Here is a 56124-nt window from a genome sequence, read left to right as displayed (position 1 = left end):
CGACCGATGGCGCAACGTTCGGCGAAGATGAAACCGAGAATGAGGATGGCGCGGAAACGCCCGACCCCGGCGGCACATTCACCGACGACGCCATCCGCGGATAGCGCTGCCCGTGATGCCCCCCCGGTTTTTCCGCACGCGGCGCGGCGCGGCGCAGGAAACGGGAAAGCTCCGTTAGCGCCAACTGATACACATCCCGCTTGAACTCGATCACACAGTCGAGCGGCACCCAATAGTCGTTCCAGCGCCATGCGTCGAATTCCGGGTGATCCGTGGCGCGCAAGCAGATATCGCAATCGCGCCCGACCATCCGGAGCAGGAACCAGATCTGTTTCTGGCCACGGTAATGCCCGCGTACTTCACGCTTGATGAACTTGTCCGGCACCTCATAACGCAACCAGTCGCGCGTGCGACCGACCACCTTGACGTGCTCGGGAAGCAGCCCGGTTTCTTCGTGTAACTCCCGATACATCGCTTGCACGGGGGTTTCACCATATTTGATGCCCCCTTGCGGAAACTGCCAGGAATGTTCACGGAGCCGCTTACCCCAAAACACCTCGTTGTGCGCGTTCAAGAGGATGATGCCGACGTTCGGGCGAAAGCCTTCACGATCCAGCATACAACCACCTTCGAATCCTTTAAAATTGCTTTGATTATAAACAGATAATGGTCCAAACGCACCCCGGCGGCACCCCGGCGGCACTGTGGATGACCCGCAGACGGCAGCACGGGCGGCGCCTCAGACTCATCTGAACGGCATCGGTATTGCACGTCGTCGCCATTCGGTTCGATCGGTCTGGACCACGATCGTGTCCGATGCCACGCGGTAAATGTCGCATCGCAATCCCGTTTCGTTCGTGCATGGCGCGGCAACACGCGAGCGCATTCTGTGATTGCATTCCGCGCGAGCTTCACGCACATTTCACGCTCGACCGGCGAGCTTTTCGACCAGATCTGGCGTGGATTTGGCGAACCGGTCCGCAGATGCTACCGTTTCATCTCTTCGGGCGGGCCCGACCCGGTTCCGCCGCTTTTGGAAAACTCTGAATGAAAGCCTCCCGTTTCTTTATCGGCACGCTCAAGGAAGCGCCTGCCGACGCCGAAATTGTCAGCCACAAGCTTATGGTGCGCGCGGGCATGATCCGTCGCGTGGCCGGCGGCATCTATAACTATCTGCCAATCGGCCTGCGTTCGATCCGCAAAGTGGAAGCGATCGTGCGCGAGGAAATGAACCGGGCGGGCGCAATCGAATTGCTGATGCCGTCGGTGCAGCCGGCGGAACTGTGGCAGGAATCGGGCCGCTGGATCAAGTACGGTCCCGAACTGTTGCGCTTCAAGGATCGCAAGCAGAGCGACTTCGTGCTCGGGCCGACGCACGAAGAAGTCGTCACCGATATCGCGCGCAACCAGATCAAGAGCTACCGTCAATTGCCGGTGAACTTCTATCAGGTGCAGACGAAGTTCCGCGATGAAATCCGTCCGCGTTTCGGCGTGATGCGCGGCCGCGAGTTCATCATGAAGGACGCGTACTCGTTCGACAAAGACGTGGACGGCCTCAAGGAGTCGTATCGCAAGATGTACGACGCGTACGTGCGGATCTTCACGCGTCTTGGTCTCGAATTTCGCGCGGTGGCGGCCGACAACGGTGCGATCGGCGGCAGCGGCTCGCACGAATTTCACGTGATCGCCGACACGGGCGAAGATGCGATCGCATACTGCCCGACGTCGGAGTACGCGGCGAACGTCGAAGCCGCCGACGCGCTGCCCTTGATCGCGCAACGCGCCGCGCCCGCGGAGCCGCTCACGAAAACCGCGACGCCCGGCAAGGCGAAATGCGAGCAGGTCGCCGAATTCCTGAATATCCCGCTCGAGCGCACGATCAAGTCGATCGTGCTCGCCACCGAGAACGAAGGCGCCGCGCCGACCATCTGGCTGTTGCTGCTGCGCGGCGACCATGAACTGAACGAGATCAAGGCGAGCAAACTGCCCGGCCTCGGCGATTTCCGCTTCGCGACGGAAGCCGAGATTGTCGAGTGGTTCGGCACGCCGCCCGGCTATCTCGGGCCGTTGAACACGAAGAAGCCTGTCAACGTGATTGCCGATCGCACGGTCGCGAATATGAGCGATTTCGTGGTGGGCTCGAACGAAGTCGACTTCCACACGACCGGCGTGAACTGGGGCCGCGATCTGCCGGAGCCGGCCGTCGCCGATATCCGCAACGTCGTGAAGGGCGATCCTTCGCCGGACGGCAAGGGCGTGCTCGACATTTGCCGCGGCATCGAGGTCGGTCACGTGTTCCAGCTCGGCACGCGCTACTCGGTCGCGATGAACGCGACGTGCCTCGACGAAACCGGCAAGCCGCAGCCGATGGAAATGGGTTGCTACGGCATCGGCGTCACGCGCATTCTCGGTGCGGCGATCGAGCAGAACTTCGACGATAAGGGCATCATCTGGCCGGAATCGATCGCGCCGTTCGAAGTCGTGCTGTGCCCGATGGGTTACGACCGCAGCGACGCCGTGCGCGAGCAGGCCGACAAGCTCTATGCCGAACTGATGGCGGCCGGCGTCGACGTGATCCTCGACGATCGCGGCGAGCGCCCCGGCGTGATGTTCGCCGACTGGGAACTGATCGGCGTGCCGCACCGGCTTGTGATCGGCGATCGCGGCCTGAAGGACGGCAAGATCGAATATCAGGGCCGCCGCGATACCGAAGCGACCCTGCTGCCCGTCGAAGACGCCGCGCGAACGGTCATCGACAAAATCAAGGCATCACTCGCGCACTGATCGGAGCGGGCATGGAATACAACTTCCTGTCCGCAACGATCCTGCTGATTCTGATTACGGATCCGCTCGGCAATATTCCGCTCTTCGTCAGCTGTCTGAGGGGCGTGACGCCGCACCGCCGGGCGGTCGTGATTCTGCGCGAGGTTGCGATTGCGTTCGGCATCCTGCTGGCCTTCATGCTGGCAGGCGACCGCTTTTTGCGGATGATGCATCTGACCGATCTGTCGTTACGCATCGGCGGCGGCATCGTGCTGTTTCTGATTGCGATCAGAATGATCTTCCCGCATCCCGATGGCCTGACCGGCGTCATTCGCGGCGGCGAGCCGCTGATCGTGCCGCTCGCGATTCCCGCGCTGGCCGGTCCGTCGGCGCTCGCAACGGTCATGCTGTTGACGTCGCAAGCGCCGGGCAAGATGCTCGAATGGATCGCGGCGCTGTGCGTGACGATGGTGGTCTGCGCGATCGTGCTCGTACTGTCGGAGCGCATTCAGCAGTGGCTCGGCGAACGGACGGTCACCGCGTTCGAGCGGCTGATGGGTCTCGTGCTGGTTGCGATTTCAGTCGAAATGATTCTGGCCGGGATCCGCGCGTTCGTGCACCAGCTTTGACGACGACGGCATGCCGGGCCGGCGGGCGCCCGGCATGCGTGTTCGCGCCACCACTGCGCGTCCTCACGCGTGCGACGCCAGCGCTCGACGCAGCGCTCAACGACAGCGCCCAGGCTTAGCGCGCGCTCACGCGCCCGCAGTCAGCGCGCGAATAGTCGGCAAATTTCGCCAGTAGCCCTTTGCATCCATGCCGCAGCCGAACACATAACGGTCCGGTACCTGGAAGCCGCAGAAGTCGGGGCGCAGCGGCTTCGCTTTCGCAATGGTCTTCTCGCACAGGACTGCGCTCATAAAGCGCTTGGCGCCCATCGCGAGAATGCGGTCGCGGATCGCCGCCATCGTCTCGCCTTCGTCGAGGATATCGTCGAGCACGAGCACGACGCGGTCCTTCACCGATTCGGCCGGTGCGACACGCCACTGCATGTCGTGGCTGCCTTGCGTGGTGTTCCGGTATCGCGTGAGGTGGATGTAGTCGAATTCGAGCGGGAAGTCGAGATGCGGCAGCAGCATGCCGGTGAACACCGCGGCGCCGCCCATCACCGACAGCACGAGCGGGAACACGTCACTCATTTCGGCGCGGATCTCGCCGGCCATCCGCTCGATCGACGCGTCGACGTCGGCGGCCGATACGATCTCCTCGGACTGGCTGAAAATCTGCAGGGCTTCTTCGCGGTTCATGACGTTAGGCGGGCGGTAACGGTATACATATTAGTGTGCGAGACAACGGCGCCGCGCGCCACAGAATAAACCCGGCATCGCGCCCGATGTCGTCTCGGTCACTGTCTCGGTTGTTGCGTCGGCCATTGGCCATTGCACGCGCTATTGCGCGCCGGGTTGCATTTAGCGCATGCCCGGCAGCATGCCTTTCATGCCGCGCATCATCTTCTGCAGGTTGCCGCCCTTCAGTTTCTTCATCATCGTGCGCATCTGATCGTACTGATTGAGCATGCGGTTCACTTCCTGCACCTGCACGCCGGCGCCCGCCGCGATGCGGCGTTTGCGGGTCGCCTTGATCAGGTCAGGCTTCGCGCGCTCCAGCGGCGTCATCGAGTTGATGATGCCCTCCATCCGGCGCATCTGCTTTTCGGCCTGGCCCATATCGGCACCGGCTGCGGCCTGCTGGAATTGTGCGGGCAGCTTGTCCATCAGCGACGACAGGCCGCCCATGTTCTTCATCTGCGACAGTTGCGCGCGGAAATCGTTGAGGTCGAAGTCGCCGCCTTTCTTGACCTTGTCCGCGAGCTTCTGCGCGACCTGCACGTCGACGCCGCGCTGTGCCTCTTCGACGAGCGCGAGGATGTCGCCCATGCCGAGGATCCGGTTCGCCATGCGATCCGGATAGAAGATTTCGAGGCCGTCGAGCTTTTCCGCAACGCCGACGAACTTGATCGGCTTGCCCGTCACGTGCCGCACCGACAACGCCGCGCCGCCGCGCGAGTCGCCATCGAGCTTCGTCAGCACGACGCCAGTGAGCGGCAGTGCGTCGTTGAACGCCTTCGCCGTGTTGACCGCATCCTGGCCGAGCATCGCATCGACGACGAACAGCGTTTCGGCCGGATTCAACGTGCTATGCAGCGCGGAAATTTCCTGCATCATCGCTTCGTCGATGCCGAGACGGCCGGCCGTATCGACGATCAGCACATCGTGATAGTGGCGCTTTGCCCAGTCGACCGCGGCGCGCGCGATGTCGACGGGCTTCTGATCGGGCTCGGACGGAAAGAAGTCGGCACCGACCTGCTCGGTTACCGTCTTCAATTGCGCGATTGCAGCGGGACGGTAGACGTCGCACGAGACGGTGAGCACCTTCTTTTTGTACTTCTCGCGCAGGAGCTTCGCGAGCTTGCCGACCGTCGTCGTTTTACCGGCGCCCTGCAGACCGGCCATCAGGATAATGGCCGGCGGCGTGACGGCGAGATTGAGTTCGACGGCCTTGCCTTCATAGTCGCCGCCGATCACCGCGGTCAGCTCGCGCTGCACGACGCCGACGAGCGCCTGACCCGGCGACAGGCTGCCGATCACATCCTCGCCGAGCGCCTTTTCCTTTACCTTACCGATGAAGTCGCGCACGACGGGCAGCGCGACGTCGGCTTCGAGGAGCGCAAGGCGAACTTCGCGTAGCATCTCCTGCGTATTGGCTTCGGTGAGCCGGGCTTCGCCGCGCAGCGTCTTGACGACGCGCGCCATCCGTTGAGTGAGATTGTCGAGCATGGGGAGCCGGTGGGTAACGATGGGCAGTGCGGCCTTCTACGCGCGCGACGGCGGCGTGTGCGCAGTGGTGTATGCGGGACATGCGGCCCTGCATGGAGCACCATGGCAGCACAACATGGAACGGCGCGGGATACCGCGGGAATACCGCATGGAACCCACGCCCGGCCCACATATCGCCAAGCGTCGCGGCCAAAGGCCCTAGTGTAAACTTCGAACATGGATATTGTACTGTATGCCCTCACTGCGCTTCTCTACGGCGGACTTGCCGTAGCAGGCTGGCGTTCACATCGGCAGGCGGCGTTCGAGCCGGTGCTCGGGGGCGGTCCGTCGCTGGCCGCGGGCGGTAACCTGAACTCGCCGGCAACGGCGCCTTCGGCCGCATCGATCGAAGGCGCGTCGTTACGCGCGTCTGCGAGGCGCACGCGAACGGTCGTCGGCATGTCGCCGGCTGAGCGTGTCCTGCTGTTGATCACGCTCGTCGTGCACGGCGTACTGCTGCACACGACGATCTTCCCGCATGACGCGATGGTGTTCGGTTTTGCATTCGCGCTCTCCGCGATGTTCTGGCTCGGCGTCGGCATCTACTGGATCGAAAGTTTCTTCTTTCCACTCGACGGCCTGCGGCTGCTCGCGCTGCCGCTCGCCTGCGTCGCGTCGCTGCTGCCGCTCGTGTTCGGCGGCGTACGCGTGCTGTCGTACGCGGCTGCGCCGCTTTTCAAACTGCACTTCCTGATCGCGAACGTCGCGTACGGGCTCTTTGTGATCGCGGCGCTGCACGCGGTGCTGATGCTGCTCGTCGAGCGGCGCCTGCATGCGATGCGCGGCCGCGGCGGCGTGCTGCAACGGCACAACGCGGCGGCCGGCAACAACTGGCTCTCGAGCTGGCTCGATACGCTGCCGCCGCTGCTCACGCTCGAGAAGCTGCTGTTCCGTCTGATCAGCGCGGGCTTCGTGCTGCTCACGCTCACGCTGGTATCCGGCATGCTGTTCAACGAGCAGCTGGTGAACCGGCCGCTCAGCTTCGATCACAAGACCGTGTTCGCGATCCTGTCGTGGCTGATGTTCGGTGCGCTGCTGACTGCGCGTAAAGTATCGGGTTGGCGCGGCCGCGCCGCGTTGCGCTGGGTGCTCGCGGCTTTCGTCGCATTGCTGCTTGCCTATATCGGCAGCCGTTTCGTGTTCCAGGTGCTGCTGCACCGTCCTGTGGTCTGAGTGTTCCCATGCGGCAAATCATTCTGCTGATTCTGCTTTTCTTCGTCGGCCAGTGGTTCGTCAAGGCGCTGCGGCGTCAGGACGCGCGCACGTCGACGCGCACCGGCGAGGACGCGCGCGGCCAATCCGGTGCATCGGAAGCCAACGGTGCAAACAGGGCGGCGAAGGGTGGCACGAACGGCGCGGGCCAGTCTCCGGGTAACCGTGCCGCGCGTCATCAATTGCCGGAGCCGATGATCCGCTGCGTCGAGTGCGGCGTGCACGCTCCGAAGAGCGATTCGGTGACCGTCGACGGCCGGATCTTCTGCGGCCATGACCACGCGCAACGCTTCGCGACGCGCGTTGCGCAAACCAGAGGCCGCGAAGGCCGATGAGGCATCGCTTCACGGTCGGCGCCGACGGCTGGGTCCCGGCCGCACGCCGACTCCCCTCGCCGAATGTCGAAGCGCGCCCCGCGGGCGCAGTGCCGACGCTGATCGTCGTGCACAACATCAGCCTGCCGCCGGGCGAGTTTGGCGGCGGCGCCATCGCCGATCTTTTCCTGAACCGGCTCGACTGCGACGCGCATCCGTACTACGCGGCAAACTTGCGCGGCGTGCGCGTGTCCGCGCATTTCGTCATTCATCGCGACGGCACGCTCGAGCAGTTCGTGTCGTGCGACGAACGCGCCTGGCATGCGGGCGCATCGAGTTTCTTCGGCCGCGAGCGCTGCAACGATTTTTCGATTGGCGTCGAACTGGAAGGCAGCGACGCGAGCCCATTCGAAGCGGCGCAATACCGGACCCTCGCCGCGCTCGCACAAGCGTTGGCCGCTCACTATCCGATCGATGCGATCGCCGGTCACTCTGACATCGCACCGGGCCGCAAGACCGACCCGGGGCCGCATTTCGACTGGGCGCGACTGCAGCGCGAGACCTCATTTTCCGATCAGTATTTCCCCTATCGCCATCGTCCGGCCGCGCCATGAGCGCCCGCGACGGGAACCCGCAAAGCTCGACCAGGCTTGCTCGTGCGCGAGCCTTGCCCGGTTGCGGCGAAACGAAATGTCAACCCGCGCGGGATAAATTTTTCGATTGCGGTCACGCTAAAGTCCACTATACTTGGTGCCGTTAAAGCAGTTTTCCACAAGATGTTGTGTTGTTCGGGGGCAGCGCCCGCTTTGCGACCAAGGGTGCTAAAGCATTGCCGGCATTGAAAAAATACTGAAGTGACGCGTTCTGAAGTGATGTCCGTTCACTCCTCGTAGTGTCGTGAATGGTGCGGCGGTGAATAGTGCAGCGCACATCTTCAGGTTCGCGTTTTCAACCCTGCGCTTCAGTTCAGGTTGACCTTCAGCCATTTCGAAAAAGGGACCAGCCAGTGATCGCAACACGCATGATGAAGACGCTCGTCCGCGCGCATCTGATTCCTCATCGGCTGCGTCACGGTTCCGGACCGGTCATCGCGTTGCGCTGTTCCCGCCGCCGCAAACAGGTCGAATCCGTCGACTTCGTGGAATTCGCCCATGGTGGAGTTCGTCCACGTGGGCGCCGAGGGCAACCGAAGCACAACCCCGGCAGCAATCCAGGCGGTCATCCCCTGCGCAGTTTTTATCGAATCCGTACCTCGCTCGCGTCCGCGCCGGCGCAGCGATTGTTTTAATCCGCGGTTAGGTCCGCACCACCCCAAGACCAGGAGCTTTTGCACATGCAAACGACCGACAACGTGACGACCCGGTACGAGGGCGCACCCACTGGCCTCCCATTCACGGGAGAGGCTCAGGGCGCGCAAGCGCTCGCGCCGTCGACTTTCGCCGACTACAAGGTGATTCGTCGTAATGGCAGCGTGGTGTCGTTCGAGCCTTCTAAAATCGCCATTGCGGCGACGAAGGCTTTTCTGGCCGTCAACGGCGGTCAAGGCGCAGCGTCGGCGCGCGTGCGCGAACTCGTGGAGCAACTGACGCAAGGCGTCGTGCGCGCGCTGATGCGCAGCCGCCCGAACGGCGGCACGTTCCACATCGAAGACATCCAGGATCAGGTCGAACTCGCGCTGATGCGCGGTGGCGAGCACAACGTCGCGCGCGCCTACGTGCTGTATCGCGAGAAGCGTCACCAGGAGCGCAGCCAGTCGGCGGAGCAGCAGGTTGGCGAGACGGGCCTTAACGTGACCGACAACGGCGTCACGCGTCCGCTCGATCTGCCCGCGCTGCGCGCGCTGATCGAATCGGCCTGCGCGAATCTCGGCGATGCGGTGAGCGCGGAGCCGATCGTCGCCGAAACGGTGAAGAACCTGTACGACGGCGTGCCGATGAGCCAGGTGTACGACTCGGCCATCCTCGCCGCGCGCACGATGATCGAAAAAGACCCGGCGTACAGCCAGGTCACCGCCCGCATCCTGCTGCACACCATTCGCCGCGAAATCCTCGAAGAGGAAGTCACGCAGGCGCAAATGGACGAGCGCTACGCCGAATACTTCCCGCTCTTCATCAAGCGCGGTGTGCAGGCGGAACTGCTCGACGACAAACTCCTGCAGTTCGACCTCAAGCGTCTCGGCGCGGCGCTCGACGCAAGCCGCGACCTGCAATTCGGCTACCTCGGCCTGCAAACGTTGTACGACCGCTACTTCCTGCACGTCGACGGCACGCGCATCGAAATGCCGCAGGCATTCTTTATGCGTGTCGCGATGGGACTGTCGCTGAACGAAATCGACCGCGAAGCGCGCGCGATCGAGTTCTACAACGTGCTGTCGAGCTTCGACTTCATGAGCTCGACGCCCACGCTGTTCAACTCGGGCACGCGCCGTTCGCAGCTGTCGTCGTGCTACCTGACGACGGTCGACGACGATCTCGACGGCATCTACGAGGCGCTGAAGGAAAACGCGCTGCTGTCGAAGTTCGCCGGCGGCCTCGGCAACGACTGGACGCGCGTGCGCGCGCTCGGCTCGCACATCAAAGGCACCAACGGCAAGTCGCAGGGCGTCGTGCCGTTCCTGAAGGTCGTCAACGATACGGCTGTTGCCGTAAACCAGGGCGGCAAGCGCAAGGGCGCGGTGTGCGCGTACCTCGAATCGTGGCACCTCGACATCGAGGAATTCCTCGAGCTGCGCAAGAACACGGGCGACGACCGCCGCCGCACGCACGACATGAACACCGCGAACTGGATTCCCGACCTGTTCATGAAGCGCGTGCACGAGGGCGGCGACTGGACGCTGTTCTCGCCGTCCACCTGCCCGGATCTGCACGACAAGTTCGGCGCCGACTTCGAAGCCGCTTACACGGCCTACGAAGACAAAGTCGCGCGCGGCGAACTCAAACTCTTCAAGAAGATTCCGGCGGCCCAACTGTGGCGCAAGATGCTCGGCATGCTGTTCGAAACCGGCCATCCGTGGATTACGTTCAAGGATCCGTGCAACATCCGCAGTCCGCAGCAGCACGTCGGCGTCGTCCATTCGTCGAACCTGTGCACCGAGATCACGCTGAATACCAGCGACACCGAGATCGCCGTGTGCAATCTCGGCTCCGTGAACCTCGTCGCGCACATGAAGCAGCAGGCCGACGGCACGCTCGCGCTCGACCACGACAAGCTCAAGCGCACGGTCAGCGTGGCGATGCGGATGCTCGACAACGTGATCGACATCAACTACTACGCGGTTGCCAAGGCGCGTAACTCGAACCTCAAGCACCGCCCGGTCGGCATGGGCATCATGGGCTTCCAGGACTGCCTGCACCTGCTGCGCACGCCGTACGCGTCGGCAGAAGCGGTCGAATTCGCCGACCGGTCGATGGAAGCGGTCTGCTACTACGCGTACTGGGCGTCGACCGAGCTCGCGCAGGAGCGCGGGCGCTACTCGACGTACCGCGGCTCGCTGTGGGATCGCGGCATCCTGCCGCAGGACACGCTGAAGCTGCTCGCCGACGCGCGCGGTGGCTATGTCGAAGTCGATTCGAGCGAGTCGATGGATTGGAGCGCGTTGCGCTCGCGCATCGCGGCACACGGTATGCGCAACTCGAACTGCATCGCGATTGCGCCGACGGCGACGATCTCGAACATCATCGGCGTGTCCGCGTGCATCGAGCCGACTTTCCAGAACCTGTACGTGAAGTCGAACCTGTCGGGCGAGTTCACGGTGGTCAACGACTACCTCGTGCGCGACCTGAAGGCGCGCGGCCTGTGGGACGAGGTGATGGTCGCCGACCTCAAGTACTTTGACGGTTCGCTGTCGCGCATCGACCGGATTCCGGGCGACCTGCGCGCGATCTACGCGACCGCGTTCGAAGTCGATCCGAAGTGGCTCGTCGAGGCGGCGTCACGCCGTCAGAAGTGGATCGACCAGGCGCAGTCGCTCAATATCTATATGGCGGGTGCGTCGGGCAAGAAGCTCGACGAGGTCTACAAGCTCGCATGGCTGCGCGGCCTGAAGACGACGTACTACTTGCGCACGATGGCAGCGACGCACGTCGAGAAGTCGACGGTCGCGCACGGCGCGCTGAATGCGGTGCCGAGCAGTGACGGTGGTGCGGGCGGCGCCGGTGGCGCTGCCGGTGGCTTCGGCGCGAATGGCGGGATGAGCGGCGGCCTGTCGTCCGGTGGCCTTCAGGCATCGGCTGCGGCTCAAGCGTCCGTTGTCGCTGCTGTCGAAGCGGCGCCGGAAGCGGACGGTCCCGTCTGCATGATGCGTCCGGGCGACCCCGGCTTCGAAGAGTGCGAGGCTTGTCAGTAACACGCAGTAATACGCCGGCGGTTTCAGACGAGTCGACACGATTCGCGTCGCCGCCGGCGTAGCCGAAAGCAACACACGCAGCACCCGCAACTCGCGCAGCACACGTGGCAAGCGCGGTCCGCGCAACACATGCAATGCATGCGGTCCACGCAACGCTCCACGTCGTCGATCGATCTGTGGCGGTCGAATACCCGGCAGATGAAACGCAGCACATCGCGAGCACGCGCCGAAGTCTCTTTTGTGATGTCGAAGCCGTATCGAACACATCATCGAAGCCGCTTCGAAACGACGCCCGACGATCGAGAGCAACACGTCGACACGTCTTCAACGACACGCATTTCAATCGCGTTCACTGCATCGACCTTCACAGTCTGTTGAACAAAGTGTTGTATGAAGGTCGCAACGTGAATCGAAAACACGAATTTTCATGAGCGAGCCCTTTTATCGCTCGTGAAAAGATGGTACAAACCGATCTAAATTGATGGTGACATTTATGCTCAACTGGGATGACGAGATCACTGCCGTAACTCCGTCGAGCGCTTCGCAACAAAACGTGTTGCGCAACGCTGCGGGAACGGTTGTCGGTTCGCAAGTCGAAACGCGTTCCGCTCATCAGGCTCCCTCCGCACAAGACATCTTCGCGGGCGACATCGCCGTCGCTCCCGCTGTCACCCGTCTTGCCAACCAGGCAGCAGCTGCGACCGTTGCGCCGGCTGCCGCCGCTAACGCTAGCGCCGCTTCTTCCGAAGCGCGCGTGAATGTCGCCGACAAGCGCATCATCAACGGCCAGACCGACGTCAACCAGCTCGTTCCGTTCAAGTACAAATGGGCGTGGGAGAAGTATCTGTCGGGCTGTGCGAATCACTGGATGCCGCAGGAAATCAATATGTCCCGCGACATCGCCCTGTGGAAAGACCCGAACGGGCTGACCGAGGACGAGCGCCGCGTCGTCAAGCGCAACCTCGGCTTCTTCGTGACGGCCGACTCGCTCGCGGCGAACAACATCGTGCTCGGCACGTACCGCCACATCACGGCGCCCGAATGCCGCCAGTTCCTGCTGCGCCAGGCGTTCGAAGAGGCGATCCACACCCACGCGTACCAATACATCGTCGAGTCGCTCGGGCTCGACGAGGGCGAAATCTTCAACGCGTACCACGAGGTCGCGTCGATCCGCGCCAAAGACGAATTCCTGATCCCGTTCATCCATACGCTGACCGACCCGGCCTTCAAGACCGGCACGCTTGAGGCAGACCAGAAGCTGCTCAAGTCGCTGATCGTGTTCGCCTGTGTGATGGAGGGTCTGTTCTTCTACGTCGGCTTCACGCAAATCCTGGCGCTCGGCCGCCAGAACAAGATGACCGGCGCGGCGGAGCAGTACCAGTACATCCTGCGCGACGAGTCGATGCACTGCAATTTCGGCATCGACCTGATCAACCAGATCAAGCTTGAAAACCCGCATCTGTGGACGGCTGAATTCCGCGCGGAAATCCGCGAGCTGTTCAAGCAGGCGGTCGACCTTGAATATCGCTACGCTGAAGACACGATGCCGCGCGGCGTGCTCGGCCTGAACGCGTCGATGTTCAAGAGCTATCTGCGCTTCATCTGCAACCGTCGTTGCCAGCAGATCGGTCTCGATCCGCTGTTCCCGAACGAGGAAAATCCGTTCCCGTGGATGAGCGAGATGATCGACCTGAAGAAGGAACGCAACTTCTTCGAGACGCGGGTGATCGAATATCAGACTGGCGGCGCGCTCTCCTGGGAGTAAACGTCCCTCGCGCCGCGTATGAGATTGTGATGGGGATGCCGCCGGCACGGGCCGCGGCATATTTGGTTAGGAGTTTGACTGCCTGATGCAGAGCGTGCCGGGTGCCATAGGTACCCCATGGGTTCGAAAACGAGCCCACCAAGATCAGAGGCACTTTGCGAACCCTTCAGTGGGATGGGCAAACTTCCCCTTACGAAAAGCCGCCCGCGAGGCTCATGCGAGCTCGGGCGGCTCGATCAAACGCTTGCCGGCGTCGGTATCCGACGTCGACTGGACTTGGCGCGCGATGCCACGGGGCAACGCGCGCCTTACCGTATTCATTAGCGTAAGCGCGTTGGATATGCGTACGCCGATGAATAGCCCGCTTCGTAGCGCGCGCCCTGAAAAGCGTCCGCGGGAAACGGGTTTTGATGACGAAGGGTGTTGTTTGATTTAACTCTCATCTGAAACCTGAAGGAGAAAACCATGGCAATGGCCAAAAAGAAGCCTGCTGCAAAGAAAGCGGCAGTGAAGAAGGTTGCCGCGAAGAAAGCCGCTCCGGCGAAGAAGGCAGCTGCTAAGAAAGTCGCAGTGAAGAAGGTTGCTGCGAAGAAGGTAGCAGTGAAGAAGGTTGCCGCAAAGAAGGCGCCGGCGAAGAAGGCAGCAGCAAAGAAAGTCGCTGCAAAGAAAGTCGCAGTGAAGAAGGTCGCGGCGAAGAAGGCTGCACCGGCGAAGAAGACCGCGGCGAAGAAGGTTGCTGCGAAGAAGGCGCCGGCTAAGAAGGCCGCTGCGAAGAAGGTAGCGAAGAAGGCTGCCGCGAAAAAGGCGCCTGCGAAAAAGGCTGCCGCCAAGAAGGCTGCCCCTGCGAAGAAGGCTGCCGCGAAGAAGGCCGCTGCGCCTGCGAAGAAGGCTGCCCCTGCGAAGAAGGCTGTCGCGAAGAAGGCTGCCCCTGCTCCGGCTGCGCCCGCTGCATCGTCGGCGCCTGCTTCGACGGTCAAGACCGCGTTGAATCCGGCTGCTGCATGGCCGTTTCCGACGGGCCCGCGTCCGTAATAGCCGCAGTCAGGCTCGCGGTTGAGCCTTTAAGCAGAGCAACAAGCTGTCAGAGCCGGTTGTGCGCGCATCCAAGGCGTGTGTCGGCTCGGTTGAGTAGCGCTACTCAATCCTCGATCCCGTCGCCCTACGAGGGCGGCGGGATTTTTTTCGCCTCGGTGTTTCCTGAGGTGAGCGCGCATAGAGCGTCGCCTGAGCGACGGTCGATGCGCGCGGCGGTGCGAGTGGTGGTTCGAGCGACGGTTCGAGCGACGGTTCGGGCGACGGTTCGGGCGACGGTTCGGGCGACGGTGCGCGCGGTGGTGCAGCGCACCGATCAGTGCGTGACGCGTGTGATGCCGCCGCTCGACAGCAGCCGTACCCGCTCGCCCGCGAGGAAGACCTCGCCGGTGTTCGTCTGCGTGATGGCGCGCATGTCGCCGTTGTCGAGGCGCACGGTGATCTCGACGCCGTCGCGCACGGCGGCGGCGTTCTCGACGGCATTGCCGGCTACCGCGCCCGCGAGGCCGCCGATGATGCCCGTGACGATCGAACCCGTGCCGCCGCCGATCTGACTGCCTGCAATGCCGCCGAGCGCGCCGCCGCCGAGCAGGCCCAGACCGGTGGGCTGGCCATTGTTCGAGCTGATCTTCACGGCGCGCACGCTATCGACGGTGGCCATCCGCACCGTCTCCTCGCGCTGCGCCTGCGAGGCGGTGTAGACGTCGGCGGAACTGCTGTTGTACGCGCACCCCGAGATCGCGAGCGCGCCGCCGATCATGCAAGCAACCGTCGCGGCAACCACGTGCCGGCTTGCTGAACGATTCATCGAACGATTCGTTGTTTTCATCTTTCACTCCCTGCGGGCCCCCGACAGGCCCCGAACTTTCTGACTACGATACTGCACCGGGTGAGCCTACGCGTCGAGTGCGTAGCCGAACGCCTGCTTGAATCGTTCGTTGATTTCCGCGCGCGACGGCGCATAGTTTTGCGGCCCCTGGTGCTCGATCTTTAGCGCGCCCATCAGGCTGGCGAGGCGACCCGCGGTGGCCCAGCCCAGTTGTTTTTCGATGCCGTACAGAAGGCCGCCGCGGAATGCATCGCCGCATCCGGTCGGATCGAGCACGCGTCGCGCCTTGACTGCCGGAATGTCTTCGATGCCGCCTGCGTGATGGATCTGCGAGCCGTGCTCGCCGCGCGTGACGATCAGCGCATCGACGCGGCTTGCGATCTCGTCGATCGACCAGCCGGTCTTGTTGCTCACCAGTTTGGCTTCGTAATCGTTGACCGCCACGTAAGTGGCAAGTTCAATCATGCGCCGCAGCGACGCACCGTCGAAGAGCGGCAGCCCCTGGCCCGGATCGAAGATGAACGGCACCCTGGCCGCCGCGAATTGTTCGGAATGCTGGATCATGCCGTCGAAGCCGTCCGGCGCGACGATGCCAAGCGTGACACCCTGCGCTTCGTCCGCGCGGTTCAGATGCGACTGCATCATGGCGCCCGGGTGGAACGCCGTGATCTGGTTGTTCTCGAGGTCGGTGGTGATCATCGCCTGCGCCGAATACGTGTCGGGCAGCACGCGCACGTGCGTCTTCGCGAGGCCGAGCTGGTCGAGGCGGTCGATATAGAGCTGCGCGTCGACGGCGCCGAGCGTCGCCATGATGTGCGCGTCGCCGCCAAGCAGATGCAGCGCGTAGGCGATGTTGCCCGCGCAGCCGCCGAACTCGCGGCGCATCGTCGGCACCAGGAAGCTGACGTTCAGGATGTGGACCTGTTCCGGCAGGATGTGCTCCCGAAACCGGCCTTCGAAGGTCATGATGTTGTCGTAGGCGAGCGAACCGCAAATCAACGTAGCCAAGGCGAGCGTCCTGTAAAAGTCGAAAGAGCGAAAGGTGCAGATAGGTGAAACCGGTGCGTCGATACGACAGCGCCGCGCATTCGTGGTCGTCGGGACCCGAAGCGCGGCGCAAGCGCATGCGCGCAAGTGAGCCGGAACGCGCGGCGGACAGTGCGCGCGCGTGAAGTCTAGTTGCGCACGTTACTTCAGTGCATTGAGCGCGGCGTCGTAGTTCGGCTCGGACTTGATCTCGCTGACGAGTTCCGCATGCACGACCTTGTCGTTTTCGTCGATCACGACGACTGCGCGTGCGGTGAGGCCGGCCAGCGGACCGCTCGTGATGTCGACGCCGTAGGCGCGCGCGAACTCATGGCCGCGGAACGTCGACGCGGTGGTGACGTTGGCGAGGCCTTCCGTCGTGCAAAAGCGCGATGCCGCGAACGGCAGATCGCCCGACACGACGATCACCGCCGTGTTCGCGAGCTTGCCCGCCGCTTCGTTGAACTTGCGCGTCGACGTCGCGCAGGTCGGCGTATCGAGGCTCGGCACGATATTTAGCACCTTGCGCTTGCCATGGAACTCGGCCAGCGTGACGGACTTGAGGTCGCGGCCGACGAGCGTGAACGCCGGCGCCTGTTGGCCGACGGACGGGAACGTGCCGGATACGTCGATCGGGTTGCCGCCCAGCGTAACTTGACTCATGTTGTGCTCCGAAAATTGACTAGCGATGGTTGGGAACGCGCGCGACCGAGGCGGGCGCGCGCGCGAGGTCGGTCATGGATAAAAAATCTGCACACGGAAATTGGTGGCCGTCGCACTGCCCGTGTCGAGCCGCACGAACATCGTTTCGGTCGTGCGCGGCGCAAGGCCCGCGGAGATTTGCGTGCCGGGCCTCACATAGTCTTGCGGCCACAGCACGCGGCGTACCGCGATGTTGTTGTGTTCGTCGAGCAGCGTCAGCTCCACGGCCGGATACGCGAGCGGCACGTTGAAGCGGTTATGCAGCGGCATGCGCAATTCGAGTTTGTGCGGGCCGTCCACCTGACGCAGATCCGACGGCTCGACCTGCAATCCGTCGATATCGCGCGGCGGGGCGAACGCGCAGCCGAGGTGCTCGCAGACTTGCGCGAACAGCATCCGCGAACCGGGCGCGTAGACCATCACCGTTTCGCGCTGCCACCACGCGAGCTGCGCGAGCAGCACGACGAACAGCACGAGCGCAACGACAACGCCGAGGATGCGCCAGCCGAGGCGCCGCGGCTCGGACGCGCGCTTTTCGCGCACCACGGCGAATGCGTTCTCGTCGTCTCCGGGTGCGGCGGCAAAGGGCGGCACGGCAAAGGGCGGCGCGGCGGCCGGCCGCGCCGCTGCGGCGCCGGCCGCTGCGCCGGGACCGAAGTGCGGCTCGTTATCGCGGATGTTCGGCGCAATACGCGTGCGGTCGTCGTCGGGCTCGAGCGCGGGTTCGGGGCGCGCTTCTTCTTCGCGACGGCGCCACACATGCGGCGGCGGCACTGCCGGATCGCGCGGCGCATCCTGGCCCGGCTGCGCGGCCGCATGCGGAACGACCGGCTCGGGCGGCGTTTTGAACGCCGGCTCGATCGGACGCGCGGTCGCGTTCTCGAGGTGCAGATCCTGTCCCTCGGTGAACTCGAGCTTGAGCTTCGGCTGCGCGGAACGCGGAATCGTGACCGGGTTATACGGAATCGTCGCGGCGTTATGGCGGATCCGGCGATCGACCGAAGCGTCCGGCGCAGGCGCCCACGGATTCCATGTGTCCGCGCGGAAATCCGGCGAATTGGGATCGGTGGAGCCGGGCGTCTGCACTTCGGGGGATACGGACCCGGAAGGCTCAGCCGGCGTTGCAGCGGATGCTGGGCCGGCAGGAAAATCCGCGCCTTGGGCGGACGCAGCCGTAGTCGGTGGAGGCACAGGCGCGGTACGTTCCGCGGCGGATGCAGCCGGGGCAACTGGCGCCTGAGGCGCCTCAGGCGCCGCCGCGCCGACGCCTTCGCCGGCCGCGCGCGGATCCTGCGAAGTCAGCCGCGCGACTTCATCGGCCGTGATCGGCGTAGCGCTGTGGAAATCGCCGCCGTCGGCGAGATCGAACAGACTGCTCGACGCATCGAATACTTCGCGGCAATGTCCGCAGCGCACGAGACCGCGGCGCAGCGCGAGCTGCGCGGGTTGAAGGCGGAAGACTGTTTCGCAGAAGGGACAGCGCGTCGCAAGAGCCATATCGAACCGGGAGCCGCGCGGGGCTGTTGAGTGGAAAATATGCCCTATTCTAATGACTTTCGCGGCGGGTTCCGGCGAGGCACACCCAGCCGTCTTGTTCGCGCCAAACCGAAATGTCGATCCACGGCGCGTATGCCCCTGCAACTTCAAGCGCCTGACGCGCGAGAATGCCCGACAGCGCAAGGCGTCCGCCCGGTTTCACCTTCGATGCGAGCATCGACGCCATCAGCTTGAGCGGGTTCGACAGGATATTCGCGACGACGATATCGAACTCGCCCGCAGGGCAGTCGGCCGGCAACCCGTAGGTGACCTCTGCATGATTGCGCTCGCTGTTGTAGCGCGCGGATTCGACCGCTTGCGGGTCAATGTCGATGCCGGCCACCGGGTTTGCGCCGCACTTGCGCGCGAGGATCGCGAGAATGCCGGAGCCGCAGCCGTAGTCGAGCAGCGATTGCCCCGGCCGCACCGTTTCTTCGAGCCATTCCATGCAAAGCCGCGTGGTCGGATGACTGCCGGTGCCGAACGCGAGGCCCGGATCGAGTTCGAGCACGAGCGCGTCCGGGTCGGGCGCGTCATGCCACGACGGCACGACCCAGATCCGTTTGCCGATATGGATCGGGTCGAACTGCGATTGCGTGAGCCGCACCCAGTCCTGCTCCGCGACGTCGCGCACCGTAAACGGCGGCGTCGGCGCGAGGCCGAGCTCGTTCGCGGCGGCCGCGAGCAGCACGCCCGGTTCGTGCCCGGGTGCGAGCAGGGCGACGACGCGCGAGTGCTGCCATGCGGTGCGCTCCGGTGTGAGCCCTGGTTCGCCGAAGAGCGGCTGCTCGTCGGGCGTATCGGCGTCCGCGTCTTCGACCGAGACGGACAACGCGCCGAACTCGAGCAGCGCGTCGGACAGGTTTTCCGCATGCTCGCGCGCGAGTTCGACGACCAGTTCCCGATAGCTCATTGGCTTACGCTTCTTCCGGCGCGACCTGCTGCTTCGCAGCGAGCCGGTTCTCGAGGTAGTGAATGCTCGTGCCGCCTTCGACGAACTTCGCATCGAGCATCAGTTCGCGGTGCAGCGGAATGTTGGTCTGAATGCCTTCGACCACCATCTCCGAGAGTGCAATGCGCATCCGCTTGATTGCCTGCTCGCGCGTCGCGCCGTACGCAATCAGCTTGCCGATCATCGAATCGTAGTTCGGCGGCACGAAATAGCCGTTGTATGCATGCGAATCGACGCGGATGCCGGGGCCACCGGGCATATGCCACGACGTAAGCCGGCCCGGCGACGGCGTGAACTTGAACGGGTCTTCGGCGTTGATCCGGCATTCGATTGCATGACCGCGGAACTGGATATCGCGCTGGCGGAACGCGAGCTTCTCGCCCGCCGCGATGCGGATCTGTTCCTGCACGATGTCGACGCCGGTAATCAGTTCGGTGACCGGATGCTCGACCTGCACGCGCGTGTTCATCTCGATGAAGTAGAACTCGCCGTTCTCATACAGGAACTCGAACGTGCCCGCACCGAGATAACCCATCTTCTTGCACGCGTCCGCGCAGCGGTCGCCGATGCGGTCGATGAGCCGCCGCGCAATACCGGGCGCCGGCGCTTCCTCGATCACTTTCTGGTGGCGACGTTGCATCGAGCAGTCGCGCTCGCCGAGCCAGATCGCGTTCTTGTACGAATCCGCGAGCACCTGGATCTCGATATGGCGCGGGTTCTCGAGGAACTTCTCCATATAGACCTGCGGATTGCCGAACGCGCGGCCCGCTTCTTCGCGCGTCATATTGACTGCATTGACGAGCGCCGCTTCCGTGTGCACGACGCGCATCCCGCGCCCGCCGCCGCCGCCCGCCGCCTTGATGATGACCGGATAGCCGACCGAGCGCGCCATCTTGACGATCTCTTTCGGATCGTCGGGCAGCGCGCCCTCGGAACCGGGTACGCACGGCACGCCGGTCTTGATCATCGTCTGCTTGGCCGAGACCTTGTCGCCCATCATGCGGATCGTTTCGGGCCGCGGGCCGATAAACACGAAGCCCGACTGCTCGACGCGCTCGGCGAAGTCCGCGTTTTCCGACAGGAAGCCGTAGCCGGGGTGAATCGCTTCGGCGTCGGTCACTTCGGCCGCGCTGATCAGCGCCGGCATATTCAGATAGCTGAGGTTCGACGGCGCCGGACCGATACAGACCGCCTCGTCCGCGAGCTTCACGTACTTGGCTTCCTTGTCGGCTTCCGAATAGACGACGACCGTCTTGACGCCGAGCTCGCGGCATGCGCGCTGGACGCGGAGCGCAATCTCGCCGCGATTGGCAATGAGGATTTTTTCAAACATAGCGGATATTCGACTCGCGTCAGCCGATCACGAAGAGCGGCTGGCCATATTCGACGGCCTGCCCGTTTTCGACGAGGATTTCCTTGATCACGCCGGCGAGATCGGATTCGATTTCGTTCAGAAGCTTCATCGCTTCGATGATGCAGATGGTCTGGCCTTCCTTGACCGTATCGCCGACCTGCACGAACGGGTCGGCGCCCGGCGACGGCGCGCGATAGAACGTGCCGACCATCGGCGAAGTCACGACATGTCCTTGCGGCGCGGCGGCAGCAGGCGCCGCCGGCGCGGCGGCCGCGCCTTCGGCCACTGCCGCCGGATGCGCCGGCGCGCTTGCCGGGATCTGCGGTGCGTATTGAGCGGCAGGCGACTGCACGTAAACCGGCGGCGCATTCTTGACGATGCGCACCTTGCCTTCACCCTCCGTGACTTCCAGTTCCGAAATACCGGATTCGGAGACGAGGTCGATCAGAGTTTTCAGTTTACGTAGATCCATGGGCATACCCCTTTCAATGCGTAGGTGCGCCGGCGCTCCCGCGAGCCGGCGCTCAATTCGTGTTCTGGGTTCAGGCGCGCGTCGTACCGGCGGCCGCTTGCGCGGATGATTGAGCCGACAACCGGTCGAGCGCGAACTCGAGTGCGTACAGATAGCCTTTCCAGCCGAGACCGCAGATGACGCCCTCGGCCAGATCGGAGAAATACGAATGGTGCCGGAACGATTCGCGGCGATGCACGTTCGACAGGTGAATCTCGACGAACGGAATGCCGACGCCCGCCAGCGCATCGCGGATCGCGACGCTGGTGTGCGTGTAAGCAGCAGGGTTGATCAGGATGAAATCGGTTTTCTCGTTCCGCGCGGAATGGATGCGATCGATGAGCGCGCCTTCATGATTGCTCTGAAACGACGCGAATTCGACGCCGGCGTCGGCTGCACGGTCCGCCAGCGCCTGGTCGATCTGCGGCAGCGTCACGCGGCCATAAACCTCGGGTTCCCGGGTGCCGAGAAGGTTGAGGTTGGGGCCGTGCAAAACCAGCAGTCGAGTCATGGTCGCTTCTATTTCCGTGGAATTCGCGGCACTTTAGCGCTGTTTAGAGAAATTTGTCTAGTTTCTCGAACGCCCGGACGGATGCCGCGGCAGCGCCTCGAACCGGCCGGAAGCACAACTTCTCTCAATTTCAGTCGATTGGTGCATAAATCCCACGGTTCCGACCTCAATTAAGCGCGAACAATTTGTCGACGTCAGAGCGCGTCGAGCGTGGCTTTCAACTCATTTGGCTGAATCTGGCCCAATTTTGTCGACCGTACGACACCTTTTGCGTCAATCACGACCGTATACGGCAAAGCGCCCGCATTGTTTCCGAAAGCGCGCGCGAGGTCGGCGCCGCCGAAGCCGATCACGTAGATCGGATAGTCGACCCGGACCTTCTGCAGGAACGTCTTGACGTTCTTGTCGGAGTCCACGCCGAGGCCGACGAATGCGACGCCTTTCTTCGCGTATTCGCGGTGCAGCTCGCTCAGCGACGGCATTTCCTCGACGCACGGCCCGCACCACGACGCCCAGAAATTGACGACGACCGGATGCCCTTTGAGCAGGCTCAACGACTGCGGCTTGCCGTCGACGTTCGTGACGGTCGCCGACCAGAGCTGGTCGACGGGACTCGCCGCCGGCGCGGCGGGCGTTGCCGCATGGGCGACCTCGGTCAGCGCTTGACCGGATAGCCAGTGACTGGCAGCCGCGCCCCCTGCCGCCGCGACGACCGCGACTGCAACCGCTGCCAGAATCCGCTTCGTGTTCATCTTTTGTCTGTTCAATTAGTGGAGGAGGCGGCGTCGCTTTCGGCGAGCAACGCCGCAACCGCCTGGACGCTCGCGCGCGCGAGCCGGCCGCGCGCATCGGCGCGCACCGCGCCGCGCAGGTCGTCCGTGCCGTAGAGCGCGACATGGATGCCGACCGGCTCCACGTCGCGGCCTTCCGTCGCGACCGGACGCCAGAGGAAGCTCAGCGTCTCGACATAGCCGCGTCCGGCGAAATGCCGCGTTTCCGAAACGTCGTACTGCACGTTCTCATTTAGCAGATAAATTGCGACTTCTTTCGGGTTGTCGCAAAACGCCTGCAGGTGAATATCGGAGTGTTCGCCCGCCGTGCCGCCGAGCACCGCGCCGGTCAGATACGGGTTGAACGGCGCGAGCCGCAGCATCCAGTCGAGTGCGATTTCGCGCAGGCGGCGCAGCACCGCGGGCTGCGTGTCGCCCTGAAACAGCGACTGATACTCGCGGATTTCTTCTTCGATCTGGTCGTTATCGGGCAGCCAATCGCCGGAAACGCGCGTCTCCCCGACGACTTGCCGCGCGGCTTTGCGCTTGGCCGTCGAATAGTCGAGACCGTCTTCCGCGATCATCCGCGCGGCGGCGATTGCGATTTCCTCGCGCACGCGCGTCGGGTCGAAATGTAGTTTGCGGACCATCAGGCAATCATACTAGAGAATGCGCGGGCGCCCGCCGTTGCGGGGCAGCGCCGGGCACCGCGAGCGCCGCGGGCGGCGCGGGTCGTCGGATAGTCGTCGGGTACAATAGCGGCCTTTGCAAGGACCGCTCTATGCACATCCACATTCTCGGTATCTGCGGCACGTTCATGGGTGGTCTCGCGGTGCTGGCGCGCAGCGCGGGGCATCGGGTCACCGGCTGCGACGCCGGCGTCTATCCGCCGATGAGCACGCAGCTCGAAGCACAAGGCATCGGGCTTATCGAGGGTTACGGCGCGGAGCAGGTCGATCTGAAGCCCGATCTGTTCGTGATCGGCAATGTGGTGTCGCGCGGCAATCCGCTGATGGAAGCGATTCTCGACCGCGGTCTGCCCTATGTGTCGGGTCCGCAGTGGCTCGGCGAGCACGTGCTCAACGGCAAATGGGTGCTCGCGGTGGCCGGCACGCACGGCAAGACCACGACGAGCTCGATGCTCACGTGGCTGCTCGAGGACGCCGGCATGAACCCGGGCTTTCTGATCGGCGGCGTGCCGCTCAATTTCGGCGTATCGGCGCGGCTTACCGATTCGAGCTTCTTCGTGATCGAAGCCGACGAGTACGACACCGCGTTCTTCGACAAGCGCTCGAAGTTCGTTCATTACCGGCCGCGCACGGCGGTCCTCAACAATCTCGAGTTCGATCACGCCGACATCTTTGCCGATCTCGCCGCGATCGAAACGCAGTTTCATCACCTCGTGCGCACGATTCCCGGTATCGGCCGCATCGTCTCGAATGGCCGCGAGGCCGCGCTCGAGCGCGTGCTTGCGCGCGGCTGCTGGAGCGAAGTCGAGCGGTTCGGCGTCGAAGGCGGCTGGCAGGCGCTTGCCGCCGAAGACGGCGTGCCCGTCGACGAGCAGTTCGCGGTGTACCAGCAGGGCGAACGCGTCGGCGTCGTCGACTGGCAGGTGCAGGGCGAACACAACCGTATGAACGCGCTCGCGGCGCTCGCGGCCGCGCGCCATGTCGGCGTGCCGCCCGCGCAGGCCGCGCGGTCGCTCGCGGGCTTTCGCAACGTGAAGCGCCGCATGGAAGTGCGCGGCAGCGTCGACGGCGTGACCGTCTACGACGATTTCGCCCATCATCCGACCGCAATCGAGACGACGATCGCCGGTCTGCGCACGCGCGTCGGCCGAGGTGAACACGGCAAACGCACGCGCATTCTCGCGGTGCTCGAACCGCGCTCGAACACGATGAAGCTCGGCCTGATGAAAGCGCAACTGCCGGCGAGCCTCGCCGACGCGGATCTCGTGTTCGGTTATGGCGCGTCGAGCGGCCGCGATGCGCTCGGCTGGGATCTTGCCGAAGCGCTCGCGCCGCTCGGCGACAAGGCGCGCGCGTTCAACGATATCGACACGCTCGTCAAAGCGGTGATCGACGTTGCGCAGCCGGGCGACCACGTGCTCGTGATGAGCAACGGCGGCTTCGGCGGCGTGCACCAGAAGCTGCTCGACGCGTTGTCGATGCGGCCGGTGGCGCTCGCGCGGGGCGTCGCGTGATTCTGTACCTGCACGGATTCCGTTCGTCGCCGCAATCGTTCAAGGCGCGCGTCCTTGCCGAACGCCTCGCGGCGCTTGGCCGCGGCGACGAATGGTGCTGCCCGCAGCTGCCGGTGTCGCCGCTCGAAACGATCGAGCTTGCCGAGTCGCTCGTGAAGGCGCGGCTCGGGTCGGGCGCAGCATCGGATGCGGCGGCCGCGCAGTCCGCGCCGCGCGAGCGCATCGTCCTGATCGGCAGTTCGCTTGGCGGTTTCTTCGCAACGCATCTGGCCGAAAAGCACGGTTGGCCGGCGGTGCTGCTCAATCCGGCCGTCGTGCCGCAGCGCGATCTGTCGGCGTACCTCGGCGAACAGCCGCGCGTGCACGGCGGCGGTAGCATCGTTGTAGAAGCACATCATCTTGACGAGATGCGTGCGCTCGCCGTCACGTCGATCACGCGCCCCGAACGCTATTATCTGTTTGCGGCCACCGGCGACGAGGTGCTCGACTACCGCGAGATGCTCGCGCACTATCCGGCCGCAAGGACGAAACTGATCGAGGGCAGCGATCATTCGATCAGCGAGTTTGCAGACTACGTCGACGATGTAATCGCGTTTTGCGATAGCGCCGCGGCCGTCCAACTCGCGACGAAGCCGAACGTCGACCCTCGCAAGGGGGCCGCGACGAGGTAGGCGCGCATTCTGCGCGCGGTGGGCGCTCAGTGGGCGCTCGGTTTGCAGAGCAGCATTGGCAAACGGGCCGCACGCGATTCCCACGCAATTGCACGCAATTCGCAGCTAGTTGGCACACGGTTAACAAATCACCTCCACGAATATGCCGCAGCCGGCCGCGGCGCCATGCCTGACATACACGGCGCGCAAGCAACCGGATGCATGCAGACGCGGCGGCCATGGCGGCCGACGCGAGCCAGAACGAGAGTATTGAGTGAACGTTTTCTTTGAGGAATCGGGCAGTTTCAAGGCAGGCAGCGTGCTGTCGAAGCAGGGCGACGCGTTCCAGGTCGAGTTGCCGGGCGGCCGGCGCGCAAAAGTGCGCGCAAAAGACGTGCTGATCGAATTCGACAAGCCGGCGGCCGGCGAACTGATGGAGCAGGCCGACGCGGCCGCGCAGCAGATCGATCTCGACTTCCTGTGGGAATGCGCGCCGGAGGACGAATTTCCGTTCGCGACGCTCGGCGCCGAATACTTCGGCGACGCGTTCGGTCCGATCGAGCGCGCGGCGCTCGTGCTGCGCATGCATGGCTCCCCGGTCTATTTCCGGCGCAAGGGCCGCGGCCAGTACCAGCGCGCGCCGCAGGAGCAATTGCAGATGGCGCTTGCGTCGCTCGAACGCAAACGTCAGCAGGCGCTCGTGCAATCGCGTTACGAAGACGAACTGAAAGAGGGCCGTCTGCCCGACGCGTTCGCCGGCAAGGCGCTTGCGCTGCTCACGAAGCCGGACAAGAACTCGATCGAGTACAAGGCGCTCGAAGCGGCGGCCGCGCATCGCGGCGTGTCGCCGGCGCGTCTGATGCTCGACTGCGGCGGCATTCCGTCGGCGCGCGCGCTGCACGAGGCGCGTTTCCTGTCCGAATTCTTCCCGCACGGCACCGCCTTTCCGCCGGTCACGCCGGGCCCGCTGCCCGACAACCTGCCCGAAGCCGAGGTCGAGGCGTTCTCGATCGACGACGTGACGACGACCGAAATCGACGATGCGTTTTCGGTCGAGCATCTCGCCGATGGCCGCGTGCGGATCGGCGTGCATATCGCCGCGCCGGCGCTCGGCATTGCGCGCGGCGACGCGGTCGACGCAATCGCGCGCGCGCGGCTGTCGACGGTCTATATGCCCGGCGACAAGATCACGATGCTGCCCGATGGCGTGGTCGACGTGTTTACGCTCGCCGAGGGCGGCATGCGGCCGGCATTGTCGCTCTACAGCATCGTGAACCGCGAGACACAGGAGATCGTCGCCAGCGAAACGCGCGCCGAGCTCGTGTTCGTGAAGGCCAACCTGCGGCACAACACGCTTTACGAAGTCGTCACCGAAGAGGCCCTCGCCGCGGGCTCGGGCGACTATCCGCACAAGGACGACATCGCGGTGCTGTGGCCGTTCGCGCAGGCGCTGTTCGAAAAGCGCCAGGTGATGCGCGCGAGCTTCGGCCTCAGGCGCGAGGTACAGCGCAATACCGATTTCAACTTTTACGTGGAAGGCGAGCATGTGACGATCACGCCGCGCCGGCGCGGCTCGCCGCTCGATCTGATTGTCGCGGAGCTCGCGATTCTCGCGAACTCGACGTGGGGCGCCTTCCTGCACGATCACGGCGTGCCTGGCATCTACCGGTCGCAGCGCGCATTCGGCGCGCCGACCGGCCCGAAACGCACGCGTATGCAAACGACGGCCGCGCCGCACGAAGGGCTCGGTGTCGCGCAATACGCGTGGAGCACGTCGCCGCTGCGGCGCTATGTCGACCTCGTCAATCAGTGGCAGTTGATCGCGTGCGTGCAGCATGGCGTGACCGCGAAGCTCGCCGCGCCGTTCAAGCCGAAGGACGCGGACCTGTTCGCCGTCGTGCAGGGCTTCGACGATACGTACACCGCCTACGCCGATCATCAGCGCCGGATGGAGTATTTCTGGTGCTTGCGATGGATCAGGCAGGAAGACCGGAAGCAGGTTGTCGCGTCGGTCGTGAAGGGCGATCTCGTGCGGCTCGAAGAGGTGCCGCTGCTGCTGCACGTGCCGGGGCTCGGCGTGCATGCGCGCGGCACGCGCGTGCTGCTCGAGGTGATGTCGATCGATGAGCTGACGATCGAAGCGTCGGTGCGTCTGCTGCACGTGCTCGACGCGCCGACCGTGACGAGCGGCGCCGAAGCCGAAGAAGCGGGCGATGGCGATGGCGACGATGGCGACGGCGAAATCATCGACGCCGCCGATGAGTCCGCGCAAAGCGAAGCCGAGGCGCAAGCGGAAGCGGCCCTCGAAGACGCGGCTTCTTCGTCCGAGGCCGGCGAGGTTTCCGCGGACGAGGGCGCGGCGCAAAGCGGCAACGAACACGATGTCGATGGCGACGCATCGAATGCCGGCGCCGCGGGCTCCGCGCCACATCGCGAGACGGAGCCGGGCCGATGAGCACGCCGTCCGTGCCCGAGCCCGGCCCGCACGACCGTTACGCGGTAATCGGCAATCCGATCGCGCACAGCAAGTCGCCATTTATTCATGCGTGCTTTGCCGAGCAAACGGGCGAGCGCATCGAGTACGATCGTCTGCTCGCGCCGGTCGATGCCTTCGTCGCGCAGGTGCGCGCATTTATCGAAGCGGGCGGCCGCGGCCTCAACGTGACGGTGCCGTTCAAGCTCGAGGCGCATGCATTGGCCGACACGCTGTCGCCGCGCGCGGCGGCCGCCGGCGCGGTGAATACGCTGCGCTTCGACAGGGCCGGGATCTACGGCGACAACACCGACGGTTTCGGACTCGTGCGCGATATCGAAGTGAACCTCGGCGTCTCGCTCGCGGACGCGCGCGTGCTGTTGCTCGGTGCCGGCGGCGCCGCGCGCGGCGTCGTGCTGCCGATGCTCGAGCGCGCGCCGCGCGTGCTGACGATCGTCAATCGCACGGCCGCGAAAGCCGATGCATTAGTCGCGCAATTCGCCGCGGCCGCGAGCGGCGCGGGTTGCCGCCTGACGGGCGGCGCCGCGCAGGCAATCGAGCCCGGTGCGTACGATGTGATTGTCAATGCGACGGCGGGAAGTCTCGACGGCGCGCTGCCGGAATGCGACGACCGGGCGTTTGGCGCGCAGACGCTCGCCTACGACATGATGTACGGCGCGCAGCCGACTGTCTTCATGCAGCATGCGCTTTCTCTCGGCGCGCGCGCGGCCGATGGGCTCGGCATGCTGGTCGAGCAGGCGGCCGAGTCGTTTTATGTGTGGCGCGGTGTGCGGCCCGACGGCGCGCCGGTGCTTGCGGAACTGCGCAAGCAGCTTGCGGCGTCGGCCGGCGCCTAGCAGCCGGGCGTCGCGTTTAGCAGTCGCGAGCAGGTAGCGTTCCGACATTCTCCACAGGCGAACGGCGTTGAGCATAGCGGACAACATGAGACCAACGAAGCGCTCGAAAGCTGCGAAGGCGAGTGCGAGGACGATTACCGCAGGCCGTTGGGCTGCCTATGCGGCGGCTGTGTTCGCATTCTCGTGGTTTGCGGTTCAGGCGTTCTATTTCGCACAGATCGCGGTATGGAACTACGTGAATCCGCAATCGACGGCATTCATGCGCTCGGACGCGTGGCGTCTTGCCGCGGACCGGCCCGAACTGTCGATCCAGCACACATGGGTGCCGTACGACCAGATTTCGCGCAATCTGAAGCGCGCGATTATCGCGTCCGAAGACGCGAATTTCGTCAACAACAACGGCTACGAAACCGACGCGATCCTGCAGGCGTGGGAGAAGAACAAGGCGCGCGGCAAGATCGTCGCGGGCGGCTCGACGATCACGCAGCAGCTCGCGCGCAATCTCTTCCTGTCGCGCGAGAAGAGTTATATCCGCAAGGGACAGGAACTGATCATTACGTGGATGCTCGAGACGCTGATGGACAAGGAGCGGATCTTCGAGATCTATCTGAATTCGGTCGAATGGGGCAATGGCGTTTATGGCGCGGAGGCGGCGGCGCGCTATTACTACAAGACCACGGCGGCGAAGCTGTCGGCCGGTCAGGCGGCGCGGCTCGCGGTCATGCTGCCGCGCCCGAAGTACTTCGACGAGCACCGCAATTCGGGGTATCTGACGCAGCGCGCCCGCGTGATCGCGCGACGCATGGGCGCGGCGGAACTGCCGGACTGACTGCGCGGCGCGCGTTCATGTTGCGGCATCGCCTTGCCGATACAAAATGAAAACGGTCACTGCGCTTACGACGCAGTGACCGTTTTTCGATTGATGGCTCGAATACCGGTTCAGCGGAAATAATAGGTCATGCCGACCGTAAAACTATTATTCGTTCTTTTTGTTCCCTTCGAATTCGACCTGTCGGCAGTCCATTCGCCGTTGATATGGATATTTTGTAAATCGCGTATTCGACACCGAGGCCGCCGTGAAGCCGCGTATCGGGCCATGCCGTCGTAAAACCGATGCGTGCGTACGGCATGATCCTGTTGAACGGCATGCCGATGCGGGCGTCGAGGCCGCCGTCGACTTTCGTCGTCGAACCGCCGTGAAAATCGGCGAATGCCTCGGCGCCGAGCACGAAGCGGCCGAGGTCGAATCCGTAGCCGGCCATCGCGCCGAGGAACGCGGTGCCGTGTGTGCCTTTGTTGACAACGCCGGACGCGTCGGACCAGTTCCCGCCGACCTTGATGCCGGCATAGGGACCGGCGAACTCCGATTGCGTGGTGAGGCCCTGTGAAGCGGGCGATTGCGTCGGGGCCGTGAGCGGCGTGGCTACCGATGTGACTGCGGACGTGACTTCGGGCGTCTGAGCGTGCGCAACGCCGGCGAGCGCGGCAAAGGTCAATGCGGTCAACCAGGATTTAATTGCTGTCATATCACAAAATCTTCTGAAATAAAAAGTTCGCTGTTTGCGCCTGCATCTGATTTTTCTCATTGGCAAATCAAGAAAATCGATATAAGACGGTTAATGCGGGAATTTAGCGCAAGCAGGTGAGACTAGATATTTCAAATGGGTGACTGAATCAGACGTTTCTTAAATGAATTCGCGACAGCGTGTGCCGTTTATCCTGATTTATTGAGTGGGCACAACGATTTCGATAGATGAAGTGCGCGAGGCATCTCAGCGTGACGCGCCGGTAGAAGGAGCGTTGCGCGGGTCTATCCCAATATGTGGTTGATCTCTTCACATATTGGTGTATCTGCGAAAAGCGCCCTACAATCCGTTCCAACGAGCCGGTCCACCGGCGAAAACATATCGTCGGCGCGACGGCAGCATCAGCGCGACGAAACGCAAAACGAATCGGAGACAACCCGTTATGGACTCTTTCCTGTTCTGCCGGCAGCCGGCGCGCATCAACCGCGCGGCGCCTGTTTGACGTCCGGCGCGACATTCAGCCTGACTTTGGCTTGACGTCCGCTGCACGTTTTATCAACACCCCAACCCGTTTGCCTGATCGCCATGAATAAAGCGATGACCAATCACGCCGGGTCCGAGTCCGACGCGGTGAGACAACCCGCGGTGCGCCCGTCGAACGGCGCGGCCCATCCGCCTGCCGAGCGCGACACGATTGCGCTGCCGAGCACGCTGCTCGACATCACGCCGCAGCAGGCCGGCACGCAGACGCTCTTGCGCGGCCTCGCGATTCTCGAAGCGGCCGCCGCCGGCGTGCGCGACCTGCGCACGTTCGGCGCCGCGCTCGGCACGACGCGCAGCACGACGCACCGCCTCGTCAGCAGCCTCGTGCAGGCGCGCTATCTGCGCCAGGTGCAAGGCGGCTATCTGCTCGGCCCGAAGCTCATCGAACTCGGCACGATCGCGCTCGAGCAGATGCCGCTGACGACCGTCGCGCGCCCGCACCTGGCCGCGCTCGCCGAGGAAACGCACGACACGATTCACCTGGGCGTGCGCGACGGCGACGATGTGCTCTATATCGACAAGATTCCCGGCACGCGCGGTCTCGAGATGCGTTCGCGCGTCGGTCACCGGATGCCGCTCGCGTCGACCGGCATCGGCAAGGCGATGATGCTCGACCTCACGCCCGAGCAGTGGCAGAAGCTGTTCGATGCATCGCGCCGCGCGCTCGCCGACGTGAGTTTCAAGCCCGACAACCGTCCCGATCTGCAGACCTTCATGCAGCGCATGACGAACTATTCGGGCGGCGGCTTCACCTTCGATCTCGAAGAAAACGAAGCATCGATCCGCTGTGTCGCGGCGCCCGTGCGCGACGCGTCCGGGTCGATCGTCGCGGCGTTGTCGGTGGCGAGCACGCTTCCGTATATGTCGCTCGAGCGGATGGACGAACTGATTCCGGTCGTGCAGCGCGAAGCGCGCGCGATCTCGGAGGAACTCGGCTGGCGTGCGCCGCAACCGGCAACGCGCAGGATCAAGCGATGACTGCACTGGGTTCCCCGCCCTCGATGCCGCGCTCTGTGCCGATCATGCCGGCTGAATCTGCCGCGGCGGCGCAGAAGCGGCGCAGCGCGCAGGCCGATGCCGACGCCGCAGACGCCGACGCAGCGGGCGGCGCATCGGACACCGCGAACAGCCAGGCAGCGCTGATCGCGCTCGATTGGGGCACGACCGCGCTGCGCGCCTATCTGTTCGACGCGGCGGGCCGATTGCTCGAAACGCGCGCGTCGACGGCCGGCATCATGAATCTGCCGCGCGCTGCCGGCGAAGGCGGTTTCGATCTCGCGTTCGACGCCATCTGCGGCAGCTGGCTCGAAGGCGCGCCGCATCTGCCGGTGATGGCGGCCGGCATGGTCGGTAGCGCGCAGGGGTGGAAAGAGGCGCCGTACGTCGATACGCCGGCAAGCCCCGATGCGATCGTGCGCGGCCTCGCGCATGTGCAGACGAGGCGCGGCGTTGCGCTGCATATCGTGCCGGGCGTGCTCGAGCGCGGCGAATTGCCGAACGTGATGCGCGGCGAAGAAACGCAGATTTTCGGTGCGCTTGCCGGTGATACGGTAACCGTCGCTAACGAGTCGCAGGCGCACGAGGCAACTGCGGCGCACGATGACGAAAGCGCGCTGATCGGCCTGCCGGGCACGCACGCGAAGTGGGTGATCGTGCGCGGCGCGTGCATCGAGCGCTTCTATACGTTCATGACGGGCGAAGTGTTTGCCGCGCTGTCAGAGCACACGATTCTCGGCCGCACGATGAGAACGCCCGATCGCCCCGATACGGCGGCGTTTCTGCGCGGCATCAGCGTCGCGCGCAATCACGGCCATGCGGGCATGCTCGCGACGATCTTCAGCACGCGCACGCTCGGGCTGACCGCGCAGCTTTCGCGCGAAGAGCAGCCCGACTATCTGTCGGGTCTGTTGATCGGCCACGAACTGAATGGACTCGAAGCGGTGCTCGAGCGTCAGCAGTCGACGCTCGCCGGCCGCATGCTGCGGCTGATCGGCAACGAGGCGCTGTGCGAACGGTATCGGCTCGCACTCACGCAATACGGCTGCCAGTCGGCCGAGCTCGTCAAACATGCAACCGAACGCGGCCTGTGGCGCATCGCCGTGCAGGCCGGCCTCGTGACACCCGCCGCCGGCGCCGCGCCTGCATCGCGCCACGGCTAGGGGCCGAGCGCACGATGCGGACCCTGGCCGTGGCACGACGCGATGCACCAACGAACCGGCAACGGAACAGACAAAGGCAATCGACATGCAAGCTGAACTGAATCTGCCCGGCCCTTACCAGCCGCACGCGGGCCTGAGGGCCGCATTCGAAGCGTGTCCGCTGATTGCGATTCTGCGCGGCGTAACGCCGGCCGATGCGGCCGATCATGGCCGTGCGCTTTATGACGCGGGCTTTCGTATCGTCGAGGTGCCGCTCAATTCGCCGCAGCCGTTCGACAGCATCGCGGCGATCCGCCATGCGTTGCCGCCCGACGCGATCGTCGGCGCGGGTACGGTGCTGCAGGCGTCGTTCGTTCATCAGGTGAAGCAGGCGGGCGGCGAACTGATCGTGATGCCGCACGCGGACCCGGAAGTCGTGCTCGCGGCGAAGTCGCATGCGATGGCCTGTTCGCCCGGGGTCGCGACGCCGACCGAAGCGTTTATCGCGCTCAAGAACGGGGCCGACGTGCTGAAGATGTTTCCCGCCGAACAGCTGGGCTGCCATGTCGTGAAGGCGTGGCGCGCGGTGATCGCGGCGCAGGTGCCGCTCGTGCCGGTCGGCGGCATCACGCCGGACAACATGGGCCCGTTCCTGAGGGCCGGCGCGAACGGTTTCGGTCTCGGCTCCGCGCTGTTCAAGCCGGGCCAGAGCGCCACGATTACCGCGTCGCATGCAAAGGCATATATCAACGAACTGCGCGTCGCGCGCGCGGGTGCGAACAAATGAATCGCCTTGCCGGCAAGGTCGCATTGATCACGGGCGCGGGTCGCGGCATCGGCGCCGCGATCGCGCACGCGTTCGCGCGTGAAGGCGCGGCGGTCGTGCTTGCGGAACTCGATATCGACACGGCGCAGCAGACCGCGCGAGAAATCGAGGCGGCTGCGGCCAGCACGAATGCCGGCGCGAACCATGGCGCCGGCGGCGCACGCGTGCTCGCCGTGCGCACCGACGTCACGCAGTCCGCATCGGTGCAACACGCGGTCGACGAAGCGCAGCGCGCGTTCGGCCCGCTCGACGTGCTCGTCAACAACGCCGGCATCAATGTGTTCTGCGACCCGCTGACGATGACCGACGACGACTGGCGCCGCTGCTTCGCGGTCGACCTCGACGGCGTCTGGAACGGCTGTCGCGCCGCATTGCCGGGTATGGTCGAACGCGGCCGCGGCAGCATCGTCAATATCGCGTCGACGCACTCGTTCAAGATCATTCCGGGCTGCTTTCCGTATCCGGTTGCAAAGCATGGCGTGATCGGCCTGACGCGCGCGCTCGGCATCGAATACGCGCCGCGCAATGTGCGCGTCAATGCAATCGCGCCTGGATATATCGAAACGCAGTTGACGCGCGAATGGTGGGACAACCAGCCGGACCCCGCCGCCGCGCGGCAGGCGACGCTCGATTTGCAGCCGATGAAACGCATCGGCCGTCCCGAAGAAGTCGCGATGACCGCGGTGTTTCTCGCCTCCGACGAAGCGCCGTTTATCAACGCGAGTTGTATCACCGTCGATGGCGGCCGCTCGGCGCTTTATCACGATTGACAGCCGCGGGAGCATCCATCGTCCAGATCAGCAGGTGGCGAAGCAAAGTGAACCGGTTGACGCGCTGGCCGCGTGTGTCAGTCCCGGTACAAGAAGACGCGGCCGATAACCTTCTCGTTACTAGTCAGGAGACAAGCATGAAACGCAGAATATTCCTCACGCTCGCGGCGGCAGCGACGACGGCGGTGCTCGTCAACGCGCCGGTTGCGCAGGCAGCCGATCAGGTCAAGATCGGCTTTCTCGTGAAGCAGCCGGAGGAGCCGTGGTTCCAGGACGAGTGGAAGTTCGCCGAGATCGCCGCGAAGCAGAAGGGCTTCACGCTCGTGAAGATCGGTGCGCCGTCGGGCGAGAAGGTGATGAGCGCGATCGACAACCTCGCCGCGCAAAAGGCGCAGGGCTTCGTGATCTGCACGCCGGACGTCAAGCTCGGGCCGGGCATCGTGGCGAAGGCGAAGGCCGACGGCCTCAAGATGATGACGGTCGACGACCGCCTCGTCGACGGTTCGGGCAAGCCGATCGAGTCGGTGCCGCATATGGGCATTTCGGCGTACAACATCGGCAAGCAGGTCGGCGAAGGCATCGCGGCCGAGATCAAGAAGCGCGGCTGGGACATGAAGGACGTCGGCGCGATCGACGTGACCTACGAGCAGCTGCCGACCGCGCACGACCGTACGGCCGGCGCGACCGACGCGCTCGTCGCCGCGGGCTTCCCGAAGGCGAACATCGTCGCCGCGCCGCAAGCGAAGACCGACACGGAAAACGCCTTCAACGCAGCGAACATCGCGCTCACGAAGAACCCGCAATTCAAGCACTGGGTGGCCTACGGTCTCAACGACGAAGCGGTGCTCGGCGCGGTGCGCGCTGCCGAAGGCCGCGGCTTCAAAGCCGACAATATGATCGGCATCGGTATCGGCGGTTCGGATTCGGCACTGAACGAGTTCAAGAAGCCGCAGCCGACGGGCTTCTATGGCACCGTGATCATCAGCCCGAAGCGCCACGGCGAGGAAACCTCGGACCTGATGTACGCATGGATCACGCAAGGCAAGGAACCGCCGCTGCTGACGCTGACGACCGGCATGCTCGCCACGCGCGACAACGTCGGCGAAGTGCGCAAGGAGATGGGTCTCGCGTCGAAGTAACGTCCTGACGTTACCGCAGACGCGAATGAATGCAGCAGTGCAGTAACGGCAAAGCGCGTGGACGGCCATGACGTCCGCGCGTTTTGCGGATGAATCGACCGCATGAGCGCACACCGCAAAGCGACAACCGGGGAGCGTTTGTGCGCCGGCGATGCGTATCACCGGTTTGGGCCGGGCACAGCCCGGCGGCAAACCCGTGCAATCACAAGTGGCAACAGGAGGCGAAGTGTCAGCGACGCTGCGTTTTGACAATATCGGCAAGGTGTTTCCAGGCGTACGCGCGCTCGACGGCATTTCGTTCGACGTGCATGCGGGCCAGGTGCACGGCCTGATGGGCGAGAACGGCGCGGGGAAATCGACCCTGCTCAAGATTCTCGGCGGCGAATATCAGCCGGACTCGGGGCGGGTCCTGATCGACGGCAACGAAGTGCACTTCGGCAGCGCCGGTGCATCGATTGCGGCCGGTATCGCGGTGATTCACCAGGAATTGCAGTACGTGCCGGATCTGACGGTCGCGGAAAACCTGATGCTCGGCCGTCTGCCCAATTCGCTCGGCTGGGTCAACAAGCGTCATGCGAAGCGCTATGTGCGCGAGCAGCTCGCCGCGATGGGGGTCGATCTGAACCCGGATGCGAAGCTGCGCAAGCTGTCGATCGCGCAGCGGCAGATGGTCGAAATCTGCAAGGCGCTGATGCGCAATGCGCGCGTGATCGCGCTCGACGAGCCGACGAGCTCGCTGTCGCATCGCGAAACCGAAGTGCTGTTCAAGCTCGTGCGCGACCTGCGCGCCGACAATCGCGCGCTGATCTATATCTCGCACCGCATGGACGAGATCTATCAGCTGTGCGACGCGTGCACGATTTTCCGCGACGGCCGCAAGGTCGCCTCGCACGAGACGCTCGAAGGCGTGAGCCGCGACACGATCGTCAGCGAAATGGTGGGCCGCGAGATTTCCGACATCTATAACTACACGCCGCGCGAGCTCGGCGAAGTGCGCTTCTCGGCGAAGGCCATCGAAGGCGGCCCGCTGACGGAGCCGGCGAGCTTCGAGGTGCGGCGCGGCGAGATCGTCGGCTTTTTCGGTCTGGTCGGCGCGGGCCGCAGCGAACTGATGCACCTCGTGTACGGCGACGATCCGAAAAAGGGCGGGCAGCTGACGCTCGACGGCAAGCCGATCAAGGTGAAAAGCGCGGGCGACGCGATTCGCCAGGGCATCGTGCTGTGCCCTGAAGACCGCAAGGAAGAGGGCATCGTCGCGATCGCGTCGGTAGCGGAGAACATCAATATCAGTTGCCGGCGCCACTATCTGCGCGCGGGCATTTTCCTCGACCGCAAGAAGGAAGCCGAAACGGCGGACCGCTTTATCAAGCTTCTGAAGATCAAGACGCCGAGCCGCCGCCAGAAAATCCGCTTCCTGTCGGGCGGTAATCAGCAGAAAGCGATTCTGTCGCGCTGGCTTGCGGAGCCCGATCTGAAGGTCGTGATTCTCGACGAACCGACGCGCGGTATCGACGTCGGTGCGAAGCACGAGATTTACAACGTGATCTACCAGCTCGCGGAACGCGGCTGCGCGATCGTGATGATTTCGTCGGAATTGCCGGAAGTGCTCGGCGTTTCCGATCGCATCGTCGTGATGCGGCAAGGCCGCATTTCCGGCGAGCTGGCGCGCGGCGCGGCAACCGAGCAATCGGTGCTGAACCTCGCCTTGCCGAAGAGTTCGACAGTATCCGAGACCGCGCAGGCGGCCTGAAGTCTGAGGAGCAACGACATGCAACAAGCTCAAGAAAACCTCGCGCAACAGGCGGCGAAAAGCGCCGCCGAAGCGCTGATTCCGCAGGCGAACGACCGCCAGAAATGGTGGCAGCAGATTACCGAGTACAGCCTCATCGTGATCTTTGCCATCATGTTCATCACGATGTCGCTGACGGTCGATCACTTCTTTTCGATCGAGAATATGCTCGGCCTCGCGCTGTCGATCTCGCAGATCGGCATGGTCGCGTGCACGATGATGTTCTGTCTCGCGTCGCGCGATTTCGATCTGTCCGTGGGTTCGACCGTCGCGTTTGCCGGCGTGCTGTGCGCAATGGTGCTCAATGCGACGAACAATACGTTCATTGCGATCGTCGCCGCGGTCGCGGCCGGCGCCGTGATCGGCTTCGTGAACGGCGCCGTGATCGCGTACTTGCGCATCAACGCGCTGATCACGACGCTCGCGACGATGGAAATCGTGCGCGGCCTCGGCTTTATCGTGTCGCACGGGCAGGCGGTCGGCGTGTCGTCCGATACGTTTATCGCGCTCGGCGGCCTGACGTTCTTCGGCGTCTCGCTGCCGATCTGGGTCACGCTGTTCTGCTTCATCGTGTTCGGCGTGATGCTCAATCAGACCGTCTACGGCCGCAACACGCTCGCGATCGGCGGCAATCCGGAAGCGTCGCGGCTCGCCGGTATCAACGTCGAACGCACGCGTGTGTATATCTTCCTGATTCAGGGCGCGGTGACGGCATTGGCCGGTGTGATTCTTGCGTCGCGCATCACGTCGGGCCAGCCGAATGCGGCCGAAGGCTTCGAGCTGAACGTGATCTCCGCATGCGTGCTCGGCGGCGTGTCGCTGCTCGGCGGTCGCGCGACGATCTCGGGTGTGGTGATCGGCGTGCTGATCATGGGCACTGTCGAGAACGTGATGAACCTGCTCAATATCGATGCGTTCTATCAGTACCTCGTGCGCGGTGCGATCCTGCTCGCCGCCGTGCTGCTCGACCAGTTGAAGAACCGCGGTTCGCGCGATTGATACGCAACTTTGATACGCGATTCTGACACGCAATTGAAGTGCAATCGACGAGCACTGAAGCGCAACGTGTGATCGACCTTTAGGGGAATCGAACGATGTCGTCTCCTGCCAACGCAAGCGCACGGCATGCCGCCGATGTCTATGCGCGCTATCCGAGCCTCACGGACCGTACGGTGCTGATCACGGGCGGCGCGACCGGCATCGGCGCGGCTTTTGTCGAGCAATTCGCCGCGCAGGGCGCGCGCGTCGCGTTCTTCGATATCGACGAAACGGCCGGCGACGCGCTCGCCGACGGACTTGGCGATTCGCGGCACAAGCCGCTGTTCGCGCGCTGCGACGTGACCGATATCGACGCGCTGCAAAAGGCGATTGCCGATGTACGCGCGGCGCTCGGGCCGATCCTGGTGCTCGTCAACAATGCGGCGAACGACAGGCGCCACAAGATCGCCGACGTGACGGCCGAATCGTTCGACGCGGGTATTGCCGTGAACGTGCGGCATCAGTTTTTCGCCGCACAGGCTGTAGCCGACGATATGAAAGCGGCCGGCGGCGGCTCGATCATCAATCTCGGCTCGATCAGCTGGATGCTGAAAAACGGCAACCTGCCTGTCTATCTGATGGCGAAATCGGCGGTGCAAGGGCTCACGCGCGGCCTCGCGCGCGATCTCGGGCCGTTCCATATTCGCGTCAATTCGCTGGTGCCGGGATGGGTGATGACAGAAAAACAGAAACGCCTGTGGGTCGACGACGCGGGCCGCCGTGCGATCAAGGAAGGGCAGTGCATCGACGCGGAACTGATGCCGGACGATATCGCGCGCATGGCGCTGTTTCTCGCCGCCGACGATAGCCGGATGATCACCGCGCAGGACATGATTGTCGACGGAGGATGGGCATGAGCGGAGATGCAGTCATGCAGGCGAAAGCATCGGAGCGCAAACGGGAAACGCCACGGGAACAGCACGCGGCGCTCGCGATCGACGCGAAATGCGCGCTCGGTGAGGGCGCCACGTGGTGCGCGAGAACCGGTCGCTTCTACTGGGTCGACATCGAAGGCGCGCGCTTGTGGCGTTACGATCCGCGCGATGCGAGCAGCACGTCGTGGACCATGCCCGAGCGCGTCGCCACGTTCGCGCTGTGCGCCGATCCGCACTATCTGCTGCTGGGTCTCGCGTCGCGCCTTGCCTTCTTCGATCTGGCGACGGGCGGGATCGCGACGATCGTCGAGATCGAAGCGGGTCTGAACACGCGTGTCAACGATGGCCGGTGCGACCGCCAGGGGCGCTTCGTGTTCGGCACCAAGGATGAAGGCGCCCCGGCGCGGCCGATCGGCGGCTTTTACCGGCTCAATCGCGATCTGACGCTCGAGCGGCTGCCGTTGCCGGCGCCGGCGATTTCGAACAGCATCGCATTCAGTCCCGACGGCGCGACGATGTATTTTTGCGACTCGCCGACCCGCGAGATCCGTGCGTGCGATTATGGCGCGGACGGACGCGTGTCGAACGAGCGCCTGTTCGTGCGGCTCGCCGATGCCACGGGCGAGCCCGACGGTTCGACCGTCGACGCCGAAGGCGGCTTGTGGAATGCGCATTGGGGCGGCGCTCGCGTCGTACGCTACGATGCGAACGGCGTCGAAACGGAGCGCGTGACAGTGCCGACCGCGCAGCCTAGTTGTGTGGCGCTCGGCGGCGCGCGGCTTGCGACGCTTTATGTGACGAGCGCGCGCGTCGGTCTCGATGCCGATGCGCTGCGCAGAAATTCGCTTGCAGGTGGCGTGTTTATCGCAACGCCGGCGCGGCGCGGATTGCCGGAGCCCGTATTCGAGGGTATCCCACGCTAGAGGCGCGCCGCCGCGTGATTTAAAGTTCAGCTGGCACAAACCAAAGAGGCGGCCGGTTCGCCGCGCCGCCCGCATAGCCGCCGTCCATGACGGCGACATTCGATGCCTCTCGAAGGGAGCTTTGACATGACTGTCGCGAATACCGCTGTCCCGTCTTCTTCCGCTTCTTCCGCTTCTTCTACTCCTTCCGCTTCGCCCACTCAGACGCGCCGCGCGCGGCTCCAGGCGGCGACGCATCCGGTGCTGGCCGGGCCGAGTACGTCGGCCGTTGCGATCGGCGCGTCGGATGCCGGCGAAATCGATAACGTGACGCTCGCCAATGCGTACTTGCGTGTCGACGTCGCGCCGCATCTCGGCGGCGGCGTCACGCGCTTCGACTGGCGCAGCGAAGGCAATCTGGTGCCGGTGTTCCGGCGCTGCCGTCACGTGAGTCCGCAGACCGATGCGAACGAGCTTGCCTGTTATTCAATGCTGCCGTATTCGAACCGGATTGGCGGCGGGCGCTTCAGCGTGGGCGGCCGGACCGTCGACGTGCCGTGCAATCGCAGCGGCGAATCGCTGCCGATTCACGGCGACGGGTGGCTCGCGTCGTGGCACGTGGCCGACACGGGGCAGGAAAGCGTGCGTCTCACACTCGATCGCAGCGACGGCAAGCCGTACGCCTATCGGGCCGCGCAGACCTACACGCTCGATGGCCCGACGCTCGTGATCACGCTCGATATCGAGAACGTCGGTCGCGACACGCTGCCGTTCGGTCTCGGCGTGCATCCGTTTCTGGTACGCGACGACGATACGCAACTGTCGGCGGCCGCCGCGGGCCTGTGGCTTTCCGGCGACGACTGGTTGCCGGTGCGCCAGGTGCCGGTGCCGCCTGCGTGGCAGTTCGGCGTCGCGTATCCGTTGCCGCGCACGATGGTCAACCACGCATTCACCGACTGGAGCGGACACGCGACGGTCGTGTGGCCGAAGCGGCGATTGTCGCTGACGGTGTCGTCGAGCACCGATTACTACGTGCTTTACACGCCGCCCGGTGAAGACTTTTTCTGCTTCGAGCCCGTCGATCACCCGATCAATGCGATGAACCTGCCGGGCGGTGCAGCCGAACACGGCATGACCCTGCTTGCGCGCGGCGAGCGGCTGTCGCGGACGTTCCGGTTTGCGGTCGAGCATGTGGGTCTTCGGGCGTTTGCGGGCGGCCGAGGTGCGCGCAGGCAGTGAGTTCAAGCGCGAGCGGCGGGGCACATGACCGCCCTCGCGATACTCGCCGCGAGTCGCGCATTGGACGCATGTCGATTGCGCGCGAGTAAAATACGCGCCTTTCCTGCATTCGACGCCCCGCACGGGTTTCACCCGGGTTCCAACATGACCTCATCCTTCATTCAGACGCTCAATCTTGCCTGGCAAAACTCGAATTCGCTGCTGTGCGTCGGGCTCGATCCGGAGCCGGCGAAGTTTCCCGGCGCGCTCGCGAACCGGTCCGATGCGATCTTCGATTTTTGCCGCAGGATCGTCGATGCGACGGCGCCGTATGCGTGCGCGTTCAAGCCGCAGATCGCGTATTTCGCCGCGCATCGCGCCGAAGATCAACTCGAGCAACTGATCGCGCACATTCATCTGAAACACCCGGAGCTTCCGGTGATTCTCGACGCGAAGCGCGGCGACATCGGCAGCACGGCCGAGCAATACGCGCGTGAAGCGTTCGACCGGTATCGCGCGGATGCGGTGACGGTGAACCCGTATATGGGCTTCGATTCGCTCGAACCGTATCTCGAACACAGGGACAAGGGCGTGATCGTACTGTGCCGGACGTCGAATCCGGGTGGCTCCGATCTACAGTTTCTCGATGCGGGCGGGCGGCCGCTTTATCAGACGGTCGCGCAGCTCGCGGCACAGAAATGGAACACGAACGGCCAGTTGGGCCTCGTGGTCGGCGCGACGTTTCCGAAGGAAATCGAAGTGGTGCGCGGTCTCGTCGGCGATATGCCGCTGCTGATTCCCGGTATCGGCGCGCAGGGCGGCGACGTCGAAGCGACGGTGCGCGCCGGGCGCACCGCGGCCGGCACGGGCATGCTGATCAATTCGTCGCGCGCGATTATTTACGCGGGCAAAGGTGACGATTACGCGGAAGCGGCGGCTGCGGCCGCGCAGAAGACACGCGATTCGATCAACGCGTATCGCTGATCGCGCGGGCCAGGCGGGGCTCGCTTGTCGATAGTTGCGGCACTCGCGCCGCGGCGGTCTTACGTGTCTTGCACCCCGCCTTTCACCGGCCCAAGCCGCGCAATCAGATCCCGATGCGCCGGAAACTGCACCTGCAGTTGCGCGACGTCACCTACTTCGAACTCGCTGAATTCAAAGCCCGGCGCGACCGTGCAGCCGACCACGGCAAAGCTGGCGGGGTCTTCGCACTCGGCCGCGAACCAGTCGCCGCCCGGCACGAGTGCCTGAAACACCGTGTCCCGATGCGCGAGCGCGTTGCCAAGGCGATGGGTCGCGAGCTTCCCTTGCCGGTCGAGCACATGCACGAGAAGCGGATCGCCCGCATAGAAGTGCCAGACTTCGTCTGACTTCAACCGATGCCAGCGTGAATACGCACCGTCGCACAGCATGTAGTAGATCGCTGTCGACGCAGAGCGCGGTTCATTCGCGTTTTCCGCACGGTGGATGGTCTGCGCGGCGCGATACGTTTCGCGGTAATAGCCGCCTTCCGGATGCGGCCGCAAATCGAAGCGGCGGATCAGTTCGTTTTTCGAATGGGCGTTCGTGGGCATGGTCTGGCGATGGTTCGTCGGCGATTCGACGGTGGTTCCGGTCGGGCTCGTGTGTGCTTCGCCGCGGGCGGTCAGGCGCGCACGGTCAGGGGCGCACGGTCAGCCACACAAACAGCGGGCAACGGACGTGAAGGATGAACCTTCACCAACAGAACGCCTCAGCGCTCCCTTTCATCCAGCAACTTGAGCATGCCGCGCAGCGCGTGCTCGGCCGCCTGCACGCGAATTCGCTCGCGATCGCCCTTGAACACGAGCGTTTCCACCACCGTATGCAGCCGGTTGCTCCAGCCGAACGACACCATGCCGACCGGCTTCGTCTCTGTTCCGCCGCCCGGCCCTGCAATGCCGGTGATCGCCAGCGACACCTGCGCGCGGCTGTTGCGCAGGGCGCCTTCCGCCATTGCCCGCGCGACGGGCTCGCTGACCGCGCCATGCTTCTCGATCATGTCGGCGGGTACACCGATCATTTCGCTTTTCGCCTGGTTCGAATACGTGACGAAGCCGCGTTCGAACCAGCCGCTGCTGCCCGAAATATCGGTGATCGCGGTTGCGACCATGCCGCCCGTGCACGATTCGGCGGTCGCGAGCATCAGACGCTCATCGCGCAGGCGGTTGCCGACGCGGATCGCGAGTTGGTGAACGACGGTATCGGTTGGCATGCTGTATCCCGCTCAGTATTTCGCTGGTTTTCCGACTCTGTGGGTCTGATGAAGGCGCGCCGGCTCAGACCGCCATTCGCCACAACGCAATCACGAGCAACGTGAAGAACGCGGCGACGAGATCATCGAACATGATGCCGAAACCGCCTTTCAGTCTGCGGTCGAAGTAACGGATCGGCGGCGGTTTCACCATATCGAAGAAACGGAACAGCACGAATGCCCAGAGCTGGCCCGTCAGCGATGTCGGCGCGACCATCAGCAGCACGAGCCAGAATGCGACGATTTCGTCCCAGACGATCGGCGACGGATCGTCGATGCCGAGACGGTTCGCGGTATAGGCACAGGCCGCGATTCCGCCGAAGAATCCCGCCACGATGAGAATGCCCCACTCGATGACCGTGAGACGTTCGGCGAACACGGCGAACGATGCCCATGCGAAGAGCGTACCGATCGTGCCGGGTACGATCGGCGATAGCCCGCTGCCGAAGCCGAGCGAGATCAGATGCAGCGGATGCGACAACATGAAGCGGGCCGTCGCGCGGCGTGGGCCCGGCCTGCGCGGCCCGCGATTGTCGACGCCGTTGGCGTCGCGCGGCGCGTTTGTGCCGGCGGCCGTCGCGTGGTCGGATGCCGGGCGGTTCGCGTCAGGAGCGCCGGATGCCGATGCATTGGACGCCGATGCGCCGGGCATCGTAGCGCCGGATTCCGTGGCGCTCGAAGCCGCCGGCTCACCGGTGGCCCGGCTACCGGAAGCGGAATCGCTCGCGGAACCGAACGAAGGTTCAGTCTGCATGGAAATGATCGAAGCTTTGCAACGTCAATGTAAGCGGCGCGCCCGCTGCATCGTGCCACGCTATCGTGGGCGCGGCGGCGGCCGGTTCGGGAGCGGTTATTGTACCGATGCGGGTTGCGCGAATGCCCACGTTGTCACTGACTTTTTCAATTGAAGCGCGCGCGGCGACCGGAGCCGTAAAGCACAACTCGTAATCGTCGCCGCCCGCGACGGTGCAGCGGCGTTGCACATCGGCCGGCAGCCGGCTCAATTGCGCCGAGCGCGGCAGCGCGTCCGCATCGACCGTCGCATTCATTCGCGAGCGTTCGAGGATATGCATAAGATCGCCGGCCAGTCCGTCCGAAATATCGAGCGCCGCATGCGCGAGGCCGCGTAACGCGAGGCCGAGTTCGACACGCGGTTCGGGGCGCTCGAGCGCACGACGAAAATGTGCCGCGTCGTTTGCGTTCGCTTGCCATTCGCCGCGTGCGATGCCGAGCCCGGCGCGCGCGTCGCCGAGCGTGCCCGACACCCAGATGTCGTCGCCTTCGCGGGCCGCATCTCGACGCAGTGCAACATGAGTCGGCACCGAGCCGAAAACGGTGATGCACAGATTGAGCGGTCCGCGCGTCGTATCGCCGCCGACCAGTTCGCAGTCGCAGCGTTCGGCGAGGTCGAAGAGGCCGTCGCTGAAAGCCGCGAGCCATGTTTCGTCTGCGCGCGGCAGCGAGAACGCGAGCGTGAACGCAAGCGGTTTTGCGCCCATCGCGGCAAGGTCCGACAGATTCACGGCGAGCGCCTTGTGACCGAGCGCGCGCGGCTCGACGTCGGCGAAAAAGTGCCGGCCTTCGACGAGCATGTCCGTCGATATCGCCATCATTTCGCCTGCGGGCGGCGCGATCAGCGCGCAATCGTCGCCGATTCCGAGTGCGATAGTGCCTTTGCGCAGTGCGCTGTTCGCGCTGTCCGCAGCGCTTGACGGCGAACGTGCACGCGCGGCCCGGCGCGCGAAAAAGCGGTCGATCAGCGAGAACTCGGAAAGCATGAGGTAATGGGTCCGGAGTACGGTTAGCGACTTGAGCCACGCATTGCATTCAGGATCACAACATACTTTGAATGTTGCGATGCGATCGGTGCGGATGCGCGTTTTAGCAGTGTTTGGGTCGTAGCTGTTGTTCCCGGATTGAAAGGCTCGTATTGTGGGATTGGCGCTACAATGCCGTCGAACTTCTATTCTAATCTGCCAATTCAGGCTCGCTTATGTCGAATTCCGCCAACAGCAAACTCCGTGAAGCCGCGCTCGATTATCACGAATTTCCGACGCCGGGAAAGATCGCGGTCTCGCCCACCAAGCAGATGATCAACCAGCGCGACCTCGCGCTTGCGTATTCGCCGGGCGTCGCGTTCGCGTGCGAAGAGATCGTTGAGAATCCGCTCAACGCGGCGCGCTTCACCGCGCGCAGCAACCTGGTCGGCGTGGTCACGAACGGCACGGCGGTGCTCGGTCTCGGCAATATCGGGCCGCTCGCATCGAAGCCGGTCATGGAAGGCAAGGCCGCGCTCTTCAAGAAGTTTGCCGGCATCGACGTGTTCGACATCGAGCTCAACGAGATGGACCCGCACAAGCTCGTCGACGTGATCGCCGCACTCGAGCCGACCTTCGGCGGCATCAACCTCGAAGACATCAAGGCGCCGGACTGCTTTATCGTCGAGCGCGAAGCGCGCAAGCGCATGAAGATTCCGGTCTTCCACGACGACCAGCACGGCACGGCGATCGTCGTTGCGGCGGCTATTCTTAACGGCCTCAAAGTGGTCGGCAAGAATATTCACGAAGTGAGCCTTGTCGCGTCGGGCGCCGGCGCGGCCGCGCTCGCGTGTCTCGATCTGCTCGTCGACCTTGGCCTGCCGCTCGAAAACATCACCGTGACCGACCTCGCGGGCGTCGTCTACAAGGGCCGCGCCGAGTTGATGGATCCGGACAAGGAACGCTTCGCACGCGAAACGAAGGCGCGCGCGCTTGGCGAAGTGATCGCCGGCGCGGATGTGTTCCTCGGCCTGTCGGCGGCGGGCGTGCTGAAGCCGGAAATGGTCAAACAGATGGCGGACAAGCCGCTCATTCTGGCGCTCGCGAATCCGACGCCGGAAATCCTGCCGGAAGTCGCGCGCGAAGTGCGCCCCGATGCGGTGATCGCCACGGGCCGCACCGACTATCCGAACCAGGTCAACAACGTTCTGTGCTTCCCGTTCATTTTCCGCGGCGCACTCGATGTGGGCGCAACGACCATCACGCGTGAAATGGAAATCGCCGCAGTCAACGCGATCGCCGAACTCGCGCGCCAGGAGCAGAGCGATATCGTCGCAACCGCGTACGGCATTCAGGACCTGTCGTTCGGTCCCGAGTATCTGATTCCGAAGCCGTTCGATCCGCGCCTGATCGTGAAGGTCGCGCCGGCTGTCGCGAAAGCGGCAATGGAGTCGGGTGTCGCGACGCGTCCGATCGAAGATATGGACGCGTACGAACAGCATCTGCAGCAGTTCGTCTATCACAGCGGCACGACGATGAAGCCGATCTTCCAGCTCGCGCGCAGCGTCGGGCCCGAGAAGAAGCGCATCGTATTCGCCGAGGGCGAAGAAGAGCGCGTGCTGCGCGCGGTGCAGATCATCGTAGACGAAAAGCTCGCGAAGCCGATCCTGATCGGCCGGCCGGCCGTGATCGAACAGCGCATTGCGCGCTATGGCCTGCGTCTCGTGGCGGGCCAGGATTACACGATCGTCAACACGGACCACGACGAGCGCTATCGCGATTTCTGGCAGACCTACGCGAAGATGATGGCGCGCAAGGGCATCAGCGAGCAGATGGCGAAGCTCGAAATGCGCCGCCGCACGACGCTGATCGGCTCGATGCTTGTGAAGAAAGGCGAAGCGGACGGCATGATTTGCGGCACGATCAGCACGACGCATCGTCATCTGCACTTTATCGATCAGGTGATCGGCAAGAAGGAAAACGCGAGCGTCTATGCGGCGATGAACGCGCTCGTGCTGCCGAACCGGCAGATCTTCCTCGTCGACACGCACGTGAACGTCGATCCGACGCCTGCGCAACTGTGCGAGATCACCGTCATGGCGGCCGAGGAAGTGCGGCGCTTCGGCATCGAGCCGAAGGTTGCGCTGGTCTCGCATTCGAACTTCGGCACGAGCAACGCGCCGTCCGCACAGAAGATGCGTGAAGTGCTCGCCATGCTGAAAGAGCATGCGCCCGACCTGCAAGTGGACGGCGAAATGCACGGCGACGTCGCGCTCGACGCGAACCTGCGCCGCGAGATCCTGCCCGAATCGACGCTCGAAGGCGACGCGAACCTGCTCGTGCTGCCGAACATCGACGCGGCGAATATTTCGTACAACCTGCTGAAGACGGCCGCGGGCAACAACATTGCGATCGGTCCGATCCTGCTCGGCGCCGCGAAGCCCGTGCATGTGCTGACGGCATCGGCAACGGTGCGGCGAATCGTCAACATGACGGCGCTGCTGGTGGCGGATGTGAACGCCACGCGTTAAATATCAGCTGAGCGTTATGCGCTCGTCACCGGAGGCCACACCGTTGGCCTCGCCTCATCTCGATCCGCAGTCCACCCGCAAAAAAGGGCGTGCCCGCAATGGGCACGCCTAGGGTGAGCAGGGGATCGATTCACCCAAAAAAGGCCGGATGCTGGCATTCCGTTTTGCGGACCGCCTGGGGCAAGGAGGCATGAGGTACTGCCCCGCATCTCGCCTTGGTTGAATTTTATCTTGTTTGAGATAAATCCCGGTGTAAAGAGTTGTCAAGGCGGGTCGAGGCGGCGGCGCGCATGCGATGCGAGATTCACGCGTGCTCGCGGCCGCTACGTTTAAAACCTTTCATTTTCCGAACGAGCGTTGCTTCCGGGGTCCATTAGCGATACCCTTACGTCTTTCATGGTCGTCAAACTCGTGATCTAACAGCGGGAACCCTGATTCATGGCACGCAGGTGGCTTCGCAACGGCGTGCTGGTCGCCGTCCTGTCGGTCGGCGGTCTGTGCAGCGGTTTTGCGCCTGGCGCCGTGCCCGTGGCTTTCGGCCGCGATGTCACCGTACCGGGCAGCACTGACACCGTCGCGGTAGCGCAGTTGCCGCCGGAAGCAGTCAAAACGTTGAACTTGATTGCAGCGGGCGGGCCTTACCCGTATGAGAAGGATGGCGTCGTATTCGGCAATCGCGAGCGCTTGCTGCCGCCGCGCCAGCGGGGCTATTACCACGAATACACCGTTCCCACGCCGCGCGCGCATAACCGCGGAGCGCGCCGCATCGTCTGCGGTGGCCCGTTGAGGCGAACCGACAACTGTTATTACAGCGACGATCACTACGCCAGTTTTAATCGCATCATTGAATGACATCGGGACATACGGCATGAGCGACAACATCTACGCGCACGACCGCAAAGTCGCGAGGGATCTTTTTGCAGCCGGAAGCGGCAATCTGTTCCAGCGCGTCATGCAGATGCGCGAGGCCGGAGACGGTCAGGGCGGCACGGTTGGAACCGAAGCCGGTACGGCGCATTCATCGAACGAGGATTCCATGAGTCTTTTTGCGACCGTACGACCGAATATCGTACAGTCGATTCGCGCCTTTCGCGTCCAGGATCTGGCCGACGAAGCGCAGAAACTCGGCCAGCATTTTCTGTTTGCCTGCTGCGGCAATGCGCAAAGCAAGCAGGAGGTGATGGAGACCATCGCGACGTCATTCCTGTTTCCGAAACATTTCGGCAAGAATTACGACGCGTTGTACGACTGCCTGACCGACCTGGTCGCGAAGTCGGGGGCGCAACCGGGCTTCGTGATCGTGCTCGAGGCGCTACCCGTCGCGACCAAGTTCGATAAAGAGGCGCGTGAAACGCTGCTCGACGTGTTCCGCGAGGCCGCGGAGTTCTGGGCCGAGCGCAAGGTCGCGTTCAGGGTGTTCTACTCGTTCGCGTAAAACGGGCAGGTAAGGGGCAGGTGAGGGGGCAGGTGAGGGGGCAGGTAACGGGCAGGTAGCGCCGTGCGATTCGGTTTTTCGCCCGGCTTCGATGAGGAGGGCTGCAACGAACCTCACTGCCAACACCGATAAACCGGGCAATGTGCGTTGAAGCACACCGCGGTTATCCCGCGGTCGCTTCGCAAGACAGGAAAAAGGCTCGCTGATCGTCGATCGGCGAGCCTTTTTTCGCTTTGCGTGGCTGGAGTTTACCAACGGCAGTGGCGTTCACCACCCGCCCCATCGCGCAGCCAGCGCCGACAGTACCGCGATCCCGGCAGTCTCGGTCCGCAATACACGCGGTCCCAGTCCCACTGCCGTAAATCCGTGGCTCGTTGCCGCTGCTTCTTCCGCGGCCGAAAACCCGCCCTCGGGGCCGATCAGCACCAATGCGCGCCGCTTCGGCGGCTCGTGCGTCAACGCGGAAAACGGCACGCTCGCGCGCGGCGACAGCAGAAGCCGCAGTTCGCCGTCTTCCGGTTCTTTCGGCATCGAGCCGAGCCACGTCGCGAGCTCGCGCGTCGGCAGCACTTCCGGCAGGCGGTTGCGCCCGCATTGTTCGCACGACGCCTGCACGATGCGTTGCCAGTGCACCTGGCGCCGCTGCGCGCGTTCGCCGGAGAGGCGCACGACACTGCGCGTGGTCGTGAGCGGCGCGAATGCCGATGCGCCCAGTTCGACTGCCTTCTCGATCAGCCAGTCCATCTTGTCGCTGCCCGCGATGCCCTGCGCAAGCGTCAGGTGATACGGCGGCTCTGCTTCGGCATCGCGAAAGTCGCCGATGCGTACCGTCGAGCCGCGCCGTTCCATCTCGACGACCTCCGCGCCATATTCGCCGCCCGTTCCGTTGAACAGCGTGATCGTGTCGCCGGGCTGCAGGCGCAACACCTGAACGTGGCGATTGACATCATCAGGCAATGCGATGACGTCGCCGGACGTCAGCGCGATCCCGACGAAAAAGCGGGGCATAAGCGAAGTTCTCATTGATTTACGACAGATGGCGCGCAAGCGCCCAGCGGTAACCGTCCGGATCCTCAATCTGCGCGAAGCGGTCACCCCAGAACTGATCTTGCGGCTCGCTCAGCGATTTGGCGCCGGCGGCCATCGCGCGGGCGAATACCGCATCGACGTCGTCGACGTACAGGTAGAAAGACTGCGGTGCGATGGCGTTCGCGCTTTTCGGCGTCCTCGCCTTCGAGCCGAACGCGCCTTCGGGCGCGAACATCACGATCAGCTGATCCTGATAGGTCATCTCGACATGCATCAGTGCGCCGTCATCGTGCACGCTGTCGCGCACGCGAAAGCCGAGTGCGGCTTCGTAGAAGGCGATTGCCATGCGTGCATCGCGGACCGTCAGATACGGGGTGAGCCACGGCACTCCGGCTGGGCGTGGGGAAGTCATCGAGCTCTCCTGAACCTTGTGGGCGTCCCGTCGCCGTCGTTTGTTGCCGGAAACTTCGCTGCCGGGCCGCAGGCGGATCGCGGCGACGGATGAAGCCGGGCATTGTGCATGACTGTCATGGCGACGGCTTTAAGAATCGGCCTAGTTTATCGCGCACCGCCAGTGGGGCGGCGAACAGCGACGCATGCAGTGCCGCATCGTAGAAGCGTAACCCGCGCAACCCGCGCAACCCGCGTTGCGCGAGGCGTGCGGCGAGCTTCTGTGCGTTGAGCGAAGCGGGGTCGAGCGTATCGCTTGCAATGGCCATCATCCACAACGAACCATAGAGCGGCACATACGCGGCAAGCGGGCGAACGATCGCGAATGCATGCTGGAGGTCCGTCAATAGCGCGTTGACGCGCGCGGCGTGAAAGTACGGCGAGCCCAGATGCAGCGAGAGCGCCGCTTGCGGCGCGAGGATGCGTTTCAGGTCTGCGAAAAAGGCCGGCGTATAGAGGCCCGCGGCGGGCGAATCCGGCGGCGTCAGATCGAAGACGACGAGATCGAACGGCAGCGCGTCCGACGCGCCAGCGGCACGCCGCGCGAGGCACTGCGCGACGTATTTCGCGGCATCGCCGATCACGAGTTCGACGCGCGGATCGTCGAATGCGCCGCCGTGCACGTCGGGCAGATGTTCGCGCGTGAGCCGCACGACTTCGTCATCGAGTTCCGCGACGACGATCCGCTCGATGCTCGGGTGCGCGAGCAGTTGCCTTGCCGCGCCGCCATCGCCGCCGCCGAGCACGAGCGCCGCGCGCGGCGCCGGATGCGCGAGCGCAGCCGGGTGCGTCATGCATTCGTGATAGATGAATTCGTCGCCGGCAGACGTCATCGGCTGCCCGTCGAGCGTGAAGAGGCGGCCGAGTTGCGGCGTGTCCCACACCTCGATGCGCTGGTGCGGCGAATCGACACGCGCGATTTGACGCGCATTCGGAAAACCGTAGACCGCATCGGGCGCGGGCTCGAACAATAGCGAAACGCTCACGGAGCAGCGGTGCGCAGGCTAGGCGCGTCAAGTTGGCGATCCGCCGATTATAAGGGCCGAAGAGCCGCGCCACGCCCCGCCGACAAGAGGGACAAAGCCGATCCTCTGTTAGAATATTCTGCTTTCAGCCGCATCCGATTGCCTGGCCGTACCGCGTCACTGGCGCCTCGTCCCGTCTCCTGCAGGCGCTTCCCGGATTGCCCGAAGTGGGCAATGAAGTTGCCTCATGCTGTCTCTGGAGCGTTGACCGAGGTCCGCTGGCCGCCAGGCTTTCCGGACCCTCCGCCCGCGCCTCGCTTTTTGGACTCGTTCTCCGGATCTAGACATGACGACCTCCTCTCCCGCCCCGACCTCCCAGATGGCCAACGCGATTCGCGCGCTGGCGATGGATGCCGTTCAGAAGGCGAATTCAGGCCACCCCGGCATGCCGATGGGCATGGCCGAAATCGCCGTCGCGCTGTGGTCGCGCCATCTGCGTCATAACCCGACGAACCCGCACTGGGCGGACCGCGACCGCTTCGTGAAGTCGGAGGCCAAGCGGTCTTAGGAAGACAAAACATTCTACCAACTCCTTGGCTCACAGAACGACATGGCTACGATCCGACTTAGGAGCTCAAGAATTTCCGTCAACTGCATTCGAAGACGCCGGGCCACCCCGAGTACGGCATGACCGCCGGCGTCGAAACGACCACGGGCCCGCTCGGCCAGGGTCTGGCGAATTCGGTGGGGATGGCGCTTGCGGAGGCATTGCTGGCCGAAGAGTTCAACAAGCCGGATGCGAAGATCGTCGATCACCACACGTATGTGTTTCTCGGCGACGGCTGTCTGATGGAGGGCATTTCGCACGAAGCCTGCTCGTTCGCGGGCACGCTGAAGCTGAACAAGCTGATCTGCTTCTACGACGACAACGGCATTTCGATCGATGGCGAAGTGGTCAACTGGTTCCACGACGACACGCCGAAGCGTTTCGAAGCCTACGGCTGGAATGTGATTCCGAACGTCAAGGGCGACGACGTCGAAGCGGTCGACGCGGCAATCAGGAAAGCAAAGCAGTCGGACAAGCCGACGCTGATCTGCTGCAAGACCGTGATCGGCGAAGGCGCGCCGCATAAAGCGGGCTCGCACGACGCGCACGGCGCGCCGCTCGGCGCCGACGAAATCGCGGCTACGCGCGCGAACATCGGCTGGACCGCGGAGCCGTTCGTGATTCCGCAGGAAGTCTATGCGGCGTGGGATGCGAAGGAATCGGGCGCGAGCGTCGAAGGCGAATGGAACAAGCGTTTCGCCGACTATCAGGCGAAGTACCCGAAGGAAGCCGCCGAGTTCGCGCGCCGCATGGCCGGCAAGCTGCCCGACGACTGGGCGCAAAAAGCGCAGGCGATCATCGCCGGTGCGGACGAGCGTAAGGAAACCGTTGCGACGCGCAAGGCTTCGCAGCAAACCATCGAAGGTCTCGCGGCGGCGCTGCCGGAACTGCTCGGCGGCTCGGCCGACCTGACCGGCTCGAACCTCACGAACTGGAAGGCGTCGAAACCGGTGCGCGCGCGCAAGGAAGGGGCGAGCGGCATTCAGTGGGGCAATCATGTGAACTACGGCGTGCGCGAGTTCGGCATGAGCGCCGCGCTGAACGGCATCACCGTGCATGGCGGTTACAAGGCATTCGGCGGTACGTTCCTGACGTTCTCGGACTACAGCCGCAACGCGCTGCGGGTGGCCGCGCTGATGAAGGCGCCGAGCATTTTCGTGTTCACGCACGATTCGATCGGTCTCGGCGAAGACGGTCCGACGCACCAGTCGATCGAACACGTTGCGAGCCTGCGTCTGATTCCGCATATGACGGTGTGGCGTCCTGCCGATACTGTCGAAACAGCGGTGTCGTGGACGCAATCGATCGAGCACAAGGGTCCGTCGTGCCTGATTTTCAGCCGGCAGAACCTGCAGTTCTCGGAGCGCACCGATGCGCAGATCGCGAACATCGCGAAGGGCGGCTACGTATTGCGCGACTGGAGCGACGACGTGCCCGCACGCAAGATCATCCTGATCGCGACGGGCTCGGAAGTGGAACTCGCGATGAAGGCGGTCGAGCCGCTCGCGCGCGAAGGCATCGCGGCGCGTGTCGTGTCGATGCCGTCGACGAACGTATTCGACCGGCAGGACGCTGCGTATCGCGAACGCGTGTTGCCGGCCGGCGTGCGGCGCGTCGCGATCGAAGCGGGCGTGACGGAATTCTGGCGCAAGTATGTGGGCCTCGAAGGCGGCGTGGTCGGTATCGACACGTTCGGCGAGTCGGCGCCCGCCGGTGCGCTTTTCAAGCATTTCGGTTTTACCGTCGAAAAAGTCGTGGAGACGGCGAAAGCCGCGCTCGGCTGATGCGCGCATCGGCGCCGCAGCCGTAACGTGCAGATTTTTTTAGTCACCAGGAGAGAGCAATGACGATTCGCGTCGCAATCAACGGCTATGGCCGGATTGGCCGGAACACGCTGCGTGCGTTCTACGAGAACGGCAAGAAGCACGACCTGCAGATCGTGGCGATCAACGACCTCGGCGATGCCAACACCAACGCGCATCTGACCCAGTACGACACCGCGCATGGCCGCTTCCCGGGCGAAGTGAAGGTGGATGGCGAGAACCTCGTCGTGAACGGCGACAGGATCCGCGTGCTCGCGAACCGCAACCCGGCCGAACTGCCGTGGGGCGAACTCGGCGTCGACGTCGTGATGGAGTGCACGGGCTTTTTCACGACGAAGGAAAAGGCGAGCGCGCACCTGAAGGGCGGCGCGAAGAAGGTGATCATCTCGGCGCCGGGCGGCAAGGACGTCGACGCGACAATCGTCTACGGCGTCAATCACAACGCGCTGAAGGCCGCGCACACGGTCATCTCGAACGCATCGTGCACGACGAACTGCCTCGCGCCGCTCGTCAAGCCGCTGAGCGACAAGATCGGCCTCGAAAGCGGCCTGATGACGACGATTCACGCATACACGAACGATCAGGTGCTGACCGACGTCTATCACGAAGATCTGCGCCGTGCGCGCTCGGCCACGCACAGCCAGATCCCGACCAAGACGGGCGCCGCATCGGCGATCGGTCTCGTGCTGCCGGAACTGGCGGGCAAGCTCGACGGTTACGCGATTCGCGTACCGACTATCAACGTGTCGATCGTCGATCTGTCGTTTATCGCGAAGCGCGATACGACGGTCGATGAAGTGAACGCGATCATGAAGGAAGCGTCGGAAGGTTCGCTGAAGGGCATTCTCGGCTACAACACGGCGCCGCTCGTATCGATCGACTTCAACCACAACCCGGCGTCGTCGACGTTCGATGCGACGCTGACGAAGGTGTCGGGCCGTCTCGTGAAGGTGTCGAGCTGGTACGACAACGAGTGGGGCTTCTCGAACCGCATGCTCGATACGGCGGTGGCGTTCGCGAACGCGAAGTAAGTCGCGCGACGGCGCTGTTTGCTTCGAAAGGCTGCTCTGCGGAGCAGCCTTTTTCGCATCTATGGAGCGGATCATGAACACACTGCGAATCGAGCGTTTGACGCGCGAAGCCTTTGCGCCGTTCGGCGACGTGATCGAACTCGACGGCGCGCGGCATTATCCGATCAATGGCGGCACGACCGAGCGTTATCACGACCTCGCGCGCGTCGATGTCGGCGCGGAGAATGGCCGGCCGTTGATCAACGTGTTTCGCGGACAGCCGCACGCATTGCCGATCGAGATATCGATGATGGAGCGGCATCCGCTGGGCAGCCAGGCATTCCTGCCGGTTGGCGACGTACGTTATGCGATCGTGGTGGCGCCGGCGGGCGACCTGGACCCGCTGCGTTTGCGGGCGTTCATGACGCACGGTTGGCAAGGCGTCAATTATGCGAAAGGTGTCTGGCATCATCCGCTGCTCGCGCTCGATCGCGTCAGCGACTTTATTGTGATCGACCGCGGCGGCGATGCGCCGAATTGCGATGAACAGATATTGCCCGAGCCGTGGCGCCTCGTGCTGTAGCGAAGCAAACCGCGATCGTCCTGACGAAAAAAGACCCGTTCGATCTACATCGGAACGGGTCTTTTTGTTGTGATGTCTTCGGCGGCGCGCCGACTCGCTTTTCCGCGCGAGTCAGCGGCGACGACTGCCGCGTCAACTACCGCGTCAACTACCGCGTCAACTACCGCGTCAACTACCGCGTCAACTACCGCGTCAACTACCGCGTCAACTACCGCGT

At 63.9% G+C, this 56124-nt stretch carries 53 protein-coding genes and 1 pseudogene (1 of these 54 running past the window's edge); 32 read left to right on the top strand and 22 right to left on the bottom strand.

Annotated elements, in window-relative coordinates:
• Positions 1 to 619: the 5' portion of an RNA pyrophosphohydrolase gene (locus tag QYH69_RS05080; protein ID WP_308830798.1), read on the bottom strand. It extends 119 nt beyond the left edge of the window; 619 of the gene's 738 nt are visible here — the first part of the coding sequence; its start codon is at positions 617 to 619; the stop codon falls past the left edge of the window.
• 428 nt (positions 620 to 1047) lie between these two features.
• Here QYH69_RS05080 and QYH69_RS05075 point away from each other — a divergent pair, with 428 nt between their 5' ends.
• Positions 1048 to 2784, top strand: a complete 1737-nt coding sequence (locus tag QYH69_RS05075; protein ID WP_308830797.1) for a proline--tRNA ligase — start codon at positions 1048 to 1050, stop codon at positions 2782 to 2784.
• Positions 2785 to 2795: 11 nt separating this feature from the next.
• Positions 2796 to 3392, top strand: a complete 597-nt coding sequence (locus QYH69_RS05070) for a MarC family protein (RefSeq protein ID WP_075158205.1) — start codon at positions 2796 to 2798, stop codon at positions 3390 to 3392.
• A 126-nt stretch (positions 3393 to 3518) separates the two neighbouring features.
• On the opposite strand, the gene QYH69_RS05065 is transcribed toward QYH69_RS05070, so the two are convergent.
• Positions 3519 to 4070, bottom strand: coding sequence for a hypoxanthine-guanine phosphoribosyltransferase (locus tag QYH69_RS05065; protein WP_075158204.1), 552 nt, complete (start codon positions 4068 to 4070; stop codon positions 3519 to 3521).
• A 162-nt stretch (positions 4071 to 4232) separates the two neighbouring features.
• Complete coding sequence (ffh, locus tag QYH69_RS05060) at positions 4233 to 5600, bottom strand: signal recognition particle protein (RefSeq protein WP_308830796.1); 1368 nt, start codon at positions 5598 to 5600, stop codon at positions 4233 to 4235.
• A 216-nt stretch (positions 5601 to 5816) separates the two neighbouring features.
• Between ffh and QYH69_RS05055 the strand changes: the two genes are divergently transcribed.
• The 3 genes from QYH69_RS05055 to ampD are packed head-to-tail and all read left to right on the top strand — an operon-like array spanning position 5817 to position 7779.
• A complete protein-coding gene (locus QYH69_RS05055) occupies positions 5817 to 6812 on the top strand; it encodes a cytochrome c biogenesis protein CcsA (RefSeq protein WP_308830795.1) in 996 nt (331 codons plus the stop codon).
• A gap of 8 nt (positions 6813 to 6820) precedes the next feature.
• Positions 6821 to 7186 carry a PP0621 family protein gene (locus QYH69_RS05050; RefSeq protein WP_308830794.1) on the top strand — a complete coding sequence of 122 codons (366 nt, stop codon included), beginning with the start codon at positions 6821 to 6823 and terminating at the stop codon, positions 7184 to 7186.
• Complete coding sequence (ampD, locus tag QYH69_RS05045; protein WP_308830793.1) at positions 7183 to 7779, top strand: 1,6-anhydro-N-acetylmuramyl-L-alanine amidase AmpD; 597 nt, start codon at positions 7183 to 7185, stop codon at positions 7777 to 7779. The genes QYH69_RS05050 and ampD overlap by 4 nt, the downstream gene beginning before the upstream one ends.
• A gap of 347 nt (positions 7780 to 8126) precedes the next feature.
• Here the strand turns inward: ampD and QYH69_RS05040 are convergent, their stop codons facing one another.
• On the bottom strand, positions 8127 to 8387 hold the full coding sequence (locus tag QYH69_RS05040) for a hypothetical protein (protein ID WP_308830792.1): 261 nt from the start codon (positions 8385 to 8387) through the stop codon (positions 8127 to 8129).
• Positions 8388 to 8498: 111 nt separating this feature from the next.
• On the opposite strand from QYH69_RS05040, the gene QYH69_RS05035 reads away from it, so the two are divergent.
• The 4 genes from QYH69_RS05035 to QYH69_RS05020 all read left to right on the top strand — a co-directional run bounded on the left by QYH69_RS05035 (position 8499) and on the right by QYH69_RS05020 (position 14307).
• Positions 8499 to 11510: a ribonucleoside-diphosphate reductase subunit alpha gene (locus tag QYH69_RS05035; RefSeq protein ID WP_308830791.1), complete on the top strand. Its 3012-nt coding sequence runs from the start codon at positions 8499 to 8501 to the stop codon at positions 11508 to 11510.
• A gap of 493 nt (positions 11511 to 12003) precedes the next feature.
• On the top strand, positions 12004 to 13275 hold the full coding sequence (locus tag QYH69_RS05030; RefSeq protein ID WP_308830790.1) for a ribonucleotide-diphosphate reductase subunit beta: 1272 nt from the start codon (positions 12004 to 12006) through the stop codon (positions 13273 to 13275).
• An 85-nt stretch (positions 13276 to 13360) separates the two neighbouring features.
• Positions 13361 to 13711, top strand: a complete 351-nt coding sequence (locus QYH69_RS05025) for a hypothetical protein (RefSeq protein WP_308830789.1) — start codon at positions 13361 to 13363, stop codon at positions 13709 to 13711.
• A 29-nt stretch (positions 13712 to 13740) separates the two neighbouring features.
• Positions 13741 to 14307, top strand: coding sequence for a histone H1-like DNA-binding protein (locus tag QYH69_RS05020; protein ID WP_308830788.1), 567 nt, complete (start codon positions 13741 to 13743; stop codon positions 14305 to 14307).
• Between the two features lie 316 nt (positions 14308 to 14623).
• Here QYH69_RS05020 and QYH69_RS05015 read toward each other — a convergent pair whose 3' ends face one another.
• The 10 genes from QYH69_RS05015 to QYH69_RS04970 form a co-directional block, all read right to left on the bottom strand.
• Positions 14624 to 15067: a glycine zipper 2TM domain-containing protein gene (locus tag QYH69_RS05015; protein WP_374992350.1), complete on the bottom strand. Its 444-nt coding sequence runs from the start codon at positions 15065 to 15067 to the stop codon at positions 14624 to 14626.
• Positions 15068 to 15202: 135 nt separating this feature from the next.
• A complete protein-coding gene (locus QYH69_RS05010) occupies positions 15203 to 16144 on the bottom strand; it encodes a carbohydrate kinase family protein (protein WP_308830786.1) in 942 nt (313 codons plus the stop codon).
• A gap of 180 nt (positions 16145 to 16324) precedes the next feature.
• Complete coding sequence (gene tpx / locus QYH69_RS05005) at positions 16325 to 16825, bottom strand: thiol peroxidase (protein ID WP_075158193.1); 501 nt, start codon at positions 16823 to 16825, stop codon at positions 16325 to 16327.
• A gap of 72 nt (positions 16826 to 16897) precedes the next feature.
• On the bottom strand, positions 16898 to 18361 hold the full coding sequence (locus tag QYH69_RS05000; protein WP_308830785.1) for a DUF3426 domain-containing protein: 1464 nt from the start codon (positions 18359 to 18361) through the stop codon (positions 16898 to 16900).
• 49 nt (positions 18362 to 18410) lie between these two features.
• On the bottom strand, positions 18411 to 19313 hold the full coding sequence (gene prmA / locus QYH69_RS04995) for a 50S ribosomal protein L11 methyltransferase (protein ID WP_308830784.1): 903 nt from the start codon (positions 19311 to 19313) through the stop codon (positions 18411 to 18413).
• A 4-nt stretch (positions 19314 to 19317) separates the two neighbouring features.
• Entirely contained in the window at positions 19318 to 20685 is a 1368-nt protein-coding gene (gene accC, locus QYH69_RS04990; RefSeq protein ID WP_075158190.1) for an acetyl-CoA carboxylase biotin carboxylase subunit, read from the bottom strand.
• A 19-nt stretch (positions 20686 to 20704) separates the two neighbouring features.
• Positions 20705 to 21178 carry an acetyl-CoA carboxylase biotin carboxyl carrier protein gene (gene accB, locus QYH69_RS04985; RefSeq protein WP_075158189.1) on the bottom strand — a complete coding sequence of 158 codons (474 nt, stop codon included), beginning with the start codon at positions 21176 to 21178 and terminating at the stop codon, positions 20705 to 20707.
• A 70-nt stretch (positions 21179 to 21248) separates the two neighbouring features.
• Positions 21249 to 21728 carry a type II 3-dehydroquinate dehydratase gene (aroQ, locus tag QYH69_RS04980; protein ID WP_308830783.1) on the bottom strand — a complete coding sequence of 160 codons (480 nt, stop codon included), beginning with the start codon at positions 21726 to 21728 and terminating at the stop codon, positions 21249 to 21251.
• A 194-nt stretch (positions 21729 to 21922) separates the two neighbouring features.
• Complete coding sequence (locus tag QYH69_RS04975; protein ID WP_308830782.1) at positions 21923 to 22480, bottom strand: TlpA disulfide reductase family protein; 558 nt, start codon at positions 22478 to 22480, stop codon at positions 21923 to 21925.
• A gap of 11 nt (positions 22481 to 22491) precedes the next feature.
• Complete coding sequence (locus QYH69_RS04970) at positions 22492 to 23148, bottom strand: UDP-N-acetylmuramate--alanine ligase (protein ID WP_308830781.1); 657 nt, start codon at positions 23146 to 23148, stop codon at positions 22492 to 22494.
• A gap of 131 nt (positions 23149 to 23279) precedes the next feature.
• Here QYH69_RS04970 and mpl point away from each other — a divergent pair, with 131 nt between their 5' ends.
• From mpl to mtgA, 5 genes are all read left to right on the top strand, one after another.
• A complete protein-coding gene (gene mpl / locus QYH69_RS04965; RefSeq protein WP_308830780.1) occupies positions 23280 to 24701 on the top strand; it encodes a UDP-N-acetylmuramate:L-alanyl-gamma-D-glutamyl-meso-diaminopimelate ligase in 1422 nt (473 codons plus the stop codon).
• The gene (locus QYH69_RS04960; RefSeq protein WP_308830779.1) at positions 24698 to 25372 is read left to right on the top strand and encodes a YqiA/YcfP family alpha/beta fold hydrolase; all 675 of its coding nucleotides are present in this window, start codon (positions 24698 to 24700) and stop codon (positions 25370 to 25372) included. Before mpl ends, QYH69_RS04960 begins: the two co-directional genes overlap by 4 nt.
• Positions 25373 to 25625: 253 nt before the next feature.
• On the top strand, positions 25626 to 27806 hold the full coding sequence (locus tag QYH69_RS04955) for an RNB domain-containing ribonuclease (RefSeq protein WP_308830778.1): 2181 nt from the start codon (positions 25626 to 25628) through the stop codon (positions 27804 to 27806).
• Positions 27803 to 28681 (top strand): shikimate dehydrogenase, encoded by an 879-nt coding sequence (aroE, locus tag QYH69_RS04950; protein WP_308830777.1) that lies wholly within the window; start codon positions 27803 to 27805, stop codon positions 28679 to 28681. Before QYH69_RS04955 ends, aroE begins: the two co-directional genes overlap by 4 nt.
• Positions 28682 to 28766: 85 nt before the next feature.
• Positions 28767 to 29510, top strand: a complete 744-nt coding sequence (gene mtgA, locus QYH69_RS04945; protein ID WP_308830776.1) for a monofunctional biosynthetic peptidoglycan transglycosylase — start codon at positions 28767 to 28769, stop codon at positions 29508 to 29510.
• Positions 29511 to 29637: 127 nt separating this feature from the next.
• Here the strand turns inward: mtgA and QYH69_RS04940 are convergent, their stop codons facing one another.
• A complete protein-coding gene (locus QYH69_RS04940; protein ID WP_308830775.1) occupies positions 29638 to 30207 on the bottom strand; it encodes a porin family protein in 570 nt (189 codons plus the stop codon).
• A 585-nt stretch (positions 30208 to 30792) separates the two neighbouring features.
• On the opposite strand from QYH69_RS04940, the gene QYH69_RS04935 reads away from it, so the two are divergent.
• The 11 genes from QYH69_RS04935 to pyrF all read left to right on the top strand — a co-directional run bounded on the left by QYH69_RS04935 (position 30793) and on the right by pyrF (position 42429).
• Positions 30793 to 31728: an IclR family transcriptional regulator gene (locus QYH69_RS04935; RefSeq protein ID WP_308830774.1), complete on the top strand. Its 936-nt coding sequence runs from the start codon at positions 30793 to 30795 to the stop codon at positions 31726 to 31728.
• Entirely contained in the window at positions 31725 to 32909 is a 1185-nt protein-coding gene (locus QYH69_RS04930; RefSeq protein ID WP_308830773.1) for a 2-dehydro-3-deoxygalactonokinase, read from the top strand. Before QYH69_RS04935 ends, QYH69_RS04930 begins: the two co-directional genes overlap by 4 nt.
• An 85-nt stretch (positions 32910 to 32994) precedes the next feature.
• A complete protein-coding gene (locus QYH69_RS04925) occupies positions 32995 to 33675 on the top strand; it encodes a 2-dehydro-3-deoxy-6-phosphogalactonate aldolase (RefSeq protein ID WP_308830772.1) in 681 nt (226 codons plus the stop codon).
• Positions 33672 to 34484, top strand: a complete 813-nt coding sequence (locus QYH69_RS04920) for an SDR family oxidoreductase (RefSeq protein ID WP_308830771.1) — start codon at positions 33672 to 33674, stop codon at positions 34482 to 34484. Before QYH69_RS04925 ends, QYH69_RS04920 begins: the two co-directional genes overlap by 4 nt.
• Before the next feature lie 137 nt (positions 34485 to 34621).
• On the top strand, positions 34622 to 35623 hold the full coding sequence (locus QYH69_RS04915) for an arabinose ABC transporter substrate-binding protein (protein WP_075158175.1): 1002 nt from the start codon (positions 34622 to 34624) through the stop codon (positions 35621 to 35623).
• Positions 35624 to 35849: 226 nt separating this feature from the next.
• Complete coding sequence (gene araG / locus QYH69_RS04910; RefSeq protein ID WP_308830770.1) at positions 35850 to 37373, top strand: L-arabinose ABC transporter ATP-binding protein AraG; 1524 nt, start codon at positions 35850 to 35852, stop codon at positions 37371 to 37373.
• 18 nt (positions 37374 to 37391) lie between these two features.
• The gene (gene araH, locus QYH69_RS04905) at positions 37392 to 38411 is read left to right on the top strand and encodes an L-arabinose ABC transporter permease AraH (RefSeq protein ID WP_308830769.1); all 1020 of its coding nucleotides are present in this window, start codon (positions 37392 to 37394) and stop codon (positions 38409 to 38411) included.
• Positions 38412 to 38506: 95 nt separating this feature from the next.
• Positions 38507 to 39307, top strand: coding sequence for an SDR family oxidoreductase (locus QYH69_RS04900; protein ID WP_308830768.1), 801 nt, complete (start codon positions 38507 to 38509; stop codon positions 39305 to 39307).
• 14 nt (positions 39308 to 39321) lie between these two features.
• Positions 39322 to 40248 (top strand): SMP-30/gluconolactonase/LRE family protein, encoded by a 927-nt coding sequence (locus QYH69_RS04895; RefSeq protein WP_308830839.1) that lies wholly within the window; start codon positions 39322 to 39324, stop codon positions 40246 to 40248.
• A gap of 126 nt (positions 40249 to 40374) precedes the next feature.
• A complete protein-coding gene (locus QYH69_RS04890) occupies positions 40375 to 41466 on the top strand; it encodes an aldose 1-epimerase (RefSeq protein WP_308830767.1) in 1092 nt (363 codons plus the stop codon).
• 144 nt (positions 41467 to 41610) lie between these two features.
• Positions 41611 to 42429, top strand: a complete 819-nt coding sequence (gene pyrF, locus QYH69_RS04885) for an orotidine-5'-phosphate decarboxylase (RefSeq protein WP_308830766.1) — start codon at positions 41611 to 41613, stop codon at positions 42427 to 42429.
• A gap of 59 nt (positions 42430 to 42488) precedes the next feature.
• Here the strand turns inward: pyrF and QYH69_RS04880 are convergent, their stop codons facing one another.
• The 4 genes from QYH69_RS04880 to thiL all read right to left on the bottom strand — a co-directional run bounded on the left by QYH69_RS04880 (position 42489) and on the right by thiL (position 45495).
• Entirely contained in the window at positions 42489 to 43019 is a 531-nt protein-coding gene (locus QYH69_RS04880) for a cupin domain-containing protein (protein WP_308830765.1), read from the bottom strand.
• 158 nt (positions 43020 to 43177) lie between these two features.
• Complete coding sequence (locus QYH69_RS04875; protein ID WP_308830764.1) at positions 43178 to 43678, bottom strand: CinA family protein; 501 nt, start codon at positions 43676 to 43678, stop codon at positions 43178 to 43180.
• Between the two features lie 64 nt (positions 43679 to 43742).
• Positions 43743 to 44369: a phosphatidylglycerophosphatase A gene (locus QYH69_RS04870; RefSeq protein WP_308830838.1), complete on the bottom strand. Its 627-nt coding sequence runs from the start codon at positions 44367 to 44369 to the stop codon at positions 43743 to 43745.
• A gap of 91 nt (positions 44370 to 44460) precedes the next feature.
• The gene (gene thiL, locus QYH69_RS04865; RefSeq protein WP_308830763.1) at positions 44461 to 45495 is read right to left on the bottom strand and encodes a thiamine-phosphate kinase; all 1035 of its coding nucleotides are present in this window, start codon (positions 45493 to 45495) and stop codon (positions 44461 to 44463) included.
• 215 nt (positions 45496 to 45710) lie between these two features.
• On the opposite strand from thiL, the gene QYH69_RS04860 reads away from it, so the two are divergent.
• The 3 genes from QYH69_RS04860 (at position 45711) to QYH69_RS04850 (ending at position 49440) form a co-directional block, all read left to right on the top strand.
• Positions 45711 to 48005, top strand: coding sequence for an NADP-dependent malic enzyme (locus QYH69_RS04860; RefSeq protein WP_308830762.1), 2295 nt, complete (start codon positions 45711 to 45713; stop codon positions 48003 to 48005).
• 438 nt (positions 48006 to 48443) lie between these two features.
• Positions 48444 to 48857, top strand: coding sequence for a ribonuclease (locus tag QYH69_RS04855; protein WP_308830761.1), 414 nt, complete (start codon positions 48444 to 48446; stop codon positions 48855 to 48857).
• Between the two features lie 16 nt (positions 48858 to 48873).
• Positions 48874 to 49440, top strand: coding sequence for a barstar family protein (locus QYH69_RS04850; protein WP_308830760.1), 567 nt, complete (start codon positions 48874 to 48876; stop codon positions 49438 to 49440).
• A gap of 267 nt (positions 49441 to 49707) precedes the next feature.
• On the opposite strand, the gene QYH69_RS04845 is transcribed toward QYH69_RS04850, so the two are convergent.
• From QYH69_RS04845 to speE, 3 genes are all read right to left on the bottom strand, one after another.
• The gene (locus tag QYH69_RS04845; protein ID WP_308830759.1) at positions 49708 to 50448 is read right to left on the bottom strand and encodes a 16S rRNA (uracil(1498)-N(3))-methyltransferase; all 741 of its coding nucleotides are present in this window, start codon (positions 50446 to 50448) and stop codon (positions 49708 to 49710) included.
• 19 nt (positions 50449 to 50467) lie between these two features.
• Complete coding sequence (locus tag QYH69_RS04840; protein ID WP_075158164.1) at positions 50468 to 50881, bottom strand: glyoxalase/bleomycin resistance/extradiol dioxygenase family protein; 414 nt, start codon at positions 50879 to 50881, stop codon at positions 50468 to 50470.
• A 115-nt stretch (positions 50882 to 50996) separates the two neighbouring features.
• Positions 50997 to 51905 (bottom strand): polyamine aminopropyltransferase, encoded by a 909-nt coding sequence (gene speE, locus QYH69_RS04835; RefSeq protein ID WP_308830758.1) that lies wholly within the window; start codon positions 51903 to 51905, stop codon positions 50997 to 50999.
• A 325-nt stretch (positions 51906 to 52230) separates the two neighbouring features.
• Here speE and tkt point away from each other — a divergent pair.
• The 4 genes and pseudogenes from tkt to QYH69_RS04815 form a co-directional block, all read left to right on the top strand.
• Positions 52231 to 54275, top strand: a pseudogene (gene tkt / locus QYH69_RS04830) (transketolase).
• Positions 54276 to 54334: 59 nt separating this feature from the next.
• The gene (gene gap, locus QYH69_RS04825) at positions 54335 to 55345 is read left to right on the top strand and encodes a type I glyceraldehyde-3-phosphate dehydrogenase (protein ID WP_308830757.1); all 1011 of its coding nucleotides are present in this window, start codon (positions 54335 to 54337) and stop codon (positions 55343 to 55345) included.
• A 73-nt stretch (positions 55346 to 55418) separates the two neighbouring features.
• On the top strand, positions 55419 to 55907 hold the full coding sequence (locus tag QYH69_RS04820; RefSeq protein ID WP_308830756.1) for an ureidoglycolate lyase: 489 nt from the start codon (positions 55419 to 55421) through the stop codon (positions 55905 to 55907).
• The coding region (locus QYH69_RS04815) for a hypothetical protein (protein ID WP_308830755.1) at positions 55889 to 56124 on the top strand (236 nt) is incomplete at its 3' end. The genes QYH69_RS04820 and QYH69_RS04815, both read left to right, overlap by 19 nt.

Origin of the sequence: Paraburkholderia sp. SARCC-3016, assembly GCF_031119615.1 — a bacterium.
Classification (GTDB): domain Bacteria; phylum Pseudomonadota; class Gammaproteobacteria; order Burkholderiales; family Burkholderiaceae; genus Paraburkholderia.
The sequence above is the reverse complement of the archived record's forward strand: the minus strand, read 5'-3'. Positions and strand labels throughout refer to the sequence as shown.

What these genes read in the sequence shown, in the direction of transcription:
- accB (WP_075158189.1), bottom strand. Translation starts at nt 21,178, where the DNA reads ATGGATCTACGTAAACTGAAAACTCTGATCGACCTCGTCTCCGAATCC.
- QYH69_RS04855 (WP_308830761.1), top strand. Translation starts at nt 48,444, where the DNA reads ATGGCACGCAGGTGGCTTCGCAACGGCGTGCTGGTCGCCGTCCTGTCG.
- aroQ (WP_308830783.1), bottom strand. Translation starts at nt 21,728, where the DNA reads ATGACTCGACTGCTGGTTTTGCACGGCCCCAACCTCAACCTTCTCGGC.
- ffh (WP_308830796.1), bottom strand. Translation starts at nt 5,600, where the DNA reads ATGCTCGACAATCTCACTCAACGGATGGCGCGCGTCGTCAAGACGCTG.
- QYH69_RS05020 (WP_308830788.1), top strand. Translation starts at nt 13,741, where the DNA reads ATGGCAATGGCCAAAAAGAAGCCTGCTGCAAAGAAAGCGGCAGTGAAG.
- accC (WP_075158190.1), bottom strand. Translation starts at nt 20,685, where the DNA reads ATGTTTGAAAAAATCCTCATTGCCAATCGCGGCGAGATTGCGCTCCGC.
- QYH69_RS05035 (WP_308830791.1), top strand. Translation starts at nt 8,499, where the DNA reads ATGCAAACGACCGACAACGTGACGACCCGGTACGAGGGCGCACCCACT.
- QYH69_RS04850 (WP_308830760.1), top strand. Translation starts at nt 48,874, where the DNA reads ATGAGCGACAACATCTACGCGCACGACCGCAAAGTCGCGAGGGATCTT.
- QYH69_RS04875 (WP_308830764.1), bottom strand. Translation starts at nt 43,678, where the DNA reads ATGCCAACCGATACCGTCGTTCACCAACTCGCGATCCGCGTCGGCAAC.
- mpl (WP_308830780.1), top strand. Translation starts at nt 23,280, where the DNA reads ATGCACATCCACATTCTCGGTATCTGCGGCACGTTCATGGGTGGTCTC.
- ampD (WP_308830793.1), top strand. Translation starts at nt 7,183, where the DNA reads ATGAGGCATCGCTTCACGGTCGGCGCCGACGGCTGGGTCCCGGCCGCA.
- QYH69_RS05065 (WP_075158204.1), bottom strand. Translation starts at nt 4,070, where the DNA reads ATGAACCGCGAAGAAGCCCTGCAGATTTTCAGCCAGTCCGAGGAGATC.
- QYH69_RS04840 (WP_075158164.1), bottom strand. Translation starts at nt 50,881, where the DNA reads ATGACTTCCCCACGCCCAGCCGGAGTGCCGTGGCTCACCCCGTATCTG.
- QYH69_RS04940 (WP_308830775.1), bottom strand. Translation starts at nt 30,207, where the DNA reads ATGACAGCAATTAAATCCTGGTTGACCGCATTGACCTTTGCCGCGCTC.
- QYH69_RS05025 (WP_308830789.1), top strand. Translation starts at nt 13,361, where the DNA reads ATGCAGAGCGTGCCGGGTGCCATAGGTACCCCATGGGTTCGAAAACGA.
- QYH69_RS04975 (WP_308830782.1), bottom strand. Translation starts at nt 22,480, where the DNA reads ATGAACACGAAGCGGATTCTGGCAGCGGTTGCAGTCGCGGTCGTCGCG.
- QYH69_RS05050 (WP_308830794.1), top strand. Translation starts at nt 6,821, where the DNA reads ATGCGGCAAATCATTCTGCTGATTCTGCTTTTCTTCGTCGGCCAGTGG.
- QYH69_RS05055 (WP_308830795.1), top strand. Translation starts at nt 5,817, where the DNA reads ATGGATATTGTACTGTATGCCCTCACTGCGCTTCTCTACGGCGGACTT.
- QYH69_RS05075 (WP_308830797.1), top strand. Translation starts at nt 1,048, where the DNA reads ATGAAAGCCTCCCGTTTCTTTATCGGCACGCTCAAGGAAGCGCCTGCC.
- QYH69_RS04915 (WP_075158175.1), top strand. Translation starts at nt 34,622, where the DNA reads ATGAAACGCAGAATATTCCTCACGCTCGCGGCGGCAGCGACGACGGCG.
- QYH69_RS04870 (WP_308830838.1), bottom strand. Translation starts at nt 44,369, where the DNA reads ATGCCCGGCGCATCGGCGTCCAATGCATCGGCATCCGGCGCTCCTGAC.
- QYH69_RS04845 (WP_308830759.1), bottom strand. Translation starts at nt 50,448, where the DNA reads ATGCCCCGCTTTTTCGTCGGGATCGCGCTGACGTCCGGCGACGTCATC.
- tpx (WP_075158193.1), bottom strand. Translation starts at nt 16,825, where the DNA reads ATGAGTCAAGTTACGCTGGGCGGCAACCCGATCGACGTATCCGGCACG.
- QYH69_RS04925 (WP_308830772.1), top strand. Translation starts at nt 32,995, where the DNA reads ATGCAAGCTGAACTGAATCTGCCCGGCCCTTACCAGCCGCACGCGGGC.
- QYH69_RS05040 (WP_308830792.1), bottom strand. Translation starts at nt 8,387, where the DNA reads ATGACCGCCTGGATTGCTGCCGGGGTTGTGCTTCGGTTGCCCTCGGCG.
- QYH69_RS05000 (WP_308830785.1), bottom strand. Translation starts at nt 18,361, where the DNA reads ATGGCTCTTGCGACGCGCTGTCCCTTCTGCGAAACAGTCTTCCGCCTT.
- araH (WP_308830769.1), top strand. Translation starts at nt 37,392, where the DNA reads ATGCAACAAGCTCAAGAAAACCTCGCGCAACAGGCGGCGAAAAGCGCC.
- thiL (WP_308830763.1), bottom strand. Translation starts at nt 45,495, where the DNA reads ATGCTTTCCGAGTTCTCGCTGATCGACCGCTTTTTCGCGCGCCGGGCC.
- QYH69_RS04930 (WP_308830773.1), top strand. Translation starts at nt 31,725, where the DNA reads ATGACTGCACTGGGTTCCCCGCCCTCGATGCCGCGCTCTGTGCCGATC.
- QYH69_RS04890 (WP_308830767.1), top strand. Translation starts at nt 40,375, where the DNA reads ATGACTGTCGCGAATACCGCTGTCCCGTCTTCTTCCGCTTCTTCCGCT.
- QYH69_RS04900 (WP_308830768.1), top strand. Translation starts at nt 38,507, where the DNA reads ATGTCGTCTCCTGCCAACGCAAGCGCACGGCATGCCGCCGATGTCTAT.
- QYH69_RS04880 (WP_308830765.1), bottom strand. Translation starts at nt 43,019, where the DNA reads ATGCCCACGAACGCCCATTCGAAAAACGAACTGATCCGCCGCTTCGAT.
- QYH69_RS05030 (WP_308830790.1), top strand. Translation starts at nt 12,004, where the DNA reads ATGCTCAACTGGGATGACGAGATCACTGCCGTAACTCCGTCGAGCGCT.
- QYH69_RS05015 (WP_374992350.1), bottom strand. Translation starts at nt 15,067, where the DNA reads ATGATCGGCGGCGCGCTCGCGATCTCGGGGTGCGCGTACAACAGCAGT.
- QYH69_RS05070 (WP_075158205.1), top strand. Translation starts at nt 2,796, where the DNA reads ATGGAATACAACTTCCTGTCCGCAACGATCCTGCTGATTCTGATTACG.
- QYH69_RS04895 (WP_308830839.1), top strand. Translation starts at nt 39,322, where the DNA reads ATGCAGGCGAAAGCATCGGAGCGCAAACGGGAAACGCCACGGGAACAG.
- mtgA (WP_308830776.1), top strand. Translation starts at nt 28,767, where the DNA reads ATGAGACCAACGAAGCGCTCGAAAGCTGCGAAGGCGAGTGCGAGGACG.
- QYH69_RS04970 (WP_308830781.1), bottom strand. Translation starts at nt 23,148, where the DNA reads ATGGTCCGCAAACTACATTTCGACCCGACGCGCGTGCGCGAGGAAATC.
- QYH69_RS04920 (WP_308830771.1), top strand. Translation starts at nt 33,672, where the DNA reads ATGAATCGCCTTGCCGGCAAGGTCGCATTGATCACGGGCGCGGGTCGC.
- QYH69_RS04860 (WP_308830762.1), top strand. Translation starts at nt 45,711, where the DNA reads ATGTCGAATTCCGCCAACAGCAAACTCCGTGAAGCCGCGCTCGATTAT.
- aroE (WP_308830777.1), top strand. Translation starts at nt 27,803, where the DNA reads ATGAGCACGCCGTCCGTGCCCGAGCCCGGCCCGCACGACCGTTACGCG.
- prmA (WP_308830784.1), bottom strand. Translation starts at nt 19,313, where the DNA reads ATGAGCTATCGGGAACTGGTCGTCGAACTCGCGCGCGAGCATGCGGAA.
- QYH69_RS04820 (WP_308830756.1), top strand. Translation starts at nt 55,419, where the DNA reads ATGAACACACTGCGAATCGAGCGTTTGACGCGCGAAGCCTTTGCGCCG.
- QYH69_RS04935 (WP_308830774.1), top strand. Translation starts at nt 30,793, where the DNA reads ATGAATAAAGCGATGACCAATCACGCCGGGTCCGAGTCCGACGCGGTG.
- gap (WP_308830757.1), top strand. Translation starts at nt 54,335, where the DNA reads ATGACGATTCGCGTCGCAATCAACGGCTATGGCCGGATTGGCCGGAAC.
- pyrF (WP_308830766.1), top strand. Translation starts at nt 41,611, where the DNA reads ATGACCTCATCCTTCATTCAGACGCTCAATCTTGCCTGGCAAAACTCG.